Below are 51,291 nucleotides of genomic sequence, written 5' to 3' on the forward strand. Positions count from 1 at the left end.
CGTAGGCCCTGCCGTTGGCGGCGGCCCGGCGCAGCAGCCGGTCGAGCTTGCTGAGCGGCAGGACGGCCTCCGCCTCACCGGCCTCGGCGAGGATCGCGGGGACGCCGCCGGAGCGGGGCAGGACGACACCGCCGGTGGCCAGCGTGGGGATCCTCGGCAGGCTGACGCCGAAGGACTTGCCGCCGACCAGGGGGACCCAGCCGGGGATGGAGACATGGATGCCGTTGAGGGCGCCGATGGCACGGTTGACGATGCCGATGACGGCGTTGATCGGGCCGCGTACGGCGTTCTTGATGCCGTCGAAGGCGCGGCTGGCGATGCCCTTGAGGCCGCCCCAGATGCTGGACAGCTTGTCCTTGACGGCCTTGAAGGCGTTGGGGATCGCGGACTTGACCCAGTTGACGACGGGGGAGACGACGTTCTTGATGCCCTTCCAGACGCTCGACACGACCGACTTGATCGCGTTGAGCGCGGTGGTGATGACCTTCTTCCAGATGCCCACATAGGTCTGGATGACGGTGGCGATCGCCTTGACGACCTTCGACACCGCGGTCTTGACGCCGTCCCAGACGGTCTTGATCAGCTTGCCCGCGTTCTTCATGATCGGCCCGATGGCCTTCATGACACTGCTGATCACGGACTTGATGACGGTGAACGCCGTCTGCAGCACCTTCTGCATGGTCTTGGAGTTGGCCGCCATGTCGACGACCTTCTCGATGAGCGGCTGCAACAGGCTCATGAGCATGCCGAAGAGGTTCCCCTTCATCGACTTGTTCATCTTGTCCTGGCCCTTGGCCGCCTTGCTCGCCCCGGACTCGTACCTCCCGAGACTCTTCCCGGCGGAGGAACCGGTCTTCCCGGCTTTGCCGATGGCCTTCTCGGCCTGCTCGGAGCCCGACTTGAGACCCTTCAGTTCCGTTTCGGCGCCCTGGGCGGTGCCCTTGAACTGCTTGAGCCGGCCTTCCGCGGCCTTCGCGCCGTCGCCGACGCTCTTCGCGGCACCGCCGGCCGAATTCGCCTGACTCTGGAAGTTCTTGAGTCCGGAGGCTGTTCTTTCGAGTGATCTGACGAGAGACATCCGGTTTCCGGTCCTTTCGCGATCGCGCTCAGGCGCCTGTGAGAGCTGTGCTCAGAGCGGTGACGGCGGCTCTCAGTTCCGCGACCTGTCTGCTGGTACCGCGCGCCGCCTGAGGGGTCAGCAGGTCACCCGACTTCGCGGCCTCCGCCACTGACTTACGGATCTTCGCGACGCCCTCATGGGCCTCTCTGGCCGTCGTCTCGACGTTGTCGACCCTGACCTTCAGCGCGTTTCCCTCCGACGCCTGATAGAAGGTCCTGTCGATGTATTCGCGCAGTTCCTTCTTCTCGTTTTCCTTGGCGTCGAACTTCTCGACCAGCTTGTCGGGCGCGATCTTGCGCCACCAGTTGTGGCCCTCTTTCGCCCAGGGGAAGGTGTAGAGCGTGTTGCCGAGCCAGCTGACGCCCTTTTCGTCCACCTTGAAGAGGGTGAAGTCGGCTTTGACGAGGGTGAGACCCACCGCCAGGCCGGCCAGGCCCACTTTCAGGTAGTCCACCGTGTGGTTGATCGCGGTGACCTTCATGACGAGGGTCTTCGCCTCGTCCTTGCGGAAATAGAGCTGCAGAGCGTCGCGTACGCCGGCGGGAATTCGCTCCGGATTCAAGGTGTGTTCGCCGGATCCGCCGGAGGGGACAGCCATGTGCACACCGCCTTTCTTGTGGGATGATTCGCTGGTGAATGGCGCTGTCGCGGTGGGCGTACCGCGCGGCCGTCTGCCCTTGCTGGCCGCGGAGGGTGCCCGCTTCGCGGTGCGGCTCGCGGAGGCCGAGTTCGGCGGGTCGGGCGCGGGCGTGTGGCTCTTCGGCCGTGACCCGGTGCGCATCCCTTCGCCGGGACCGGAGGGCCTCGCGCCCTGGGCCTCCGAGTGGCTCGACGAGGGCACCGCCGCGGAGAGGCTGCGAGGCGAGCCCAAGGACAACGCTCTGCGGCGCTTGAAACAGACGGATGCGCTCGGCGACGGGCTCGCGCTGCGGCTGGCTCCCGCCCTCGAAGCGGTCCTGGACGCCTCCGCGCATCTTCAAGGTCACACCGTGGCCGTCATCCTCCTGACGGAGGCGCCGGGTGACGACGCCGCGTTCATGGCGACGATGAGGCGAGCGGCACGGCTTCCCGTCTTCTGGGTGTTCATCGGTGCCGAGGCGTCCGTCGAACGCGTAGCCCCGCTGGGCGTGGTGGACGCGCTGGGGCGTGAACCGGGAGACCCGGACAACTGCGTCGTCCTCAAGGTCGGCAACTGGTCCTCGGCGACGCGGTGGCTGACGTCGCGACGGATCAGGAGAGCGGTCGGCCGCTGGCGGAGGGCGACCTCCACCGGCTGAGCGAGCCGCCGTGGGTCGGCCCGGCGCCGGCCCTGCTTCGCTAAGGGCGTCCCCGGCGCGTCCGGCGGGTCGCCGTCAGGGCGTCAGACCAGCCGGCCGCATAGGCGCGGGACTCGTGGGTGAGCAGTTCCTCGTACACCCGGTCCAGCAGGGCCTCGCGGTCCGAGGGCGGGGTGTGCAGGAGGTGGGCGAGGCGGGTGTAGGTGTCGATCGGCTGTTCGGTGGAGTCGCTCGGGCCAGTCGCCATGGTCGGTGCCTGCTTTCCGGTCTGTCCGCTGAACTGTACTGAGCTGTGTTCGAACTAGTGTACGAGTGCTGCCATGGTGTCGTTCCGTGTTTGACGCGAACGCTCCGTGAGAGCCCAAGGTTCGTGGAGTAGGATCCGGCCGTTCGTCCGTCCGTGAAAAAGGGAAGCGTGAACTACAGGGCCCTGTAAGCGAGTTGAGGGTTCGCCGAGCGCGGACGGGCAGGAGGCGAGATCAAGGCCGACGGGGTGGACGGGCACGAGGGCGCCACGGGGAACGGGCCGAACGACCAGCTGGTCGACTGGCTCGAACTGTCCCCTGATCTGCCGCATCTCATCGCCCGGGTCTCCGAGCTCGTCCTCAGCCTCGGGTACGACCCGGAGGACCTGGTCACCCTGCCCCGTGGCGAGCTGGACCGCCGTGAGCTGGCCGCGTACAGCGCCGGCTGGGCCGACATGGTCGCCGAACAGCTTCCCGCGATCCGTCGCGCGTACGAGGAACGCATCACGGTCGCCTACCTCCAGGGCCAGGAGGACGCCCGCACCGGCCGCCGCCCGCGCGTGTCCCGGCCGGCGGAGGAGGACGACGACGCCGGCGGTGAGGTCATCGCCCTGCCGTACGTCGAACTCCTGCGCCCGCCCGCCGAGGTGACCCGGGCGGAGGAGCGAGGGGAGCGGGAGCGGTCGGTGGCGGACGGGGGGCCGGTGTCGGTACCCGTACCCGTACCCGTACCGGTGCAGACGCCCCTGCCGACGGGGAGCTCCGGTCCGGTCGGGGGTGGTTCGGGCGGCTCGGGTGGCTCGGGTGCCGGCGAACCGCAGTCGGCCGCCGCCTCCGTGCCGGAGAAGCGGACCGTCCGGTCGGCCCGTCGGGCCGTGGTGCGGCGCAACGGGCGGCCCAGTGTGCCCCCGCTGCTCCGGTCCAAGGAGCGGCGTACCGATGCCGGGGAGCGGGCGCAGCAGGAGTCGGCGGCGTCCGAGGAGAGACCCCGGCTGTCGGACCGGGCCCGGGCGCTCGCCGATGGGTTGGAGGGGCGGGGGCAGGGACGCGGACAAGGGCGTCGGGGGGACGGGCGGGAGACGGAACCGCCGGGGTCGCCGGAGGCGCCGGAGTCCCGGTGACGGTCGTCAGTCAGGCGAAGAAGCGGGCGAGTTGGCCCGGGGAGGGGGGAGGGGGCGGTGCGCCCGGTTCCTCGGGAGGGCTGTTCCTCGGTTCCGTCCCTTCGGGATCCTCCGGTTCCGCCGTGTCGTTCGGTCGCGGCACCGGTACCGGTGGGTCCGGCTGGTCGCCCTCGTCCGAGTTGACCGACGCGAACATCCAGTTCGCCGCCGCCAGATGGTCCACGGCCGCGGCCAGCAGATGGTCCGTCACCGACCACTCGGCGGCGTCGCCGTGCAGTTCGCGGTTGAGGGCGCTGTCCCGCGGCAGATGCGCGACGAGCACCGCGAGCCGCCGCGCGGAGAGGCGGTCGCGGTGCCAGTCGAGCAGATCGATGCCGTAGTAGCGGAGCAGGTCCGCTTCGAGGGCCTCGGCGTGTTCGTCCACGAACCCGACGAGGCTCAGCCTTCCCCCAGACCGAGCCCGGTCTCCTTGCCGTAGGCCTCCAGGACGGCGGCGATGTCCTGCATGGTCACCTCGTGCCGCTCGAAACGGACGAACTGCTGCTCACCCATGAGCAGTGCGAGCAGCCCGTCCACGTCGTTGTCGTCGAGCTCCCGCAGCGCCTTCGCGGTGGCGCGGGTCAGCTCCGTGGGCAGGGTGAAACTCTCGCCGTCGAGCTCGAACGACCAGGTACGGCCGAGGGCTTCGAGGCGCTGGGCGCGGGCGGCGTTGACGTCGAAACGGGCCATGGTGAGGGGTGCCTCCTTGAGTGATGCCGTACGGGAGAGGTGCGGGGCTGTGGGTGGGGTGGGCGGTGTGCTCGCGCGCGCTCACCCCACCCGGTCGGTCAGGACGCGGCGTACGCGGTGTCCTTCATCACGAAGCTCGCCAGCGCCGAGCCGTCGGTCGCCGCCATCGCGGTGAAGGTGATGCCGAGCTGGGCCGGCGACTTGCGGGCCAGCTTGATGTCGTCCGCCGCCGTGACCTGGCCGCGCGGGATGCCGAAGCGGTACGTCACCGCGGTGCCGTCGCTCGCCCGGACATCGGTGAACTCCAGCCCGAGGGCGCGGACATCGGCGTACGGGCGGTCGGCGATGTCGTACTTGTAGACGCCGGTCGAGCCGGTCACGGCGTCGACCTGGCCGCCGCCCATGAAGAACGGCAGCGTGTCCTCGTTGAACTGCAGCAGCGAGAACTTCAGGGTCAGGTCGCGGTCCGAGTACACGAAGTGCACCGGGCTGACGGCCTGCCACACGTCGACCGGCTCCAGCTTGTCCTTCTTGCTGAAGGTGACGCCCTCGCCGTTGGTGAAGCCGAGGTTCTTCCAGCCGGTGGCCCAGTCGGTGGACGGGTCGGTGGAGAAGGTCGTCGGGACCTTGGTGTCGGCGGCGGCGACGTAGAGCCGGCCGACTCCGGCGATGCGGATCTCGGAGGAGTTGGTGCCTGCCATGAGTTGGGCTCCTTGATAGAGGGAGGGAGAAGACGGGCGGTTGGTGCGGTTGGTGCGGATGGTGCGGATGGTGCGGGGTGCCGTGCCCGGCGGTTCCGGGGACGGCGAAGGCCCCGCCGGTCGGGGAGGCGAGCGGCGGGGCCTTCGGTCTGTGGGGTGCGGGCGCGTCAGTAGACGTCCAGGTACACCTTGAGGACGGTCACGTACCGGTTGGCCGCGCGGTAGAGGTAGTCGGGCAGCCAGCGGGGGCCGTCCTGTTCCTCCACCTCGGTGATCAGGTTCGTGCCGTAGCGGTTGCCGGCCGCGGCCATCAGGGCGCGGCGGGCCGAGTTGGCCAGGACGTGGGCGGCCTGCTTGGTGGGGCCGTACACCTCCAGCTCGATCAGCGGCTGGTCGACGTGGCGCTCGCCGACCCAGGCGCCGCCGCGGCGGTTGACGAGTACGGCGGCGGCCGTGCCGTCGAAGTCCTCCGGCGGCTGGACGGTCACCAGCGCCGTGGAGAGCGCCGAGTCGGCCTCCAGGATGTCGACGACCAGGGCCTCGACGTCGGGGAAGGCGCTCGGTGGAGTGGGTGTGGTCATGCCGGGTCACCTCGCCGAAGCGGGAAGGGGAGGGAGGAGAAGGGGGTGCGGGGAGGGATGGGCGCAGCTCCGCCGCTGCACCAACTGTGACATACGATCGTGCGCGCACGCAACTAATACGGCGAAAGAATCGAACCCGGGGTGCGGAAGGGGCGGAAGTGCGAGGTGGGGGATGGGGTGTGGGGGCGGGTGAGGGGGGCGGGTGAGGGGGGCGGGTGAGGGGGGTGGGTGAGGGGGGTGGGTGAGGGGACTTGTGTGAGGGGACTTGTGTGCGGGGCGGGCACCCGTCGGCCCACGGGTGCTCGGGCGCGGGGGCGTCAGTCCGTGCCGGGGGGTGCCGCCGTGCCGGCGCCCGCCAGGACCCGGCCGGCCTTGTCCGCGCGCTCCGGCTCGTTCGGCAGGAACTGCTCCACCACCCGGACGAACATCTCCCGCCGCTCGGCCGGTACGCCGAGCAGGTCGGCGACCTCCTCCAGGGTGGGCCTGCGGCCGAAGTCCGGGTCGGGGGCGGGTGCGGGCGCGCGTCCGTGCGGGTCGGCCAGCTCCTCGGCGGTCAGCCGGCCCGAGCGGATGAGCATGTCGCGGACCGGGACGCCGAGCACCCGTGCGAGGCGGCGGGTGGTTTCGAGGTCCGGCATGCTCTGGCGTTGCAGCAGGCGGGTGACGGCGGCGCGGTGCACGCCGGCCTCGTCCGCGATCCGTGACTTCCCGCCGCCGCGCGGGCTGTCGATGTCGTAGCCGCGTTCGCGCATGAGGTCTTCGACCCACGCGGCGAACGCGTCCAGGTCCTGGGTGGTCATGTCTGCTCGCTTCCTTCGGGGGTGGCACGAGTTTAGCTTGCTTGCGCGCAAGGAATTACGTGCTCTCGCGCAAGTAGTGGGGAAAGTTTGTGTAGTTGATGGAGGTTCGGGTGAAGGTGAGGCGTCGGTAAATCATTGCGAGCGCGCGCGCAATCTGTGACTCTGGGGATTCACTTCGTACGGCTCGTTCACGAACCGACAGGGGGTTCCCTGCCCATGCCCGTAACCGGTTCCTGCTCACCACCGGATCAGCCGCGCCCGTCGCGTCCCTCGCGTCCCGCCGGCTGGCAGTCCGCGGCCGCCTGCGCCGGGCTGCCGCCCCGGGTCGTCTTCTCGAAGAGGCCGAAGGAGGCCGCCCCGGCGCTGCGGGCGTGCACGACGTGTCCCGTGCGGCGCGCCTGCGAGGAGACGGTGGCGCCCGCCGAGAACTGGTTCGACGGCGTCTGCGGCGGCCGCCTCTGGCGCTCCGGCCGCCCCGTCCCCGAGACCCGCCTCCACGGAGGCCCCCGTGCCTGACCGCCACCCGACCCCGACCGGGTCCGCCCACCCGGCCCCGGCGGCGTGCGCTGCGCGGGCCACAGAGCCCTCGGCCCGCCCCTCGCCGACATCGACCGACGGCCGGGCTGCGGCATCGGCTGCCCGCCCGACATCGGCATCGGCGGGAGCCACATCCCCGACCCCGACCTCCCCCGCCGGTCGTCCTGCGGAGCCGGTCGCCCGCCCGGCCTCGGTGCCGCGCGATGCTTGGGCGGCAGTGTCGTCGGCGCGCCCCGCGCAGCCCTCGACTTCTGCCGGGCGTCCTGCGGAGCCGGCCGCCCACCCGGCCCCGGTGCCGCGCGATGCTTGGGCGGCAGCCTCGTCGGCGCGCCCCGCGCAGCCCTCGAGTTCTGCCGGGGGGCGTCCTGCGGAGCCGGCTGCTCGCCCGGCCTCGGTGCCGCGCGATGCTCGTGCCGCAGCCTTGTCGGCGCGCGCTGCGCAGCCTTCGACTTCTGCCGGGGGGCGGTCTGTGGAGCCGCCCGCCCACCCGGCCCCGGTGCCGCGCGACGCTCGGGCCGCAGCCTCGTCGGCGCGCCCCGCGCAGCCCTCGACTTCTGCCGGGGGGCGTCCTGCGGAGCCGGCTGCTCGCCCGGCCCCGGTGCCGCGCGATGCTCGTGCCGGAGCCTTGTCGGCGCGCCCTGCGCAGCCCTCGACTTCTGCCGGGGGGCGGTCTGTGGAGCCGGCCGCCCGCCCGGCCCCGGTGCCGCGCTCCGCCTGGGCCGCAGCGTCGTCGGCCCATCCCGCACAGCCCCCGACCCCGCCCGAGGGTCGGCCCCTGACCCCGCCCACGCGCCCCGCCGTACCACCTGCTCGACCGACGGCCTTACCCCCGGCTCAGACCAGAACCTCGCAGCCAGCCCCGTCTCATGGCCGCCCCCCGGAACCGCCCCCTACTCACGCCCGTGCCCTGGAGCCCGCCCCCTCCCGTATCCCGGCCACCCAGCCCGCCCCCTCCCGCACCCCGGCCACCCAGCCCGCCCCCTCCACCCAACCCGCCCCCTCCCCTACCCCCTCCACCCCCCACCCCCCGACCCCTGCCCGGCGTCGCGGTCCCGATGGGGCCGGTGTCGGTTCTCAAGCCGCTCTCTGGATCGCCACCCTGCTTCAGCAGTTTCCGGAGTTGGCCAGGGAGCTGGTGCCCGGGCGGGCCGCGGTCGGCGGGCGGGGGCCGGTCGCGCCGCCGGCCGGTCTCGCCGAGCGGTTGCGGGAGGAGCGGGAGGACGCGTTGCTGCTGCAGCAGCGGCACGGGCTCGTTGCCCCCGGACACAGCGCCGCCCCGCTGCGCCTGCACATCTCGGACACCATCCGGGACCTCACCGACGGCGTCGTGGAACTGGAGGAGGCCGTACGGGACCGGCTCGGTCTGCCCCGCGCCCGCCGCGCCCCCGTGCCCGAGCGGCTGCGCCGGATCGCCGCGCTGCTCGACGCCGTCGAAGCCGACCCGGTGCTGGCCGCACACGTACGGGACGAGACCCGGCGGATGGCCCGGCGCTGCGCCCGTGCGCTCGGGGACACCGAGACCGTCGTACGGATCTCCGGCCGCTGCCCCTGGTGCGACTCGGTCTCCCTGCGCGCCTTCCCCGACCGCCACGCCGTCCTGTGCGTCAACCCCGCCTGCCGCTGCGCGGACCCCGACTGCGGCTGCCACGACGACCCGGCCTACCGGCACACCTGGGACGAGGGGGAGTGGGGGCGCGGATGAGCCGAGCCGGGGACCGGGCGGACCAGCGGCCGACCCTCATCCCGGGAGCGCTCGCCGCCCAGGAGGTCGGTGTCGCCCCCGCCACCATCCGCAAGTGGGTCCAGCTCGGCCGGCTGAAACCGGCCGGCAGGGCGGGGCGCGCGCAGCTCTTCCGCCTGGAGGACGTCTTCGCGGCCGAGCGTGCGGCGCGTGGGCAGAACCGTGACCCGAACCGTGACCCGAACCGTGACCCGCGCTGACCGGGGGAACCGTGGGCGGCCGGGACGCGTTGAGGGATGATGGAGGCATTCAGCCGTCCGGGGGGAGGTGCCCGTGTCGTATCCGTCGCCATGGCAGCCGCAGGGACAGGTGCCGAACGGCGCCGCGATGCTCGCGTCGCACGCCGACCGCGAGCGCGCGGTGGACGTGCTCAGGGCGGGCTTCGGCGAAGGCCGGCTCCAGCAGGACGAGTTCGAGAAGCGGGTGCAGCGCGCCTACCAGGCCCGCACCGTCGGCGAGCTGCAGCTCGTCATCTCCGACCTCCCGCAGGGACCGATGGCCGTCCCGCCGGTCCTCGCCGCGCCGACCGCCTTCGGCCCGCCCGTCCCGCGCACGTTCCTGCCCGCCCCGCCCCCGCCCACCAACGGCAAGGCGGTCGGCTCGATGGTCTGCGGTGTCCTCACCACCATGTCCATGGGGCTCACCGGCATCCCCGCGGTGATCCTCGGGCACAAGGCCCGCGCCGAGATGCGCCGTTCCGGCGAGGGCGGCGAGGGGTTCGCCCTGGCCGGCCTGATCCTGGGCTATCTGTCGGTGGCCGGCTGGGCGTTCTTCGTGATGATCTTCATGATGGCGGCCGTCTCGTCCCCCTGACGGGGACCACCACCCGCGCGTCCTACGGGATGCCCAGCTCGAAGATCACATAGTGGGCGTACCACCCGGACGCGAGCGACGCCGTCGTGAAGAACACCGCCAGGCTCGGCCACTTCAGCCGGCTCAGCGCCGCCGCCGGGGCCAGCAGCAGCGGGAACACGGGCAGCAGATACCTGCCCGTGTTGCCGAACATCTGCTGCGTGCCCAGGACCGTCACGATCGACGCCAGCGCATAGGCGACCAGTACCAGCGGCGGCCTCTTCCGCAGCATCAGCGCGATCAGGAAGGGCAGCGCCAGCACGATCTGGACGCAGAGCAGGTCGGGCACCGAGAAGGCGAACAGGTAGGCGTTGTGCCCGACCGCGGTGTTGCCGAGGACGTCCAGGGTGTACTTGCCGAAGTCGAAGTAGTGCGCCCACCCCTCGCGCTGGAGCGTGAAGTAGGCGGTCAGGTCGCCCATGCTCAGCCCGACCCAGGCGACATAGGTGAGCAGTCCGAGCGGCGCGGAGACCATCGCGTACACCGGACCGGCGATCCCCTGCTCGCGCCTGCTCTCCCGCCGGGCGAGCGTCACGATCGCGGCGAGGCCCACCGCCCCTATGAGCGCGGCGGAGGTCGGCCGGTTCAGTCCGGCGAGGAAGGCCAGCAGTCCGGCCGCCACCCACCGCCCCCGCATCACGCAGTAGCAGCACCAGGCCGCGATCGCGACGAACACCGACTCCGAGTAGACCGCCCACTCCACGCCCGCGCCCGGCACCACGGCCCACAGCCCGGCCGCGATCGTGCCCGCCCGCACCCCCGCGAGCGCCGCGACCACGGCGTAGATCCCGGCCGCGGCCACGAAGGACGCCACGACGGACACGAGGATCGCGGAGCCGTACAGACCGAGGCCCGTGATCTCCGAGACGCCCCTGATCAGACCGGGGTAGAGGGGGAAGAACGCCACCGAGTTCTGCTGGACGGTGAACAGCCCGCCCGGCGCGAGCGGTTGCAGCGGCCGGGGGTCGTACCCCTTCTCGGCGACCTGGAGGTACCACCAGCCGTCCCAGGTGGCCAGGACGTCCCACCAGTGGGTGCCGCCGCCGAAGCGCGGGTCCTTCTTCTGGTAGTCGCCGGCCCACTCCAGCAGCCACGCGAAGACGGTCAGGCCGACCAGCTTCGTGACGCCGTACAGAAGCAGCGGCAGGAGGTACGGTCGGAGACCGTCGGGCAGGGCGAGCCGGCGGCGCCCCGGTGGCCGCTCCCGCCCCTCGTCGGGCATGGCCGAGTCCGTCGCCGCGTCGCTGCGGGCCGTGCTCATGACTGGGGTCCCCCCTAGGACGATCGCGGGACGGCCGGGTCAAAGCCGTGGTCCGGACGACCGTGAAGCGTGGTCATAAGATCGCACCAGAGTCGCACATGTGCGTCACAGGTGAGGGAGAGGGCGCGTGACGGACGAGGCGGATTCCGTGAACGGTGTGACCGTGCTGTCGGTCGTCATACCCATGTACAACGAGGAAGAGGTCCTCCCGGCGCTGGTCAGCCGGTTGCGTCCGGTTCTCGCCGGTCTGGACGAGCCCTACGAGGTCGTCGCGGTCGACGACGGGTCCACCGACCGCACCGCCGAACTCCTCGCCGCCTTCCGCCTCGGCTGGCCCGAACTGCGGATCATCGGCCTGCGCCGCAACTCCGGCCACCAGGCCGCCCTCACCGCCGGACTGGACCGCGCCCTCGGCGCCTATGTCGTCAGCATCGACGCCGACCTCCAGGACCCGCCGGAGAAGATCCCCGAGATGCTCGCCCTGGCCCGGGACGAGGGACTCGACATCGTCTACGGCATCCGCGCCGACCGGGCCAGCGACACCGGCTTCAAGCGGTGGACCGCAGGGCTGTACTACCGGCTGGTGCGGCGGCTGGCCGGGCCGGCCGTGCCCTCCCAGGCCGGAGACTTCCGGCTGCTCGGCCGGCCCGCCGTGGACGCCCTCAAGTCGCTGCCTGACCAGCAGCGCGTCTACCGGCTCCTGGTGCCCTGGCTCGGCTTCCCCAGTGGACAGGTGACGTACGAGCGCGCCCCGCGCCCGGCCGGGCAGAGCAAATACCCGCTGGGCCGGATGATCCGGCTCGCCGTGGACAGCGTCACCGGGTTCTCCGCGGCCCCGCTGCGCATCGCCACCTGGCTCGGCGGCTTCGCCTTCCTGGTGTGCATGGGGCTGATGGCGTACACCCTGAGCGCCCACTTCCTCGACCACACGGTCCCCGGCTGGACCTCCCTGTTCACCGGCGTCCTGTTCATCGGCGCGGTCCAGCTGATCTGCGTGGGCCTGCTCGGCGAGTACGTGGGCCGCATCTATACGGCCGTACAGAACCGTCCGACGTATTTCGTCGGCAGCGACACGGCCGTGGACGGGAAGGCGAAGGGCGGGGAAACCCCCGTACCACAACAGCGATCGGGTTCGCGAACGTAACCGCCGTGTGTCGGGCGCACGGCTTCTGTTTTGACCGGAGTGATTGCGCTGGGTACGCTCAGACCTTGTGCCTGGGGTGTGCCCTGGCCCTCGTGCGTGCCGTCAGACCGCGCCGGGGCCGAGAGCGGCCACCGTAATCCGAGCTTTCCGCTGCCTCGCGGCGGAAGTCCGCGGGATTCGACACACCCGACCGCGTGGGTCGGAGAAGTTCCAGGTTAGCTGTACTCATCGGCACACAGAAACCGGAGAAGTAGTGCCTACGATCCAGCAGCTGGTCCGCAAGGGCCGGCAGGACAAGGTCGAGAAGAACAAGACGCCCGCACTCGAGGGTTCCCCTCAGCGCCGCGGCGTCTGCACGCGTGTGTTCACGACCACCCCGAAGAAGCCGAACTCGGCCCTGCGTAAGGTCGCGCGTGTGCGTCTGACCAGCGGGATCGAGGTCACCGCTTACATTCCGGGTGAGGGACACAACCTGCAGGAGCACTCCATCGTGCTCGTGCGTGGTGGCCGTGTGAAGGACCTGCCGGGTGTTCGCTACAAGATCATCCGCGGCTCCCTCGACACCCAGGGTGTCAAGAACCGCAAGCAGGCCCGCAGCCGCTACGGCGCCAAGAAGGAGAAGTAAGAAATGCCTCGTAAGGGCCCTGCCCCGAAGCGCCCGGTCATCATCGACCCGGTCTACGGTTCTCCTCTTGTCACGTCGCTCATCAACAAGGTGCTGCTGAACGGCAAGCGCTCCACCGCCGAGCGCATCGTCTACGGCGCCATGGAGGGCCTGAAGGAGAAGACCGGCAACGACCCGGTCATCACCCTGAAGCGCGCTCTCGAGAACATCAAGCCGACCATCGAGGTCAAGTCCCGCCGTGTCGGTGGCGCGACCTACCAGGTCCCGGTCGAGGTCAAGCCCGGCCGCGCGAGCACCCTGGCGCTGCGCTGGCTCGTCGGCTACTCCCGCGCCCGTCGCGAGAAGACCATGACCGAGCGCCTGCTCAACGAGCTTCTCGACGCCTCCAACGGCCTTGGTGCCGCTGTGAAGAAGCGCGAGGACACCCACAAGATGGCCGAGTCCAACAAGGCCTTCGCGCACTACCGCTGGTAGTCGCTACCCACATCGAGACCGAGAGAAGACTGAAGCCTTATGGCTACCACTTCACTTGACCTGGCCAAGGTCCGCAACATCGGGATCATGGCCCACATCGACGCGGGCAAGACGACCACCACCGAGCGGATCCTGTTCTACACCGGCGTTTCGTACAAGATCGGTGAGGTCCACGACGGCGCTGCCACCATGGACTGGATGGAGCAGGAGCAGGAGCGTGGCATCACGATCACCTCTGCTGCCACCACCTGTCACTGGCCGCTCGAGGACGTCGACCACACGATCAACATCATCGACACGCCGGGCCACGTCGACTTCACCGTCGAGGTGGAGCGTTCGCTCCGCGTGCTCGACGGTGCCGTGACGGTGTTCGACGGCGTCGCCGGCGTCGAGCCGCAGTCCGAGACCGTGTGGCGTCAGGCCGACCGCTACGGCGTCCCGCGCATCTGCTTCGTCAACAAGCTCGACCGCACCGGTGCGGAGTTCCACCGCTGCGTCGACATGATCAGCGACCGCCTCGGTGCGCAGCCGCTCGTCATGCAGCTTCCGATCGGTGCCGAGGCCGACTTCAAGGGCGTCGTCGACCTGGTCACGATGAAGGCGTTCGTGTGGTCCGCCGAGGCCACCAAGGGCGAGATGTACGACATCGTCGACATCCCGGACACGCACACCGAGGCTGCCGAGGAGTACCGCGGCAAGCTCGTCGAGGCCGTGGCCGAGAACGACGAAGAGATCATGGAGCTGTACCTGGAGGGCGAAGAGCCTTCCGTGGAGCAGCTGTACGCCGCGATCCGTCGTATCACCATCGCGTCCGGCAAGTCCAAGGACACCACGGTCACCCCGGTGTTCTGCGGTACCGCGTTCAAGAACAAGGGCGTTCAGCCCCTGCTCGACGCGGTCGTGCGCTACCTGCCCTCCCCGCTCGACGTCGAGGCCATCGAGGGCCACGCCGTGAACGACGCGGAAGAGGTCGTCAAGCGCAAGCCGTCCGAGGACGAGCCGCTGGCCGCCCTTGCGTTCAAGATCATGAGCGACCCGCACCTGGGCAAGCTCACCTTCGTCCGGGTCTACTCGGGCCGCCTGGAGTCCGGCACCGCCGTGCTGAACTCCGTCAAGGGCAAGAAGGAGCGCATCGGCAAGATCTACCGCATGCACGCCAACAAGCGTGAGGAGATCGCCGCGGTCGGCGCCGGCGACATCGTCGCCGTCATGGGCCTGAAGCAGACCACCACCGGTGAGACGCTGTGCGACGACAAGGCCCCGGTGATCCTGGAGTCCATGGACTTCCCGGCGCCGGTCATCCAGGTCGCCATCGAGCCCAAGTCGAAGGGCGACCAGGAGAAGCTGGGCATCGCGATCCAGCGCCTGGCCGAGGAGGACCCGTCGTTCCAGGTCCACTCGGACGAGGAGACCGGCCAGACCATCATCGGTGGCATGGGCGAGCTGCACCTCGAGGTGCTGGTCGACCGTATGCGCCGTGAGTTCAAGGTCGAGGCCAACGTCGGCAAGCCGCAGGTCGCCTACCGCGAGACCATCCGCAAGGCGGTCGACCGGGTCGACTACACGCACAAGAAGCAGACCGGTGGTACCGGCCAGTTCGCCAAGGTGCAGATCGCGATCGAGCCCATCGAGGGCGGCGACGCGTCGTACGAGTTCGTGAACAAGGTCACCGGTGGCCGTATCCCGAAGGAGTACATCCCTTCGGTGGACGCCGGTGCGCAGGAGGCCATGCAGTTCGGCATCCTCGCGGGCTACGAGATGACGGGCGTCCGCGTCACGCTTCTCGACGGTGGCTACCACGAGGTCGACTCCTCCGAGCTCGCCTTCAAGATCGCCGGTTCGCAGGCCTTCAAGGAGGCCGCGCGCAAGGCCAGCCCCGTGCTGCTCGAGCCGATGATGGCCGTCGAGGTCACCACGCCCGAGGACTACATGGGCGAGGTCATCGGCGACATCAACTCCCGCCGTGGTCAGATCCAGGCCATGGAGGAGCGTGCGGGTGCCCGCGTCGTGAAGGGCCTCGTGCCCCTGTCGGAGATGTTCGGCTACGTCGGCGACCTCCGCAGCAAGACGTCGGGTCGCGCAAGCTACTCGATGCAGTTCGACTCCTACGCCGAGGTTCCGCGGAACGTCGCCGAGGAGATCATCGCGAAGGCCAAGGGCGAGTAACGCACCGCGTTTAACGCACCGCGTGCACACGCTTTAGGCTTGACCCCGGAGCCTCACGGGTCGTTCCTCCGCATTCGTGGCGGAATGACCCGGGGCCCGGGACTTAACAGCAAAGATCACCTGGCGCCGATGAACCAAGGCGTACAGCACACCACAGGAGGACCCCAGTGGCGAAGGCGAAGTTCGAGCGGACTAAGCCGCACGTCAACATCGGCACCATCGGTCACATCGACCACGGTAAGACGACCCTCACGGCCGCCATTACCAAGGTGCTGCACGACGCGTACCCGGACCTGAACGAGGCCACCGCGTTCGACAACATCGACAAGGCGCCCGAAGAGCGTCAGCGTGGTATCACGATCTCCATCGCGCACGTCGAGTACCAGACGGAGACCCGTCACTACGCCCACGTCGACTGCCCGGGTCACGCGGACTACATCAAGAACATGATCACCGGTGCCGCGCAGATGGACGGCGCGATCCTCGTGGTCGCCGCCACCGACGGCCCGATGCCGCAGACCAAGGAGCACGTGCTCCTGGCCCGCCAGGTCGGCGTTCCGTACATCGTCGTCGCCCTGAACAAGGCCGACATGGTGGACGACGAGGAGATCCTGGAGCTCGTCGAGCTCGAGGTCCGTGAGCTCCTCTCCGAGTACGAGTTCCCGGGCGACGACCTGCCGGTCGTCCGCGTCTCCGCGCTGAAGGCGCTCGAGGGCGACTCCGAGTGGACGAACTCCGTCCTCGACCTGATGAAGGCCGTCGACGAGTCCATCCCGCAGCCCGAGCGTGACGTCGACAAGGCGTTCCTCATGCCGATCGAGGACGTCTTCACGATCACCGGTCGCGGTACGGTCGTCACCGGCCGTATCGAGCGTGGTGTCCTGAAGGTCAACGAGACCGTCGACATCATCGGCATCAAGACCGAGAAGACCACCACCACGGTCACCGGTATCGAGATGTTCCGCAAGCTGCTCGACGAGGGCCAGGCCGGTGAGAACGTCGGTCTGCTGCTCCGCGGCATCAAGCGCGAGGACGTCGAGCGCGGCCAGGTCATCATCAAGCCCGGTTCGGTCACCCCGCACACCGAGTTCGAGGCCCAGGCCTACATCCTGTCGAAGGACGAGGGTGGCCGCCACACCCCGTTCTTCAACAACTACCGTCCGCAGTTCTACTTCCGTACGACGGACGTGACCGGCGTCGTGACCCTCCCCGAGGGCACCGAGATGGTCATGCCGGGTGACAACACCGAGATGAAGGTGGAGCTCATCCAGCCCGTCGCCATGGAAGAGGGCCTGAAGTTCGCCATCCGTGAGGGTGGCCGGACGGTCGGCGCCGGCCAGGTCACCAAGATCAACAAGTGATCTTGCGCCTGATCGGTGGCACAGCCTGAGCTGAGCCTCTGAAGGGGCCCGTACGACTCCGGTCGTACGGGCCCCTTTTTCTGTCGCACGGGTGTGCGGGGGGTGAACCGTGGACGAACGTTGCCCCGCGCCACCCATGAGTCGTCTGTGAGCCGCCTAGCCTGACGGCGATGTCTGCCCTGCCTCTCATACGACCCACGACGCCACAGCCCGCGCCCACGGCGGCGCCCCCCTCACCCGGCCGCCCGCGCCCGCGTCTGTACGCCCTCGACGGCATCCGGCTGCTCGCCGCCCTGATGGTCGCGGTCCACCACTACGCCGGCACCCGCCGGGTGAACCAGCCCGGCAATCCCGTCTGGGACCGCCCCGTGTCCGAGATCATGCCGACGGTGTTCCACTTCGCGGCCTACGGCTGGATCGGCGTCGAGATCTTCTTCGTGATCAGCGGCTTCGTCATCTGCATGTCCTGCTGGGGCCGAACACCGCGCCAGTTCTTCGTCTCCCGCGTGATCCGTCTGTACCCGGCGTACTGGTTCGCGGTCCTCTTCACCACGGCCGTCCTGGCGGCCGTACCCGGCGTCTGGGAACGCCTCGCCCCGAGGGACGTCCTCCTCAACCTGACCATGCTCCAGTCGGGTTCGGGCGTGCGGAACGTGGACGGCGTGTACTGGACGCTGTGGTCCGAACTCCGCTTCTACCTCCTCTTCCTCGCGGTGGTGTGGGCCGGACCCACCTACCGCCGGGTGGTGCTGTTCTGCTGCGTCTGGGGCGCGGCGGCGATGCTGGCGCCGGTCGCCCGTCTGCCCCTCCTGGAGCTGATCGCCGACCCTGAGGCCTCCTGGTACTTCATCGCGGGCCTCGCCCTCTACCTCATGCACCGCTTCGGCCAGGACCTGCTCCTGTGGGGCATCCTCGCGATGGCCTGGCTGATGGGCCAGAAGGAACTGGGCCAGCGCATCGACGAGGTCGAACACGTGGGCAGCTGGCGCGGAGCGGTCCTGATCTTCACCGTGTTCCTGCTGCTCATGGTCGCCGTGGCGCTCGGCTGCACGGACCGGATCCGCTGGCGGTGGCTGGTGACGGCGGGCAGCCTGACCTACCCGCTCTACCTGATCCACTACGCGGCCGGCACCACCCTGATCAACCGCCTGCGCGACGCGATGGACGCCCGGCTGCTGGTGGCGCTGCTCCTGGCGGGATTCCTGGTGCTGAGCTGGGCGGTGCACCGGTGGGTGGAGCGGCCGGTGGCGGGAGCGGTGAAGAGGGGGCTGGACGCGGCGTTCGTGAGGGTGCGCGCACGGGGGTGAGGAGCGGCCGCTAGGCTGCCGATCTTCCTCTCCCCATCCCTGGAAGGTGTGAATGAGAACAGGCAGAACCGCCGCGGTGACCGTCCTCGCGGGCGTGCTGGGACTCTCGGTGCTGGGCGCGCCGGCGGCCCAGGCGGCGGACACGGGGATCACCGTGTCGAACATCGTCGTCAACGACGGCAAGCCGATCGTGGTCGGCACGTCGAAGGAGGTGGAGCCTCCTCTGAGCTTCGACATCACCCTGCCCTCCGGGTACAGCACCGCCGACCCGTCCCGGTACGAGGCGTATCCCTTCCTCTACCGCGGCAACCTGCGGACGGCGGCCGACACCGGCGAGAACTTCATCCAGCCGGGCAGCTACACCTGCTACGAGCAGAGCACGAAGAAGGCCCACTGCGAGGGCAACCTCTACATCGACCCGCACCCGAGCCAGGAGCACGTCGACTCCAACGCCGACGCCACCACCTGGAAGGTCGCGGTGTCGCTCCACCTGTTCAAGGCCAGCGGCGCCCTGAAGGCCGAGGAGTACGAGACCAGGTCCCTGACCGTCCCGCTGCGGAGGGCGGCCAAGCTCACCACGGCCAACGCCTCGCCGGAGCCGGTGACCAAGGGCAAGACGATCACCGTCACCGGCAAGCTGACCCGGGCGAACTGGAGCACCAAGAAGTACGACGGCTACAGCGGCCGGACCGTGAGTCTCCAGTTCCGCGCGGCGGGCACCGACACCTTCAAGACGGTCAAGAAGGTCACCTCGGGCAGCACCGGCGCCCTGAAGGCCACGGTCACCGCCTCCGTCGACGGCTCCTTCCGCTGGGTGTACAACGGCAACACCGCGACCGGCACCGCGACCGGCGCGGCCGACGCCGTCGACGTGCGCTGACGTGCACTGACGTTCACCGAAGGGCGCCGGCACCGCTCACACGGAGGTCGGCGTCCGCTCCGGACGCGGGGCCCGCGCCCAGCTCGGGAGCCCGCCCGCTGGGGGCGTCCGCGAGGGCGGCCTCGATCGCGAGGCGCGTCCGCGCCGGGTCGCGGCGGTAGCGGACCCCCGAGACGTGGGAGCGGTTGCCCACCCGCAGCAACGTGGTGTCCTCACCCAGGTGTTGGACCTGCTCCACCTCCGAGAAGAGCCACTCGCGCCGGTTCCTGCCGCAGAACAGCAGGCGCTGCGCGGTGGTCGACCGCGTCGCTGGTGTTGTCGGCGGCGTCGGTGGCCGTGACCGTGTAGCTGTGCGAGCCGCTCGCGGCGGTCAAGGCGAGGGTCTGGGCGCCGCCGGTCGCGGTGGCCTTGGCGACGGCCTCCCCGGGATCGCCGTACTCGTCCGTCTCGGCGACCTCGATGCGGGACCCCCGCTCCGCCGTGACCGTCAGGCCGACCTTGCCGCCCCGGCCCGTGTGCGGCCGGACCACCTTCGGGCGGCGCGGCGCGGTGACGTCCAGCGACGCGGACGACGACGTACCGCTGTCGCCCGACCCGCCGCAGTAGGTGTCGTAGCCGAGACCGCCGCAGACGTACGAACCCGTGTCCGACGGGCAGGAGTGCCAGCGGTGGCACCCGTCGCGGTGCGCCTGGGCCGGCGCCGGCACCAGGGGAGGACAGCAGCCCCGGCGATGTCCTTGTACTTCCCTTACGTTCTGACCAGGGGGCCGTCGGCCCGCTTGGTTTGACCTGCGTCACGTCCGGGGTATTCTCTCCGGCTCGATTGGCGGAGGCCCTGCCCCGTGTGGCAGACTAGCGGGGTTGCTCGGTCGAGTGTTGATGCTGTGCGCCTCCCGCCGGGAGGACCGGAAGCGAGTCCCACAGTACTCGTCGCCCTAACTGCCTCACGGCAGCGCTGGGGCGGACGTACGGGAATCTTTCGGGAAGCGCGGTGCGGCAGCGGCCAGGCGCCCGGTGGGCCTTCCGCCCCCGGCCTGCGGTACCGGAAGGGCCGTGTGCATTCCCGTAGGGATGTTCGAACAAGGGACATCTTTGTCAGTGGGAGCGCGACACGCCCGACCGCGTGGGTCGGAGGAAACGGAAGCCGGCGGGCTCCAGAGCGAAGAAGACAAAGGACTACTGAGTAGCCATGGCGGGACAGAAGATCCGCATCCGGCTCAAGGCCTACGACCACGAGGTCATCGACTCCTCGGCGAAGAAGATCGTCGAGACGGTGACTCGCACTGGTGCGTCGGTCGCGGGCCCGGTGCCGCTGCCCACTGAGAAGAACGTGTACTGCGTCATCAAGTCGCCGCACAAGTACAAGGACTCGCGCGAGCACTTCGAGATGCGCACGCACAAGCGCCTGATCGACATCCTCGACCCGACGCCCAAGACCGTTGACTCTCTGATGCGACTCGACCTCCCGGCCGGTGTCGACATCGAGATCAAGCTCTGAGGGTCGGTGATCTGAGAATGGCTAAGCAGATCAAGGGCATCCTGGGCGAGAAGCTCGGCATGACGCAGGTGTGGGACGAGAACAACCGTGTTGTTCCGGTCACCGTCGTCAAGGCCGGCCCGAACGTCGTGACCCAGGTGCGTACGAACGACGCGGACGGCTACGAGTCCGTCCAGATCGCCTTCGGCGAGATCGACCCGCGCAAGGTGAACAAGCCCCTCAAGGGCCACTTCGCCAAGGCCGACGTCACTCCCCGCCGCCACCTCGTCGAGATCCGTACCGCTGACGCCAGCGAGTACACCCTCGGCCAGGAGATCACCGCCGAGGTGTTCGAGGCCGGCATCAAGGTCGACGTGACCGGCAAGAGCAAGGGCAAGGGCTTCGCCGGTGTCATGAAGCGTCACAACTTCAAGGGCCTCGGCGCCGGTCACGGCACCCAGCGCAAGCACCGCTCGCCCGGTTCCATCGGTGGCTGCGCCACCCCGGGCCGCGTGTTCAAGGGCCTCCGCATGGCGGGTCGCATGGGCAACGAGCGTGTCACCACCCAGAACCTGACCGTCCACGCCGTTGACGCGGAGAAGGGTCTGCTGCTCATCAAGGGCGCTGTCCCCGGTCCGAACGGCGGCCTCGTCCTGGTCCGCACCGCGGCCAAGGGGGCCTGAGGTAACCGATGAGCACTGTTGACATCCTTTCGCCTGCCGGCGAGAAGACCGGTAGCGTCGAGCTCCCCGCGGAGATCTTCGGCGTGGAGAAGGTCAGCATCCCGCTGATCCACCAGGTCGTCGTCGCGCAGAACGCGGCTGCCCGCCAGGGCACGCACAAGACCAAGACCCGTGGCGAAGTCCGTGGTGGTGGCAAGAAGCCCTACCGCCAGAAGGGCACCGGCCGCGCCCGTCAGGGCTCGACCCGCGCGCCGCAGTTCGCCGGCGGTGGCGTCGTGCACGGCCCCCAGCCGCGCGACTACTCGCAGCGGACCCCCAAGAAGATGAAGGCTGCCGCCCTGCGTCACGCCCTCACCGACCGGGCCCGCCACAACCGCATCCACGTCGTCACCGGCGTGGTCGACGGCGACATCTCCACCAAGGCCGCGAAGACGCTGTTCGGCAAGATCTCGGAGCGCAAGAACCTGCTCCTGGTCGTCGAGCGCAGCGACGAGGCCGCGTGGCTGTCCGCCCGCAACCTGCCCCAGGTGCACATCCTGGAGCCGGGCCAGCTGAACACGTACGACGTGATCGTCTCGGACGACGTGGTCTTCACCCAGGCCGCTCTCGAGTCCTTCGTCGCCGGCCCGAAGGCCAACGACACCGAAGGGACTGAGGTCTGATGGCCACCCGTCACCCCTCCATCGCCTCGAAGGCCGCCAAGGCCGCGAAGGCCGCGCGCGTCGCCAAGGCGAAGCGTCACGCCACCGAGGGCAAGAACACCGTCGTCACCGCGCCCAGCAAGGCGTACACGGACCCCCGTGACGTGCTGCTGAAGCCGGTCGTGTCGGAGAAGAGCTACGCGCTCCTCGACGAGAACAAGTACACGTTCATCGTCGACCCGAACGCCAACAAGACCCAGATCAAGCAGGCCGTCCAGGCGGTCTTCTCGGTCAAGGTCACCGGGGTCAACACGATCAACCGCATCGGCAAGCGCAAGCGCACCAAGACCGGCTTCGGTCAGCGTGCCGGCACCAAGCGCGCGATCGTGACCCTTGCTGAGGGCGACCGTATCGACATCTTCGGCGGTCCGACCGCCTAAGGGCGGTCCGGATCGTCCGATATCGGACGAGGACTGAAAAATGGGAATCCGCAAGTACAAGCCGACTACGCCGGGCCGTCGTGGCTCCAGCGTCGCCGACTTCGTCGAGGTCACGCGGTCCACGCCGGAGAAGTCGCTGGTTCGCCCCCTGCACAGCAAGGGCGGCCGTAACAATTCCGGTCGTGTGACCGTTCGCCACCAGGGTGGCGGACACAAGCGCGCCTACCGAGTGATCGACTTCCGTCGTCACGACAAGGACGGCGTGCCGGCGAAGGTCGCGCACATCGAGTACGACCCCAACCGCACCGCGCGCATCGCGCTGCTGCACTACGCCGACGGCGAGAAGCGCTACATCCTCGCCCCGCGCAACCTGCAGCAGGGCGACCGCGTCGAGAACGGTCCCGGGGCCGACATCAAGCCGGGCAACAACCTGGCGCTCCGCAACATCCCGGTCGGTACCACGATCCACGCGATCGAGCTCCGTCCCGGTGGCGGCGCCAAGTTCGCCCGCTCCGCCGGTGCCTCCGTGCAGCTGCTCGCGAAGGAGGGCTCGATGGCCCACCTCCGCATGCCTTCCGGTGAGATCCGCCTGGTCGACCAGCGCTGCCGCGCCACGGTCGGCGAGGTCGGCAACGCCGAGCAGAGCAACATCAACTGGGGCAAGGCCGGCCGCAAGCGCTGGCTGGGCGTTCGCCCGACCGTCCGTGGTGTCGCGATGAACCCGGTCGACCACCCGCACGGTGGTGGTGAGGGCAAGACCTCCGGTGGTCGCCACCCGGTCTCCCCGTGGGGTCAGAAGGAGGGTCGTACTCGTTCGCCGAAGAAGGCTTCGAACAAGTACATCGTCCGCCGCCGCAAGACGAACAAGAAGCGCTAGGAGCGGGTTTAGATGCCGCGCAGTCTCAAGAAGGGGCCCTTCGTCGACGACCACCTGATCAAGAAGGTGGACGCCCAGAACGAAGCAGGCACCAAGAACGTCATCAAGACCTGGTCCCGTCGCTCCATGATCGTGCCGGCCATGCTCGGCCACACGCTCGCGGTGCACAACGGCAAGACCCACATCCCGGTGTTCGTCACCGAGTCGATGGTCGGCCACAAGCTCGGCGAGTTCTCGCCGACGCGCACCTTCCGGGGTCACGTCAAGGACGACCGGAAGTCGAAGCGCCGCTAGTAGCGGATCGCATTCAGACAAGTAAGTAACTCTGAAGGGACAACCATGGAAGCCAGGGCCCAGGCGCGGTACATCCGCGTCACGCCCATGAAGGCCCGCCGTGTGGTGGACCTCATCCGTGGCATGGACGCCACGGAGGCCCAGGCTGTTCTGCGATTCGCTCCGCAGGCAGCCTCCGTGCCCGTCGGCAAGGTGCTCGACAGCGCCATCGCCAACGCCGCGCACAACTACGACCACACGGACGCCTCCTCGCTGGTCATCAGCGAGGCATACGTCGACGAGGGCCCGACCCTGAAGCGGTTCCGGCCGCGCGCCCAGGGCCGTGCCTACCGGATCCGCAAGCGGACCAGCCACATCACCGTGGTCGTCAGCAGCAAGGAAGGGACCCGGTAATGGGCCAGAAGGTTAACCCGCATGGGTTCCGGCTCGGCATCACCACGGACTTCAAGTCCCGTTGGTACGCCGACAAGTCGTACAAGGACTACGTCAAGGAAGACGTCGCCATCCGTCGGATGATGACGTCCGGCATGGAGCGCGCCGGCATCTCGAAGGTGGAGATCGAGCGCACCCGTGACCGTGTCCGCGTGGACATCCACACCGCGCGTCCCGGCATCGTCATCGGCCGCCGCGGCGCCGAGGCCGACCGTATCCGCGGCGACCTGGAGAAGCTGACCAAGAAGCAGGTCCAGCTCAACATCCTTGAGGTCAAGAACCCGGAGACGGACGCTCAGCTGGTGGCCCAGGCCGTCGCCGAGCAGCTCTCCTCCCGCGTCTCCTTCCGTCGGGCCATGCGCAAGAGCATGCAGTCCGCCATGAAGGCCGGCGCCAAGGGCATCAAGATCCAGTGCGGTGGCCGTCTCGGCGGCGCCGAGATGTCCCGCTCGGAGTTCTACCGCGAGGGCCGTGTGCCCCTGCACACGCTCCGCGCGAACGTGGACTACGGCTTCTTCGAGGCCAAGACGACCTTCGGCCGCATCGGTGTGAAGGTCTGGATCTACAAGGGCGACGTCAAGAACATCGCCGAGGTCCGCGCCGAGAACGCCGCTGCCCGCGCCGGCAACCGCCCGGCCCGTGGCGGCGCCGACCGTCCCGCCGGCCGTGGTGGCCGCGGTGGCGAGCGTGGCGGTCGCGGTCGTAAGCCGCAGCAGGCTCCGGCTGCCGAGGCCCCCAAGGCCGACGCTCCCGCCGCCGCTCCGGCTGAGAGCACCGGAACGGAGGCCTGACCGACATGCTGATCCCCCGTAGGGTCAAGCACCGCAAGCAGCACCACCCGAAGCGTCGCGGTGAGGCCAAGGGCGGTACGACGGTCGCGTTCGGCGAGTACGGCATCCAGGCCCTCACGCCGGCGTACGTGACCAACCGCCAGATCGAGGCGGCCCGTATCGCGATGACCCGCCACATCAAGCGTGGCGGCAAGGTCTGGATCAACATCTACCCGGACCGCCCCCTCACCAAGAAGCCTGCCGAGACCCGCATGGGTTCCGGTAAGGGTTCGCCGGAGTGGTGGATCGCGAACGTGCACCCGGGCCGGGTCATGTTCGAACTGTCCTACCCGAACGAGAAGATCGCCCGTGAGGCCCTCACTCGCGCAGCCCACAAGCTGCCGATGAAGTGCCGGATCGTCAAGCGCGAGGCAGGTGAAGCGTGATGTCGGTCGGCACCAAGGCGTCCGAGCTGCGCGTACTGGGTGACGAGGAGCTTCTGGCGAAGCTCCGCGAAGCCAAGGAAGAGCTGTTCAACCTCCGCTTCCAGGCGGCGACGGGCCAGCTCGAGAACCACGGCCGTCTGAAGGCGGTCCGCAAGGACATCGCGCGGATCTACACCCTGATGCGCGAGCGTGAGCTGGGCATCGAAACGGTGGAGAACGCCTGATGAGCGAGAACAACGTGACTGACAACGCAGAGGCGCGCGGCTTCCGCAAGACCCGTGAGGGTCTCGTCGTCAGCGACAAGATGGACAAGACCGTCGTCGTCGCCGTCGAGGACCGCGTCAAGCACGCGCTGTACGGCAAGGTCATCCGCCGTACGAACAAGCTCAAGGCGCACGACGAGCAGAACGCCGCGGGTGTCGGCGACCGTGTCCTCCTGATGGAGACCCGGCCGCTGTCCGCGACGAAGCGCTGGCGCGTCGTCGAGATCCTCGAGAAGGCCAAGTAAGTCTCCTGCGGGGCATCCCTCGCAGGACAGTTCCGCCAGGCTCCGGGAGCCGCTTTGGTGAGCGGCTCCCGGGGAACCGGCAGACAAACAGGAGATAGACGTGATCCAGCAGGAGTCGCGACTGCGTGTCGCCGACAACACTGGTGCGAAGGAGATCCTTTGCATCCGTGTGCTCGGTGGCTCCGGTCGCCGCTACGCGGGCATCGGTGACGTCATCGTCGCCACCGTCAAGGACGCGATCCCCGGTGGCAACGTGAAGAAGGGTGACGTCGTCAAGGCGGTCATCGTTCGCACCGTCAAGGAGCGCCGCCGTCCGGACGGCTCGTACATCCGCTTCGACGAGAACGCCGCCGTCATTCTGAAGAACGACGGCGACCCTCGCGGCACCCGCATCTTCGGCCCGGTCGGCCGTGAGCTGCGCGAGAAGAAGTTCATGAAGATCATCTCGCTCGCGCCGGAGGTGCTGTAAGCATGAAGATCAAGAAGGGCGACCTGGTCCAGGTCATCACCGGTAAGGACAAGGGCAAGCAGGGCAAGGTCATCGCGGCCTTCCCCCGCGAGGACCGCGTCCTGGTCGAGGGTGTCAACCGGGTCAAGAAGCACACCAAGGCCGGCCCGACCGCCAAGGGTTCGCAGGCCGGCGGCATCGTCACGACCGAGGCCCCGATCCACGTCTCCAACGTCCAGCTGGTCGTGGAGAAGGACGGCAACAAGGTCGTCACGCGTGTCGGTTACCGCTTCGACGACGAGGGCAACAAGATCCGCGTTGCCAAGCGGACGGGTGAGGACATCTGATGGCTACCACCACCACTCCGCGTCTCAAGACGAAGTACCGCGAGGAGATCGCGGGCAAGCTGCGTGAGGAGTTCTCGTACGAGAACGTCATGCAGATCCCCGGCCTCGTCAAGATCGTGGTCAACATGGGTGTCGGCGACGCCGCCCGTGACTCGAAGCTGATCGAGGGCGCGATCCGCGACCTGACCCAGATCACCGGTCAGAAGCCGGCCGTCACCAAGGCCCGCAAGTCCATCGCGCAGTTCAAGCTGCGTGAGGGTCAGCCGATCGGTGCCCACGTCACGCTCCGTGGCGACCGCATGTGGGAGTTCCTGGACCGCACCCTGTCGCTCGCGCTGCCGCGCATCCGCGACTTCCGTGGTCTGTCCCCCAAGCAGTTCGACGGCCGTGGCAACTACACCTTCGGTCTCACGGAGCAGGTCATGTTCCACGAGATCGACCAGGACAAGATCGACCGTGTCCGGGGTATGGACATCACCGTGGTCACCACGGCGACCAACGACGCTGAGGGCCGCGCGCTCCTTCGTCACCTCGGCTTCCCCTTCAAGGAGGCGTGAGCGAGATGGCGAAGAAGGCTCTGATCGCTAAGGCTGCTCGCAAGCCCAAGTTCGGTGTGCGCGCGTACACCCGCTGCCAGCGCTGCGGCCGTCCGCACTCCGTGTACCGCAAGTTCGGCCTCTGCCGCGTGTGCCTTCGTGAGATGGCTCACCGTGGCGAGCTGCCGGGCGTGACCAAGAGCTCCTGGTAACACCCCTATTTAGGGGTTCCAGAGGCTCTCGGTAAGCAATGGGCGTGTCAGGCGCCCACCTCTTCATGGCTTAGGCTTGGAGGGTTGGGCGCCTGACGGTCGCCCGTACGACTTACTACGCCGTAGGTCCACCGCGCCGCACCCGTCCCGTCTCGGATCGGGGAGAGGGATGGCGCACCAGGAAACCCCGGCGAGAGAGGCCACAGGCCAATTCATGACCATGACTGATCCGATCGCAGACATGCTGACGCGTCTGCGGAACGCGAACTCGGCGTACCACGACTCCGTGACGATGCCGGCGTCCAAGATCAAGTCTCACATCGCGGAGATCCTCCAGCAGGAGGGCTTCATCACAGGCTGGAGCGTCGAGGACGCCGAGGTCGGCAAGAACCTCACCCTCGAGCTGAAGTTCGGCCCGAACCGTGAGCGCTCCATCGCGGGCATCAAGCGGATCTCCAAGCCCGGTCTCCGGGTGTACGCGAAGTCCACCTCCCTGCCGAAGGTGCTGGGCGGCCTCGGCGTGGCGATCATCTCCACGTCGCACGGGCTCCTCACCGACAAGCAGGCCGGCAAGAAGGGCGTAGGCGGAGAAGTTCTCGCCTACGTCTGGTAGCAGAAGGGAACGGAGGAAACAGCTATGTCGCGCATTGGCAAGCTCCCCATCACGGTTCCCGTCGGCGTGGACGTCACCATCGACGGCCGGACCGTGTCGGTCAAGGGTCCCAAGGGCTCGCTGACCCACACCGTCGTGGCGCCGATCGACATCGCCAAGGGTGAGGACGGCGTTCTGAACGTCACCCGCCCCAACGACGAGCGTCAGAGCAAGGCCCTGCACGGCCTGTCCCGCACGCTGGTGGCGAACATGATCACCGGCGTGACCCAGGGTTACGTGAAGAAGCTCGAGATCAGCGGTGTCGGTTACCGCGTGACCGCCAAGGGCTCGAACCTCGAGTTCGCGCTCGGTTACAGCCACCCGATCCTGGTCGAGGCCCCCGAGGGCATCACCTTCAAGGTCGAGGCTCCGACCCGTTTCTCGGTCGAGGGCATCGACAAGCAGAAGGTCGGCGAGGTCGCGGCCAACATCCGCAAGCTGCGCAAGCCCGACCCGTACAAGGCCAAGGGCGTCAAGTACGAGGGCGAAGTCATCCGCCGCAAGGTCGGAAAGGCGGGTAAGTAAGCCATGGCATACGGGCAGAAGATCCTGAAGGGCGACGCCTACAAGCGCGCCGCGATCAAGCGCCGTCACATCCGGATCCGCAAGCGGATCTCCGGTACGGCGGAGCGTCCCCGTCTGGTCGTTACCCGCTCGAACCGCCACATCGTGGCCCAGGTGATCGACGACATCAAGGGTCACACCCTGGCGTCGGCGTCCACCCTGGACACGTCGGTCCGCGGTGGCGAGGGCGACAAGTCCGCGCAGGCCAAGCAGGTCGGCGCCCTGGTCGCCGAGCGTGCCAAGGCCGCCGGTGTCGAGGCTGTCGTATTCGACCGTGGTGGCAACCAGTACGCCGGGCGCATCGCCGCCCTGGCGGACGCCGCCCGCGAAGCCGGGCTCAAGTTCTGAGCCGCTCGTAGCTAGCGGAAAGAGAGAGGTAATCCAATGGCTGGACCCCAGCGCCGCGGTGGCGGTGCCGGTGGCGGCGAGCGGCGGGACCGTAAGGGTCGTGACGGTGGCGCAGCCGCCGCCGAGAAGACCGCTTACGTTGAGCGTGTCGTCGCGATCAACCGTGTCGCCAAGGTTGTGAAGGGTGGTCGTCGCTTCAGCTTCACCGCGCTGGTCGTGGTGGGCGACGGTGACGGCACCGTGGGTGTCGGTTACGGCAAGGCCAAGGAGGTGCCGGCCGCCATCGCCAAGGGTGTGGAGGAGGCCAAGAAGCACTTCTTCAAGGTCCCCCGTATCCAGGGCACCATCCCGCACCCGATCACGGGTGAGAAGGCTGCCGGCGTCGTGCTGCTCAAGCCCGCGTCCCCCGGTACCGGCGTGATCGCCGGTGGCCCGGTGCGCGCCGTGCTCGAGTGCGCCGGTATCCACGACGTGCTGTCGAAGTCGCTCGGCTCGTCCAACGCGATCAACATCGTGCACGCGACCGTGGAGGCCCTGAAGGGCCTGCAGCGTCCCGAGGAGATCGCGGCCCGCCGCGGTCTGCCGCTCGAGGACGTCGCCCCCGCGGCCCTGCTTCGTGCGCGTGCCGGGGCTGGTGCGTAATGGCCCGCCTCAAGATCACGCAGACGAAGTCGTACATCGGCAGCAAGCAGAACCACCGTGAGACCCTGCGCTCGCTCGGGCTGAAGCGCCTGAACGACGTGGTCGTCAAGGAGGACCGCCCCGAGTTCCGCGGAATGGTGCACACCGTCCGCCACCTCGTGACGGTCGAGGAGGTCGACTGATCATGGCGGAGAACAACCCGCTCAAGATCCACAACCTCCGTCCCGCCCCGGGCGCCAAGACCGCCAAGACCCGTGTCGGTCGTGGTGAGGCGTCGAAGGGTAAGACGGCCGGTCGTGGTACGAAGGGCACGAAGGCCCGTTACCAGGTTCCGGAGCGCTTCGAGGGTGGCCAGATGCCGCTCCACATGCGTCTCCCGAAGCTGAAGGGCTTCAAGAACCCGTTCAAGACCGAGTTCCAGGTCGTGAACCTCGACAAGCTGGCCGCGCTGTACCCCGAGGGTGGCGAGGTCACCGTCGAGGGTCTCGTCGCCAAGGGTGCCGTTCGCAAGAACAGCCTCGTCAAGGTGCTCGGCCAGGGCGAGATCTCCGTGGCGCTGCAGGTGACGGTCGACGCCGTCTCCGGCTCCGCCAAGGAGAAGATCACCGCCGCCGGCGGTACCGTCACCGAGCTCGTCTGACCACATCAGGCGTCTCGATGACTTGAGCGATCCCGACCGGGGATACCCCACAAATGGGGTATCCCCGGTTGGTCGTTCCTAGGGAAGCTGTGTCGCGGGTAAGGTGACCAGCACTGCCCACTTTTCACAAGGTTCTCTCAAAGGGGCACCTTGAGCGGCAGTCGGCCGTTAGTCCTGTCGTTGTTCTATTCGACCTTCAAGACCGTCACCCTTGACGCAGATGCGCGGGGGTCGCAGGAGGCACCGTGCTCACCGCGTTCGCCCGGGCGTTCAGGACGCCCGACCTGCGCAAGAAGCTGCTCTTCACGCTCGCCATCATCGTGGTCTACCGGGTCGGTACGCACATTCCGATCCCCGGCGTCGACTACACGTCCGTACAGCGCTGCGTCGACGAGGCGTCCGGCAACCAGGGCCTCTTCGGTCTGGTGAACATGTTCAGCGGCGGCGCGCTGCTGCAGATCACGGTCTTCGCCCTCGGCATCATGCCGTACATCACGGCGAGCATCATTCTTCAGCTGCTGACCGTGGTCATCCCGCGCCTGGAAGCCCTCAAGAAGGAGGGCTCGGCCGGTACGGCGAAGATCACGCAGTACACGCGTTACCTGACCGTGGCGCTGGCCATCCTCCAGGGCACCGGCCTGGTGGCCACCGCCCGCAGTGGCGCCCTGTTCTCCGGCTGCACCGTCGCCAGCCAGATCGTCCCGGACCGCGCGATCTTCAGCACCATCGTGATGGTCATCTGCATGACCGCCGGTACGGCCGTCGTCATGTGGCTCGGTGAGCTCATCACCGACCGCGGCATCGGCAACGGCATGTCGATCCTGATGTTCATCTCGATCGCCGCGACCTTCCCCTCCGCCGTGTGGGCCATCAAGAAGCAGGGCACGCTGGCGGACGGCTGGATCGAGTTCGGCACGGTCATCGCGGTCGGCCTGGTGATGGTCGCCCTGGTCGTCTTCGTCGAGCAGGCCCAGCGCCGGATCCCCGTGCAGTACGCCAAGCGCATGATCGGCCGCCGGTCCTACGGCGGTACCTCGACGTACATCCCGCTCAAGGTGAACCAGGCCGGTGTGATCCCGGTCATCTTCGCCTCGTCGCTGCTCTACATCCCCGCCCTCGTCGCGCAGTTCTCCAGCGGGAACTCCAGCTGGAAGACCTGGATCGAGACGAATCTGACCAAGGGCGACCACCCGATCTACATCAGCATGTACTTCCTGCTGATCGTTTTCTTCGCCTTCTTCTATGTGGCCATCTCCTTCAACCCCGAGGAAGTCGCCGACAACATGAAGAAGTATGGTGGCTTCATCCCGGGCATCCGGGCTGGCCGACCGACCGCTGAGTACCTGTCGTACGTGCTCAACCGGATCACCTGGCCGGGTTCGCTGTACTTGGGTCTGATCGCTCTCGTGCCGACGATGGCGTTGGTTGGTTTCGGGGCAAACCAGAACTTCCCCTTCGGCGGGACCAGCATCCTGATCATCGTGGGTGTGGGCCTCGAGACGGTGAAGCAGATCGAGAGCCAGCTCCAGCAGCGCAATTACGAAGGGTTCCTCCGCTGATGCGAATCGTCCTCGTCGGGCCGCCGGGTGCCGGGAAGGGTACGCAGGCCACTCGTCTGGCCGAGACTCTGCGCGTTCCGCACATCTCCACGGGCGACCTGTTCCGCGCCAACATCAGCCGGCAGACCGACCTCGGGAAACTCGCGAAGTCCTACATGGACAAGGGCGAACTGGTGCCGGACACGGTGACCATCGCCATGGCCAAGGACCGCATGGAGCAGCCGGACGCCGAGCGCGGCTTCCTGCTGGACGGTTTCCCGCGCAACGTCTCGCAGGCCGAGGCCCTGGACGAGCTCCTCACCACCGAGAGCATCAAGCTGGACGCGGTCCTCGATCTGGAGGCCCCCGAGGAGGAGGTCGTCAAGCGGATCGCCGGCCGGCGCATCTGCCGCAACGACTCCGCCCACGTCTTCCACGTGACGTACAAGAAGCCGCAGCAGGAGGGCGTCTGTGACGTCTGCGGCGGCGAGCTGTACCAGCGGGACGACGACTCCGAGGCGACCGTCCGGACGCGGCTGGAGGTCTACCACACGCAGACCGAGCCGATCATCGATTACTACAAGGCCCAGGGCCTGGTCGTGACCATCGATTCCATGGGCCCCGTGGAGCAGGTCACCGATCGTGCGCTGGCGGCGCTGAAGCGCGAGGGAGACGACGCGTAGTCGTCGGTCCCTTACGGCCGTGGAGTCCCCTGGACCCCACGGCCGTACTGTTGTGTAGGCAGTACCCGGTCCCCCGACCGGTTGATCCCGACCGAGTGATGGAGAGCGCAGGCCCCCATGGTGCAGATCAAGAGTCCCGAGCAGATCGCGAAGATGCGTGCGGCGGGACTGGTGGTCGCCGCCATCCACGCGGCGACGCGGGAGGCGGCGGTGCCGGGGGCCACCACCAAGGACCTGGACGAGGTCGCGCGCAAGGTGCTGGCCGAGCACGGCGCGAAGTCGAACTTCCTCGGATACGGCGGTTTCCCCGCGACGATCTGCACCTCGGCGAACGACGTGGTGGTGCACGGCATCCCGTCCGACGAGGTGGTCCTCAAGGACGGCGACATCATCTCCATCGACTGCGGCGCGATCGTGGACGGCTGGCACGGCGACGCGGCGTACACCGCGTTCGTGGGCTCCGGTCACGCCCCGGAGCTGATCGAGCTCTCGCGGGTGACGGAGGAGTCGATGTGGGCCGGCATCGCCGCGATGAAGCTCGGCAACCGGCTCGTCGACGTCTCGCGCGCCATCGAGACGTACATCCGCCGTCAGCCCAAGCCCGGTGGCGGGCGCTACGGCATCATCGAGGACTACGGCGGCCACGGCATCGGCACCGAGATGCACATGGACCCGCATCTGCTGAACTACGTCGACCGGCGCCGGGGCAAGGGCCCCAAGCTGGTGCCCGGCTTCTGCCTCGCGATCGAGCCGATGGTGTCCCTGGGCACCCCGCGCACGGAGGTCCTGGAGGACGACTGGACCGTCATCACGACGGACGGCACGTGGTCGTCGCACTGGGAGCACAGCGTGGCTCTCACGGAGGAGGGCCCCCTGGTCCTGACGGCCCCGGACGGCGGCAAGGCGAAGCTGGCGGAACACGGGGTCGTGGCCGCGCCGGATCCTCTTGCGTGAGGGTGCCGGAGTCGCCGGGCCGCCGGTCGGAGGCCGGCGCAGCCACTCGAAGCCTGTGAGGCGCTCTTGGCGCCGAGCCCGCGAGAGGGGCGTCCAGGATCGGTCGACTGGACCGTCATCACGACGGACGGCACGTGGTCGTCGCACTGGGAGCACAGTGTCGCGTTGACGGAGGAGGGCCCCCTGGTCCTGACGGCTCCGGATGGCGGCAAGGCGAAGCTGGCGGAACACGGGGTCGTGGCCGCGCCGGATCCTCTTGCGTGAGGGTGCCGGAGTCGCCGGGCCGCCGGTCGGAGGCCGGCGCAGCCACTCGAAGCCTGTGAGGCGCTCTTGGCGCCGAGCCCGCGAGAGGGGCGTCCAGGATCGGTCGACTGGACCGTCATCACGGAGGAGGGCCCGCTGGTCCTGACGGCTCCGGATGGCGGCAAGGCGAAGTTGGCGGAGCACGGCGTAGTCGCTGCGCCGGATCCGCTCGTCTGACGCCTGCGGGCCGGTGGGGGCTTGTCGCGCGGTTCCCCGCGCCCCTTGGTTGGCTGTTCCTGACGGAAGTCCGAAGCTTACGGATCTCTCCCGTGGGGCAGACTCTCTCGATTCGTGTTTCTCGTGGCCCTGACGTAGACTGACTCGTCGGCTCTCGTGCACCCGCATGTCCGCGTGCGCCCCGCAGGGGGAAGCAGGGGAGTCGATCAAGGTAGTCGATTCGAAGGGCGAAGCGTGGCCAAGAAGCAAGGTGCCATCGAGATCGAGGGCACTGTCGTCGAGTCTCTGCCGAACGCCATGTTCAAGGTCGAGCTCCAGAACGGCCACCAGGTCCTGGCACACATCAGCGGCAAGATGCGGATGCACTACATCCGTATCCTCCCTGACGACCGGGTCGTGGTGGAGCTGTCTCCGTACGACCTGACGCGTGGCCGGATCGTCTACCGGTACAAGTAGATCTTGCCCACGTCCCGCGTGAGCGGGGCCGCCGGCAACTGACCCGGAGAACCTCACATCCCATGAAGGTCAAGCCGAGCGTCAAGAAGATCTGCGACAAGTGCAGGGTGATCCGCCGTCACGGTCGGGTCATGATCATTTGCGAGAACCCGCGCCACAAGCAGCGCCAGGGCTGATCGCAGCCGATCTCACCCTCTGCATCGATATCGCAGAGACTTCGCGCGACGCGAGCTGAATATGTTCATACGCAGGACCCAGGCGGGGGTTTCTTCTTGCCTGACACCCCCGGTTCGGAGGCCGGGGACCCAGTCGTACCAAGTCTTCGAAGAGAAGAGGCCGGCGGCTGGGATCCGGTTCTGTGGAAGACCTCCGAAGATCACCAGGAGCCATTGAATGGCACGCGTTTCCGGTGTTGACATCCCGCGCGACAAGCGCGTGGAGGTCGCCCTCACCTACGTGTTCGGCATCGGCCGGACCCTCTCGCAGGAGACGCTGGCTGCGACCGGCGTCGACCCGAACACCCGTGTTCGCGATCTGACCGAAGAGCAGCTGGTCGCCATCCGCGAGTACGTGGACAACAACATCAAGACCGAGGGTGATCTCCGTCGCGAGATCCAGGCCGACATCCGCCGCAAGGTCGAGATCGGCTGCTACCAGGGTCTCCGTCACCGTCGTGGTCTGCCCGTCCGCGGTCAGCGCACCAGCACGAACGCTCGTACCCGCAAGGGCCCGCGTCGCGCCATCGCCGGCAAGAAGAAGCCGGGCAAGAAGTAGTCCGCAGCGGACTCGCCGTCCAGCGGTCTTCGCTGTAGGACCGACCACCTCCCGTAGGAGTAATAGATGCCCCCCAAGGGTCGTCAGGGCGCTGCCAAGAAGGTGCGCCGCAAGGAAAAGAAGAACGTCGCCCACGGCCAGGCGCACATCAAGAGCACGTTCAACAACACGATCGTGTCCATCACGGACCCGGCCGGCAACGTGATCTCCTGGGCCTCCGCCGGTCACGTCGGCTTCAAGGGCTCGCGCAAGTCCACGCCGTTCGCCGCGCAGATGGCCGCCGAGTCGGCTGCCCGTCGCGCGCAGGAGCACGGCATGCGCAAGGTCGACGTCTTCGTCAAGGGCCCGGGCGCCGGTCGTGAGACCGCGATCCGTTCCCTCCAGGCCACGGGCCTCGAGGTCGGCTCCATCCAGGACGTCACCCCGACCCCGCACAACGGCTGCCGTCCGCCGAAGCGTCGCCGCGTCTGACGCACGGTTGTCTTGAGGTTGCGGGCGGTACGGCTCCATAGGGGGCGTACCGCCCGTACCCTTGCAGTACAGAGTCGGGCGTCAAATAGCGGGCGCCCCTGACTGAAGGAACAGAACATGCTGATCGCTCAGCGTCCCTCGTTGACCGAAGAGGTCGTCGACGAGTTCCGCTCCCGGTTCGTGATCGAGCCGCTGGAGCCGGGCTTCGGCTACACCCTCGGCAACTCCCTCCGCCGTACGCTCCTGTCGTCGATCCCGGGTGCGGCGGTCACGTCGATCCGTATCGACGGTGTCCTGCACGAGTTCACCACCGTGCCGGGCGTCAAGGAGGACGTCACCGACCTGATCCTCAACATCAAGCAGCTGGTCGTCTCCTCGGAGCACGACGAGCCGGTCGTGATGTACCTGCGCAAGCAGGGCCCGGGTCTGGTCACCGCCGCCGACATCGCGCCCCCGGCCGGTGTCGAGGTGCACAACCCCGACCTCGTCCTCGCCACGCTCAACGGCAAGGGCAAGCTGGAGATGGAGCTGACGGTCGAGCGTGGCCGCGGTTATGTCTCCGCCGTGCAGAACAAGCAGGTCGGTCAGGAGATCGGGCGCATCCCGGTCGACTCGATCTACTCGCCGGTTCTGAAGGTCACGTACAAGGTCGAGGCCACGCGTGTCGAGCAGCGCACCGACTTCGACAAGCTGATCGTGGACGTCGAGACCAAGCAGGCGATGCGTCCCCGTGACGCCATGGCCTCCGCCGGTAAGACCCTGGTCGAGCTGTTCGGTCTCGCCCGCGAGCTGAACATCGACGCCGAGGGCATCGACATGGGCCCGTCCCCGACGGACGCCGCCCTCGCCGCCGATCTGGCGCTGCCGATCGAGGAGCTGGAGCTCACCGTTCGGTCGTACAACTGCCTCAAGCGTGAGGGCATCCACTCCGTGGGTGAGCTCGTCGCCCGCTCCGAGGCCGACCTCCTGGACATCCGCAACTTCGGTGCGAAGTCCATCGACGAGGTCAAGGCGAAGCTGGCCGGCATGGGCCTGGCCCTCAAGGACAGCCCGCCCGGATTCGACCCCACGGCCGCCGCCGACGCCTTCGGCGCCGACGACGACGCGGACGCGGGTTTCGTGGAGACCGAGCAGTACTGAGCAGTACGCAGCAGTACTGACCGGTTGGTGCCGGTGAGCATCCGCTCATCGGGTTCCTGACCCCGGTACCTGACACGGCCGGGGCAGACACACAGGAGAAGAAAGATGCCGAAGCCCACCAAGGGTGCCCGTCTGGGCGGCAGCGCCGCGCACGAGAAGCTGCTCCTCGCGAACCTCGCGAAGTCGCTCTTCGAGCACGGCCGTATCACCACCACCGAGGCGAAGGCCCGCCGTCTGCGGCCGTACGCCGAGCGTCTGGTGACCAAGGCGAAGAAGGGCGACCTTCACAACCGCCGGCAGGTGCTCCAGGTCATCACGGACAAGAGCGTCGTCCACACGCTCTTCACCGAGATCGGCCCGCGCTACGAGAACCGTCCGGGTGGCTACACCCGTATCACCAAGATCGGTAACCGCCGTGGCGACAACGCGCCCATGGCTGTCATCGAGCTGGTCGAGGCGCTGACCGTGGCGCAGCAGGCGACCGGTGAGGCCGAGGCCGCCACCAAGCGTGCGGTCAAGGAGGCCGAGGAGGCCAAGGTCGAGTCGACCGAGGCCGAGGACGCCGCCGAGGCTCCCGCCGAGGAGTCGAAGGACGCGTAGGCAGTCCTTCGGCCGCCGGTCCGTCGTGGCTGGTCGCGCAGTTCCCCGCGCCCCTGAAGGGGCGTGTCAGCGGGTCCGTTCCTTTCGGGGGACGGGCCCGCTTTTTGTGTTGCTGAGAGGATCTCTGTGTGAGTGACGAAGTGCAGCCCGGGTACGTCCGTGTCCGTCTTGATCTCTCCTACGACGGGAGCGAGTTCTCCGGGTGGGCCAAGCAGGCCGGGGGGCGGCGGACCGTGCAGGGGGAGATCGAGGACGCTCTGCGGACCGTCACGCGGTCCCGGGAGACGTATGAGCTGACCGTGGCGGGCCGGACCGATGCCGGGGTGCACGCCCGGGGGCAGGTGGCCCATGTCGATCTGCCGGAGGGCGTGTGGCGTGAGCACCACGAGAAGCTGCTGAAGCGGCTTGCCGGACGGTTGCCCCGGGATGTGCGGGTGTGGGCGCTCAGGGAGGCCCCCAGTGGCTTCAACGCCCGGTTCTCGGCCGTCTGGCGGCGGTACGCGTACCGGGTGACGGACAACCCCGGGGGCGTGGATCCGCTGCTGCGCGGCCATGTGCTCTGGCACGACTGGCCGCTCGATGTCGACGCCATGAACGAGGCCGCCCAGCGGCTGCTCGGGGAGCATGATTTCGCCGCCTACTGCAAGCGGCGGGAGGGGGCCACCACCATCCGGACCCTTCAGGAGCTGAGCCTGGAGAAGGGGGCCGACGGGATCATCACCGCCACCGTGCGGGCCGACGCCTTCTGCCACAACATGGTGCGCTCGCTCATCGGGGCGCTGCTGTTCGTGGGGGACGGGCACCGGGGCGCCGAGTGGCCGGGGAAGGTGCTGGCCGCCGGGGTGCGGGACTCCGCGGTGCATGTCGTACGGCCGCACGGGCTGACCCTGGAGGAGGTCGGCTACCCGGCCGACGAGCTGCTGGCCGCGCGGAGCAAGGAGGCGCGGAACAAGCGGGTTCTGCCGTCCGCCGGGTGCTGTTGAGCCTCCCTACGCCGGTTCCATGATCAGCCAGGCCACCGTGGAGGTGTCCCCGGCCATGCCTTTCACCGTGAAGGACGTGCCGGGGGTGCGGGAGGCCACGTAGGCCACGCCCGAGGGGGTGCCGGCGGGGGACTGGACCGTGAGGAAGATGCGGCTGGTCCCGGTGACCGCGGTGGTGGGGACCGTCACCGGGGTCGTGCCGTTCAGGGTGACCGTGCCCATCTTGGCGTTGCTGCCCTCCTTGACCTTGATGCCCTTCCCGGCCAGTCCCACGACGATGTCGGCGTCGGCGCTGCCGATCTGGGCGGTGCCGAGGCGGCCCCAGCTGGTGTCCCGGCCGGTGCCGCCGCCGGGGCCGAAGGTCTGGGTGCCGTCGATCTCCATGGCGAAGCGGTTGACGGAGTCGCCGGTGGCCCGGGACTGGAAGGCGCGGGAGGTCTTGCCGGCGCCGGTGACCGCGTAGCCGTGGGCGGACTGCCGTTGCTGGACGAGGTGGACGCCGGGGCCGGCGCTCGCGGTGACCGTGAGGCCGGGGGTGGTGAGGGAGACCCGCCCGCTGGCGCGGCTGACGGTGAGGGGCGTGTCGAGGACGGTCCCGTCGTCGGCGTGCCGGACGAGTGCGAAGTCGGAGCCGTCGCCGCTGCCGGACTCGGCGGCGTCGGTGGTGCGCAGGGCCCAGCGGCGGGCCTTGCCGCGAGACCAGAACTCCAGGTCACGGCGGGTGCCGGCGGCTCCGGAGATCATGTGGACGTCATGCTGGTCCCACTCGATGCCGGTGTCCCGGTGGGTGCCGGAGATCACGCCGCTGTGGCGGACGACGACCGCGCCGAGGTCCTGGAAGGGGGCCGTCGTCCCGACGTACTCGCCGCCGACGACCGAGACGTTGCTCACGGAGTTCAGCGCGGAGGTGGTGAGGCCGTAGGCGGGGGAGGGGGCGCCGGTGTCGTCGTCGTGGCCGGTGGAGGTGGAGCAACCGGTGAGGACGACCCCCTCGGCGGCCTCGCCGGTGACGGTGAAGCCGGAGTAGGGGATGAGGGAGGCCGAGGTCTCCCTGCCGTCCCGTCCGGCGAGGCAGCCGAGGAGCTGGAGGAAGCGGCCGCCGGGGGAGGTGGCGAGGTGGAAGCCGTCCCGGCCGTTGCGGTCGGTGGCGCAGCCGATCATCACCATCGAGTGGTTGACGCCGGTGATGTGGTAGCCGTGGTGGGCGTTGGCCTCCGAGCGGCAGTCGACCACCGTGACCGCGTCGGGGTTGAGGATGTCGTAGCCGTGTCCGCCGTTGCCCTGGGCGTGGCACTGGAACAGGTCGGCGTCGACCAGTCCGCCGCCGGTGCCCGTGGCGTCGCCCCAGGTGAAGCCGTGGCCGGCGTTGTCGACGCAGTGGACCTGGGTGAGCTGGAGGGCGGCGGCGTTCTGGGCGTTGAGGCCGTGGCCGGTGAAGCGCCAGACGGTCACCTTCTCCAGGCCGAGGTCCTGGACGCCGGGGGTGACGCGGATGCCGTCGATCGCGGTGCCGGTGGTGGCGCGCTGGTCGCGGCCGTCGAGCGCCAGGCCGTACAGGCGGGGGCCGCCGCCGTACGCCGAGTCGGTGGTGGTCCCCTGGTCCGGGACCGGGTCGACGACGATCAGGGCCTCGCCGGTGAAGGTGCCGAGGCCGGGGCGCAGATAGGAGGCGGTCATCTCGGTGCGGACCGGGGAGCGGGGGTGCCAGTCGCCGCGCAGGGTGACGCCGAGGCGGAGGCGGAGCGGCGAGGCGAGCCGGTACGCGCCGGGCGGGAGATAGACGGTGTCGCCCTGGCCGGCCGCGTCGATGGCCTTCTGGAGGGCGGGCGCGTCGTCGGTCCGGTCGTCGCCGAGGGCCCCGTACGGTGCGTCCTTCACGTTCAGCCAGCCCGCGCCGGTGCCGGTGGCCGAGGTCGTCTGGGCGATGACGATCGAGGTCGCGAGGGCGGCGCCGGTGAGACCGGCGGCGCCGGCGAGGAGGCTGCGGCGGGTCGTGGCGCTCATGGCGTGGTCCCCCCAGGGATCCGTGACCGGATGATCAGATGATCACTTGGGGGGAGTGTCGCACGTCCGATTGGCCCGTTTGACGTCGGCCGGGTCAGCCCTCGGCCGCCGCCGAGGCCTGGGCCTGGCCACGGCGGTTGATCTGCTGGAAGGCGAACTCGGCGAGGTCGTCACCCATGGTGAAGACCGCCGTGTCCTTCGTGGTCACGTCCTTGCCGTCGGTGAAGCCCGTGATCGTGAAGTAGGCGTAGCGGCCGTAGGAGTTGGTCGTCGAGCGGCAGATCGCGGCGTTGCAGAAGGCCTTCACGCCCTTGCCGGTGAGCGCCTTGACGATGCTCTTGCTGTCGGCCTGGCTCTTGACCTTCAGGGCCTGCGCCTCGGTGTCGAAGACCGCCACACCGACCGTCACCGCGGTGTCGCCCTTGGTGTACGTCACCCGCATCAGCCGGGTGCAGTCGCCCGCCGCGAGGACCTTCGGCAGGGTGCCCTGGACGCCCGTGGCGCAGTCGGTGCTGTCCGCCGTCGGGCCCTTCTTGTAGACGTTGGAGCCCATGGTGAGCTGGGTTCCGGGGAACATCAGCTCCGGGCTGTTCTCCGCCTTGTCCTTGGCCTTGCTGGAGACGAACTCCTTGGGGTCCAGGGCCGGCGGCGCGCTGGTGGGCGCGAAGGACGGGGTGCCGGACGCGCTCGGCAGGCCGGTGGTGGCGGGCACCGAGGACGTGGGCCGGTTGGCCTCGTCGCTCCCGCCGCTGTTCACCACCCCCATGGTCACGGCGGTGCCGACGCCGACCGTGGCCAGCGCGCCCCCGACTATGAGGAACACCTTGCGGCGCCTGTTGCGTTTCTCGGACGCGTCCGCGAGTGCCGCCCAGTCCGGGGACGGGCCGTCACTGCCACCGGTCCACGGCTGCTGGGAGTTCGGTTTCCACGGATCCCACTGGGACTGAGGTCCCCCCTGCCCATAGCTCATGGGGCGCATCTTAGACGGGTGGACACGCCGCCGTTCCGCCTCAACTGCCTTTGAAACCTTCTCACCCGGAGATGTCGTGTTTGCCGTGCCGGGCCCTCGCTCCGGCCCTGTCCGGGCCTCGTTTTGACCCCACCCTCGCGACACGGGTATCCTGCATCTTCGTTGTGTATTGGCTTGCTCATTCTCACGGGACGGGCCCTTACACCGGTCCACCGGGCCGATGACCAGCGACCAGCACGCGGTTTGCGTCACCGCAGTGCGGTCAGGGCTGTCGTGATCGTCTTCGGTGACCTTGTCAGGACCACTCACTCGAAGCGAAGGCTACGAACCGTGCGTACGTACAGCCCCAAGCCCGGCGATGTGACGCGCCAGTGGCACGTCATCGACGCTCAGGACGTTGTCCTGGGCCGTCTCGCCAGCACCGCCGCCTCCATCCTGCGCGGCAAGCACAAGCCGATCTACGCCCCTCACGTCGACACCGGTGACTTCGTCATCATCATCAACGCCGACAAGGTGCACCTGTCCGGCAACAAGCGGACCCAGAAGATGGCGTACCGCCACTCCGGCTACCCGGGTGGTCTGCGCTCCGTCCGCTACGACGAGCTGCTGGACAAGAACCCGGAGAAGGCCATCGAGAAGGCCGTCAAGGGCATGCTCCCGAAGAACACGCTGGGCCGTCAGATGCTCTCGAAGCTGAAGGTCTACAAGGGTGACCAGCACCCGCACGGCGCGCAGCAGCCGCAGCCGTTCGAGATCACCCAGGTCGCGCAGTAACACCGGCCTAGACCAACCCAAGCCAAGAGAATCTGAGGAATCACCGTGGCCGAGACCACTGCCGAGCAGCCGCTCGAAGAGACTGAGCTCGTCGACATCGACAGCTACACCACCGAGTCCGAGGTGCCCGTCGAGGGCGAGTACACCTCGGAGTCCCTCGCCTCCCGCTTCGGCGACCCGCAGCCGGCCGCCGGCCTGGGCCGTCGCAAGAACGCCATCGCCCGCGTCCGGATCGTCCCGGGCTCCGGCAAGTGGAAGATCAACGGTCGCACCCTCGAGGACTACTTCCCGAACAAGGTGCACCAGCAGGAAGTCAACGAGCCGTTCAAGGTGCTCGAGCTCGAGGGCCGTTACGACATCATCGCCCGCATCGCCGGTGGCGGTGTCTCCGGTCAGGCCGGTGCGCTCCGTCTCGGTGTCGCCCGTGCGCTGAACGAGGCGGACGTCGACAACAACCGCGGCGCGCTCAAGAAGGCCGGCTTCCTGCGCCGCGACGACCGCGCGGTCGAGCGGAAGAAGGCCGGTCTGAAGAAGGCCCGCAAGGCTCCGCAGTACAGCAAGCGTTAATCGCTCGCTGCCTGCACCGAACGCCCCGGCGGCACGCCACAGTGCTGTCGGGGCGTTCGTTTTCTCTTAGCCAGGGGCGTATAACGGCACAAGATGCTCAAAGGCTTGTGTGACGGATGCCGCTATCCGGTGTAATTGCCCCTTCGGTCATTGACGCTTCCTCAGGAGGACAAGTGGGACGACTCTTCGGCACGGACGGCGTGCGCGGTGTCGCCAACGCGGATCTGACGGCCGAGATGGCGCTCGGCCTGTCCGTCGCGGCGGCGCATGTGCTGGCCGAGGCGGGCACCTTCGAGGGCCACCGGCCGGTGGCTGTCGTGGGGCGTGACCCGCGTGCGTCCGGAGAGTTCCTGGAGGCCGCCGTGGTGGCGGGTCTCGCGAGTGCCGGTGTGGACGTGCTGAAGGTCGGCGTGCTGCCGACGCCCGCCGTCGCCTACCTCACCGGTGTGCTCGGCGCCGACCTGGGCGTGATGCTCTCCGCCAGCCACAACGCCATGCCCGACAACGGCGTCAAGTTCTTCGCGCGCGGTGGCCACAAGCTCGCCGACGAGCTCGAGGACAAGATCGAGGCCGTGTACGAGTCCCACACCCACGGTGAGCCGTGGGAGCGGCCCACCGGCGCGGGCGTCGGACGGGTGCGGTCCTACGACGAGGGCTTCGACCGGTACGTCGCCCACCTCATCGCCGTCCTCCCCAACCGGCTCGACGGGCTGACGATCGTCCTCGACGAGGCGCACGGCGCGGCGGCGCGGGTGTCCCCGGAGGCGTTCACCCGGGCCGGGGCCGAGATCGTGACGATCGGGGCCGAGCCGGACGGGCTCAACATCAACGACGGGTGCGGATCGACGCACCTGGACAAGCTGAAGGCCGCGGTCGTCGAGCACGGGGCCGACTTCGGCATCGCGCACGACGGCGACGCCGACCGGTGCCTCGCCGTGGACCACACGGGCGAGGAGGTCGACGGCGACCAGATCCTCTCCGTGCTGGCGCTCGCCATGCGGGAGCGGGGCGTGCTGCGGTCGGACACCGTCGTCGCCACCGTGATGTCCAACCTCGGGTTCAAACTCGCCATGGAGCGGGAGGGGATCCGTCTCGTCCAGGCCGCGGTCGGCGACCGGTACGTCCTGGAGGAGATGAAGGAGCACGGCTACGCCCTCGGCGGCGAGCAGTCCGGGCATGTGATCATCCTCGACCACGCGACGACCGGCGACGGCACGCTGACCGGGCTCATGCTCGCGGCGCGGCTCGCCGAGACCGGGAAGTCGCTGCGCGAGCTGGCCGCCGTGATGGAGCGGCTGCCGCAGGTGCTGGTCAATGTGCCGGACGTGGACCGGTCCCGGGTCGGGGACTCGGCCGAGCTGTCGGCCGCCGTGGCCGAGGCGGAGCGGGAGCTGGGCTCCACCGGGCGGGTGCTGCTGCGGCCGTCCGGGACCGAGCCGTTGGTCCGGGTGATGGTCGAGGCCGCGGATATCGAGCAGGCTCGGTCCGTCGCGGGTCGGCTGGCCGATGTGGTGAAGTCCGCGCTGGGGTAGTCGGCCGGGCCGGGTCCGCGGTGGGGGGTGCTGTGCGGTGCGGGCCGCGGGTCCGTCGTGGCTTGTCGCGCAGTTCCCCGCGCCCCTTCGGTGGCGCGGGTGCGTCGTGGTCTGCTGGTGGGTTGTGGTGGGTCGCGCCGACGCGACGGAGTCGCAGATGGACACCGCCCCGCGGCCCTTCGGGCCCGCCGGGGCCTTGGCGGCCTCCAGGACGGCCTCGGGGTCGTACGGGTCGGCGGTCCAGGTAGGCGGTGGCGCCCTCCGGGGTGCTGCTCAGCAGGGCGTGGGCGTGCGCCAGGACGGTGGGGTCGTTGTCGACGTACACGATCCGGGCGTCCGTGAACTGCCCTGTGCCACAAGGGGGTTGAGGATCACCCGTCCCTGGCGTCCGTGAGGTTTCAGCCAGTCCGCGCCGGCCGGCGGTGCCGCTCCCACCACGCCCGCTGGGCCAGCAGGGTCAGCGTCCCCGCGAGGACGATGCCCAGGAGGTTCAGCAGGAGCTGTTCCGTCGACCCCCGGGTCTGTGCCATGTCGCCGTAGCTGAGGGCGACCGCCGCGTTGGCCGCCGCCGGGACCGTGGTGACGGAGATGGCCACGCCGACCAGGGCGCCGGACTTGGCCGAGGTGAGGGAGAGGGTGCCGGCCGCTCCGGCCAGTACGGCGACGATGAAGGAGAAGGCGTCGGGGGCGTAGACGAAGCCGGTCTGGGGGCGGTCGGCGTCGAGCTGTTCCCGGCTGAAGAGGTCCAGGGCGTCCATGAAGAGGCTGAAGGCGACCGTGGCGGCCATGGCGATCGCGAAGCCGACGAGCAGGGCGTTCAGGGACCGCAGGGCGAGGCGGGGACGGCGGCGGACGATCGAGGTGGAGATCCCGGCGAGCGGGCCGAACTCCGGGCCCACGGCCATGGCGCCGACGATCAGGACCGCGTTGTCCAGGACCACACCGCAGGCCGCGATCATCGTGGCCAGGGTGATGAAGGCGAGGTAGGTGACGGAGAGCGTCGACTCCTCGTGGGTGGCGTCGGTGAGGTGCTCCCACAGGACCGCGTCCGCGCCCTCGCCCGGAGCCTCCGCCTCGGCCTTGTCGGCGCGCAGCGACAGCGACAGGTCGATGTTCTCGACGGCGATCGAGCCGGTCCGGTCCAGGCCCGCCCTCTGGAGCTCGGTGAGGAGCGCGTCACCGGCCTCACGGGCCACGTCACAGGTGACGACGTCCCCGGCGGGATCGCGGGCCGCGCCCCGCAGCACCACGAGGTGCGTGGCGCCGACGGTGTTCTCGATCAGACGGAGCACGTCGTCGGTCTTCTCCGGCGGGGTGATCAGACGCAGATGCAGCACGGGGGCAGGCTAGCCGGGATGCCCCTCCCGCCCACCCCGCCCCCATGTGACGGGGATCACGTCACGGGGAAAACCCGTGGCCCGGCGCCGGCGTCTAGCGGGTGTGAGATCAGTCAGGACAGCGCTGCACGAGGTGGACGAGGCACGTCTCCTCCGGTTCGTGGCCAAGGGCGACCGGGCCGCGTTCGAGGAGCTGTACCGGCGTACGTCGCCGTGGATGGCGGTGCGGCTGCGCCGCCGCTGCGGGGACGAGCAGATCGTCGCCGAGGTGATGCAGGAGACGTATCTGGCGGTGTGGCGCGCGGCGGGCGCGTTCAGCGGGGCCGCGGTCGGCGGGTCGGCCACCGGCTGGCTGTGGACGATCGCCGCGCGCCGTCTGGTCGACGCGTTCCGGCGCCGCGCCCACCACGCGGAGCCGCCGCCCGCCGCCGCACCGCCCGGCGTGGCGCCCGCCGCCGAGGACGAGGCGCTCGCGGCGAGCGTCGGCGGTGACGTCGGGGACGCGCTGCGCCTCCTCGCGCCGGAACTGAGACAGGTACTGCAGGCCCTGGTGCTCGACGGACTGTCCGTCCGGGAGACCGCGGTCCTGCTCGGGCTGCCCGAGGGCACGGTCAAGACCCGTGCCCGCCGGGCCAGGATCCAGATGCGGAGGGCGCTGGCATGAGCGCGGAACACGCGTCGGCGCGGATCATCGAAGGGTACGCGCGCGGCGACACGGACCTCGCCCCCGACGAGGTGTGGGCCGTGGAGGCCCATCTGGAGGTGTGCCGGGTCTGCCGCGACCGGCTGGCGGCCGCGGTCGCCACCTCGGTCCCCGCCGTGGCCTCCCTGGTCGACTCCGTCTGGTCCGGCCTCGCACCCGAACTGGCGGCCACCGCCCCGATGCCGCGCCGGCGGCACCGGCCGGCCTGGCTGTCGGGGTGGATGACGCCCGCGATGGTGCCGTGGCTGGCCATGGTCGTCGGCGTGACGCTGCTGGCGCTGCTGCTCGACCGGGCCGGCATCGGCACCGGCTTCAGCCTCGGCTCCGAGGCCGCCTCCGGCCCCGGCCAGGTGTCGCTGGTGCTGCTGTTCGCGCCGGTCCTGCCCGTGCTCGGGGTCGCGGCGTCCTGGTCGCGCGGACTGGACCCGGCGTACGAACTGACAGCCTCGGCGCCCCGGGCCGGGCTCCCCCTGGTGCTGCGGCGCACCGCGTCCGTGCTCGCCGTGGTCGTCCCCGCGCTGCTGGTGGGCGGCTGGGCGACGGGGGTGATGGTGGCTCAGTGGCTGCTGCCCTGCCTGGCGTTCACGGCGGCGACGCTCGCGCTCGGCGGCCTGGTCGGGGTGACCCGCGCCGCTGTCGCGCTGGCCGCCGTGTGGGCCGCCGTGATCCTGGCGCCGACCCTGGCCGCCGGCGGCCGTACGGCCTTCGCCCTGCGCACGGGCGGACTGCCCGTGTGGGGGCTGCTCCTCGCTCTCGGCATCGGTGTCGTGATCGCCCGCAGGGGCGCGTACGCCGCACTGGGAGCCCATCGATGACCACCGGAAGGGAACACCCCATGACGTCCGCGGTGAGCGCGGCCGACCTCGCGCCGACGCCCTACGCCCACGAGATCCGGGCCACCGGGCTGAAGGTCAGGGTCGGCCGGAAACGGATGGCCGTCGACGGCCTCGACCTGTCGCTGGGCACCGGCGTGCACGGCCTCCTCGGCCCCAACGGGGCGGGCAAGACCACCCTCATCCGGACGCTGGCCACCGTCCTGCGCCCCACCGAGGGCGACCTGGAGCTGCTCGGCGCGTCCGCGGGCGGACCGGGCGGCACGGGAGAACTGCGGGCGCTGCGCCGCCGGATCGGCTATCTGCCGCAGGAGTTCGGCTACTACAAGCGGTTCACGGTCCGCGAGTTCGTCGAGTACATGGCGTGGCTGAAGGAGGTGCCCGGGGCGGACATCCCCGCGGCGGTGCAGCGCGCGGTGGAGCGGGTCGGCCTGGCGGACCGCGCCGACGACCGGATGAAGACCCTCTCGGGAGGCATGGTGCGCCGGGTCGGCATCGCCCAGGCCATCGTCAACGACCCGGCGATCCTGCTGCTGGACGAGCCGACGGTCGGCCTGGACCCGACGCAGCGGCTGCGCTTCCGCGAGCTGCTCCAGGAACTGGGCACGGACACCTGCGTGCTCGTCTCGACGCATCTGGTGGAGGACGTGGCCGCCGCCTGCACCGATGTGGTGCTCTTCGCCGAGGGGCGCCTGGTCTTCCAGGGCACCCCGGACGACCTGGCGGCCGCGGGCGGCCCCGAGGACGTGGGCGACAGCCCTCTGGAGCGCGGCTACTCGGCGCTGCTCCAGGGCCCCGAGCAGGGAAGGGGCGCCTGGTGAACCCGCAGGTCCTGCGCGTCCTGCGCATCGAGCTGAGGCGCTCGGTCGCCCCGTGGGCGGGTGCCGTGGTCCTGACGACGGCACTCGGGTTCCTGTTCCTGCTGAAGGGGACGGTCGGCGGCGGAACCACGGCCTGGACGGCCCAGTGGACGACCATGGCCCTGTGGCTCCGCGCCCTGCTGTTCTACCTGTGGCCGCTCGCCGTCGGGCTCGGCGCGCTCCAGGGCCTGCGCGACCACCGCTCGAAAATGTCCGAGCTGCTGTCGAGCACGCCACGGCCCGCCCGGCACCGCGCGGCGGCGCTGGCCGGCACCACGGCGGCCGCACTGGCCGCGGCCTGCGCGCTGCTCGTCCTCGTGGGCGGGGTCCAGGTGCTCGCCCACACCTCGTACACCCACCTGGGGTGGCTGCCGATCTCGCTGGTGGGGGCGTTCTCCCTGATCGCGGGGTCGGTGCTGGGCATGGGGGCCGCGCGGGCCCTGCCGTCCGTGCTCACCCCGCCCCTGCTGACCGTGGCCGCCTTCGCGTTCACGGTCCTCATGCAGCTGTCGCTGGGCCGGACGCAGACGGACACGGCGGCGGGCATCGCGACCAGCGAGCCGAACCGGCTCTCGCTGCTGTCCCCGGCGGTGCAGGACGTGCGCGACACGTTCACCACGCTCTCCGCCGCCGTGCACCTCGGGCAGACCGTCTGGCTGCTCGGCATGGCCGTGACCGGCTTCGCGCTGCTGGTCGCCGCACGGCGGCGCACCCGGCTGCTCGCCCTGACCCCCGTCCTGGCGGGCGCGGCACTCGCCCTGCTCGTCCTGCCCGACGACCCGGACCGGATGTTCGTCGTCGACAAGGCCGCCGCGGAGCCGGTGTGCGACGGCCCGGTGTGCGTGACGCGCACCCAGCAGGGACGGCTCGCCGAGGTGGCGGGCCCCGGAAAGAAGGCGCTGGGTCTGCTGCACGCCGCCCTGGGCGCCGGGGCGCCGGTCTCCGTCCGCGAGAGCGCCACCGTACTGCCGGAGGGCAGCATGCCGAAGTGGTCCGGCAGGACCGTGCCCCTCGACTTCGACGACGCGGGCATCGTCGACGCGAAGGGCGAGGAGCTGACGTGGGCCCTCGTCGGCAAGGGCCTGGTGCCGGGGTGTTCCCCCGTCGGCTGGAGCGGCACGGGGGGCGAGGACGTCGCGCGTACGGTCGCGGTCGGCTGGGTGCTCGGAGACCTGGAGTCGCTGCCCCAGGCGTCCGCGAACGCGCGGCGCTACGCCGACACCGAGGCCCGCCCGGTGTGGAAGAAGTTCAGGACGCTGCCGAAGGCCGAGCAGCGCGCCCGGATCGAGGCCATGCGCACGGCCGCGCTCTCCTGCGAGGGGGACGCCCTCGAAGCGCTCACCGGCGGTGCGTCCCGGTGAGATGGCTGACGCTGTACGCCCGCTCGCGTCAGGTGCCCGCCTCGCTCGCCGCGCTGCTGATCGGCGCGGTGGCGGTGTGGACACTGGCCGGGGACGGCGGCGCGGGGCCCGCCGATCCCCGGCTGCCCGTGCTCGTCCTCGCCATGGGCGCGATGGCGGCCTCGAGCGGCTTCGGCGGGCAGGACCTGGCGCTGGACCGGACGGCGGCGATCCGGTGGGCGCCCCGCAGGGCGGCACACGTCCTGCTGGCCGGGGCGGTCGTCGCCGCGGTGCCGCTGCTCGCGCGGATGGCGGGGAAGGACGTGGCCGGGGCCGCCTTCGTGGTCCGGGACAGCGCGGGCCTGATGGGCCTGGGCGCCCTGGGCGCGGCGCTGTGGGGCGGCTCGTACGCGTGGACGCTGCCGTTCGCCTGGCTGTCGTACGCGTTCTTCGCGCCGCCCCCGACGGGTGTGCCGACACGGGTGGCGAGCTGGCTGCTGCTGCCCGCCGGCGCACCGGCGGGCACCTGGACGGCCCTGGCCCTCACGGTCACCGGCACCGCGGCCTACGCCGTGGCGGGCCCGAGACGCTGACCGGACCGGTGTCGGCGATGGGTCACAGCTTGCGCAGGCTCAGCCGCTGGACCTTGTGGTCGGAGCCCTTGCGGACGACGAGGGTGGCGCGGCCCCGGGTGGGGGCGATGTTCTCGACCAGGTTGGGCTTGTTGATGGTGCGCCAGAGGCCGCGGGCGTAGTCGACGGCCTCCTCCTCGGAGACCTGGGTGTACTTCCTGAAGTACGAGTCCGGATTCTGGAAGGCGGTCGCGCGCAGCTTGCGGAACCGGTTGAGGTACCAGCGCTCGATGTCCTCGGCGCTGGCGTCGACGTACACGCTGAAGTCGAAGTAGTCGGCGAGACCGACGCGGGTGCGGCCGTCCTTGCCGGGGAGGGCGGGCTGGAGGACGTTGAGCCCCTCGACGATGAGGATGTCGGGGCGGCGCACGGTCAGCCGCCGGTCGGGGACGATGTCGTAGATCAGGTGGGAGTAGACGGGGGCGGTGACCTCGTCCTTGCCCGCCTTGATGTCGGCGACGAACCGGGTCAGGGCACGGCGGTCGTACGACTCCGGGAAGCCCTTGCGCGACATCAGGCCGCGGGCCTCCAGCTCCCGGGTGGGCAGGAGGAAACCGTCGGTGGTCACCAGCTCCACGCGCGGGTGCTCGGGCCAGCGGGAGAGCAGGGCCTGAAGGAGCCGGGCGACGGTCGACTTGCCCACCGCCACCGAGCCCGCGACACCTATGACGAACGGGGTGCCGGACTGCGACCCCTGCTCGCCGAGGAAGGTGTTCAGGGCGCCGCGCAGCCCGTCGGTGGCGCCGATGTACAGGTTGAGCAGCCGGGACAGCGGCAGATAGATGTCTCGCACCTCGTCGAGGTCGATGACATCGCCGAGGCCGCGCAGTTTCTCGACCTCCTCGGCGGTCAGCGGCAGCGGCGTCTTGTCGCGCAGCGCGCTCCACTCGCGGCGGGTGAGATCGACGTAGGGAGTCGCCTCCGGCCTGTGCCGGTGGGCGCTCCGGGGCATCGCGGAGACCGGTGAGATCACAGTCCATTGTTAACGGAGTTTGAACGGGACGGCGGGTGGGGTGTGTCACGCCGACCGAGGCCGCCGTCGCTCCCGGCCGCTCGTACCCCCGGTGGAATATCCGGAATCGGGCACGCGGAGGCGTGTTCGGCGGGGACTTCGACTCTAGGCTGCCGCGCATGTGCGGAATCGTGGGTTACGTGGGGTCGCAGTCGGCGCTCGAGGTCGTCATGGCCGGGCTGAAGCGGCTGGAGTACCGGGGCTATGACTCGGCGGGCGTCGCGGTGCTCGCCGACGGAGGGCTGGCCGCCGCGAAGAAGGCCGGCAAGCTCGTGAACCTGGAGAAGGAACTGGGGGCCCGGCCGCTGCCGACCGGCCCGACCGGCATCGGGCACACCCGCTGGGCCACCCACGGCGGGCCCACCGACGCCAACGCCCATCCTCATCTCGACAACGCCGGACGCGTCGCCGTGGTGCACAACGGGATCATCGAGAACTTCGCCGTCCTGCGTGCGGAGCTGGCCGAGCGCGGACATGAGCTGTCCTCCGAGACGGACACGGAGGTCGTCGCCCACCTCCTCGCCGAGGAGTTCTCCGGCACCGCCGACCTCGCCGAGGCCATGCGGCTCGTCTGCCGCCGACTCGAAGGGGCGTTCACCCTCGTCGCCGTGCACGCGGACGAACCCGACGTCGTGGTCGGCGCCCGGCGGAACTCACCGCTGGTCGTGGGGGTCGGCGAGGGAGAGGCCTTCCTCGCCTCCGACGTCGCCGCCTTCATCGCCCACACCCGCTCGGCCATCGAACTCGGCCAGGACCAGGTCGTCGAGCT

68 protein-coding genes and 2 pseudogenes (2 of these 70 running past the window's edge) are annotated in these 51,291 nt (G+C 69.4%); 55 read left to right on the top strand and 15 right to left on the bottom strand.

Translation table 11 applies throughout. From position 1 onward, the window contains the following. Together ACYQ8Q_RS27610 and ACYQ8Q_RS27615 are read right to left on the bottom strand one after the other, a co-directional pair. On the bottom strand, positions 1-1,078 hold the 5' portion of the coding sequence (locus ACYQ8Q_RS27610) for a phage tail protein (protein WP_460068562.1). 122 nt of this gene lie to the left of the window's left edge; the window shows 1,078 of its 1,200 coding nt (coding positions 1-1,078); it begins with the start codon at positions 1,076-1,078; the stop codon falls past the left edge of the window. A gap of 28 nt (positions 1,079-1,106) precedes the next feature. Further along, positions 1,107-1,718 carry a hypothetical protein gene (locus ACYQ8Q_RS27615; protein WP_460068563.1) on the bottom strand — a complete coding sequence of 204 codons (612 nt, stop codon included), beginning with the start codon at positions 1,716-1,718 and terminating at the stop codon, positions 1,107-1,109. 34 nt (positions 1,719-1,752) lie between these two features. Here ACYQ8Q_RS27615 and ACYQ8Q_RS27620 point away from each other — a divergent pair, with 34 nt between their 5' ends. Next, positions 1,753-2,397 carry a vWA domain-containing protein gene (locus ACYQ8Q_RS27620; RefSeq protein ID WP_460068564.1) on the top strand — a complete coding sequence of 215 codons (645 nt, stop codon included), beginning with the start codon at positions 1,753-1,755 and terminating at the stop codon, positions 2,395-2,397. 40 nt (positions 2,398-2,437) lie between these two features. Here the strand turns inward: ACYQ8Q_RS27620 and ACYQ8Q_RS27625 are convergent, their stop codons facing one another. Next, positions 2,438-2,644 (bottom strand): hypothetical protein, encoded by a 207-nt coding sequence (locus tag ACYQ8Q_RS27625; protein WP_460068565.1) that lies wholly within the window; start codon positions 2,642-2,644, stop codon positions 2,438-2,440. A gap of 246 nt (positions 2,645-2,890) precedes the next feature. Here ACYQ8Q_RS27625 and ACYQ8Q_RS27630 point away from each other — a divergent pair, with 246 nt between their 5' ends. After that, positions 2,891-3,763 (top strand): hypothetical protein, encoded by an 873-nt coding sequence (locus tag ACYQ8Q_RS27630; protein ID WP_460068566.1) that lies wholly within the window; start codon positions 2,891-2,893, stop codon positions 3,761-3,763. A 10-nt stretch (positions 3,764-3,773) separates the two neighbouring features. On the opposite strand, the gene ACYQ8Q_RS27635 is transcribed toward ACYQ8Q_RS27630, so the two are convergent. From ACYQ8Q_RS27635 to ACYQ8Q_RS27655, 5 genes are all read right to left on the bottom strand, one after another. Beyond that, complete coding sequence (locus ACYQ8Q_RS27635) at positions 3,774-4,136, bottom strand: hypothetical protein (RefSeq protein ID WP_460073507.1); 363 nt, start codon at positions 4,134-4,136, stop codon at positions 3,774-3,776. A 65-nt stretch (positions 4,137-4,201) separates the two neighbouring features. Next, entirely contained in the window at positions 4,202-4,492 is a 291-nt protein-coding gene (locus tag ACYQ8Q_RS27640) for a hypothetical protein (protein WP_460068567.1), read from the bottom strand. A gap of 98 nt (positions 4,493-4,590) precedes the next feature. Continuing rightward, a complete protein-coding gene (locus ACYQ8Q_RS27645; RefSeq protein WP_358990534.1) occupies positions 4,591-5,193 on the bottom strand; it encodes a phage tail tube protein in 603 nt (200 codons plus the stop codon). A 167-nt stretch (positions 5,194-5,360) separates the two neighbouring features. Further along, the gene (locus ACYQ8Q_RS27650) at positions 5,361-5,774 is read right to left on the bottom strand and encodes a hypothetical protein (RefSeq protein WP_460068568.1); all 414 of its coding nucleotides are present in this window, start codon (positions 5,772-5,774) and stop codon (positions 5,361-5,363) included. Positions 5,775-6,091: 317 nt separating this feature from the next. After that, the gene (locus ACYQ8Q_RS27655) at positions 6,092-6,574 is read right to left on the bottom strand and encodes a helix-turn-helix domain-containing protein (protein ID WP_460068570.1); all 483 of its coding nucleotides are present in this window, start codon (positions 6,572-6,574) and stop codon (positions 6,092-6,094) included. 216 nt (positions 6,575-6,790) lie between these two features. Between ACYQ8Q_RS27655 and ACYQ8Q_RS27660 the strand changes: the two genes are divergently transcribed. The 4 genes from ACYQ8Q_RS27660 (at position 6,791) to ACYQ8Q_RS27675 (ending at position 9,665) form a co-directional block, all read left to right on the top strand. Next, positions 6,791-7,090: a WhiB family transcriptional regulator gene (locus ACYQ8Q_RS27660; protein ID WP_460068571.1), complete on the top strand. Its 300-nt coding sequence runs from the start codon at positions 6,791-6,793 to the stop codon at positions 7,088-7,090. Between the two features lie 1,141 nt (positions 7,091-8,231). Then, complete coding sequence (locus ACYQ8Q_RS27665; RefSeq protein ID WP_460068572.1) at positions 8,232-8,813, top strand: hypothetical protein; 582 nt, start codon at positions 8,232-8,234, stop codon at positions 8,811-8,813. Further along, positions 8,810-9,052, top strand: coding sequence for a MerR family transcriptional regulator (locus ACYQ8Q_RS27670; RefSeq protein WP_460068574.1), 243 nt, complete (start codon positions 8,810-8,812; stop codon positions 9,050-9,052). Before ACYQ8Q_RS27665 ends, ACYQ8Q_RS27670 begins: the two co-directional genes overlap by 4 nt. Before the next feature lie 127 nt (positions 9,053-9,179). After that, entirely contained in the window at positions 9,180-9,665 is a 486-nt protein-coding gene (locus tag ACYQ8Q_RS27675) for a DUF1707 and DUF4190 domain-containing protein (RefSeq protein WP_460073508.1), read from the top strand. A 22-nt stretch (positions 9,666-9,687) separates the two neighbouring features. Here ACYQ8Q_RS27675 and ACYQ8Q_RS27680 read toward each other — a convergent pair whose 3' ends face one another. Then, positions 9,688-10,965 carry a hypothetical protein gene (locus ACYQ8Q_RS27680; RefSeq protein WP_460068576.1) on the bottom strand — a complete coding sequence of 426 codons (1,278 nt, stop codon included), beginning with the start codon at positions 10,963-10,965 and terminating at the stop codon, positions 9,688-9,690. A gap of 127 nt (positions 10,966-11,092) precedes the next feature. Between ACYQ8Q_RS27680 and ACYQ8Q_RS27685 the strand changes: the two genes are divergently transcribed. From ACYQ8Q_RS27685 to ACYQ8Q_RS27715, 7 genes are all read left to right on the top strand, one after another. Beyond that, on the top strand, positions 11,093-12,109 hold the full coding sequence (locus tag ACYQ8Q_RS27685; protein WP_460068577.1) for a glycosyltransferase family 2 protein: 1,017 nt from the start codon (positions 11,093-11,095) through the stop codon (positions 12,107-12,109). A gap of 253 nt (positions 12,110-12,362) precedes the next feature. After that, positions 12,363-12,734 (top strand): 30S ribosomal protein S12, encoded by a 372-nt coding sequence (gene rpsL, locus ACYQ8Q_RS27690; RefSeq protein WP_003948652.1) that lies wholly within the window; start codon positions 12,363-12,365, stop codon positions 12,732-12,734. Between the two features lie 3 nt (positions 12,735-12,737). Further along, on the top strand, positions 12,738-13,208 hold the full coding sequence (gene rpsG, locus ACYQ8Q_RS27695; RefSeq protein ID WP_189712345.1) for a 30S ribosomal protein S7: 471 nt from the start codon (positions 12,738-12,740) through the stop codon (positions 13,206-13,208). 39 nt (positions 13,209-13,247) lie between these two features. Continuing rightward, positions 13,248-15,374, top strand: a complete 2,127-nt coding sequence (gene fusA, locus ACYQ8Q_RS27700; RefSeq protein ID WP_460068579.1) for an elongation factor G — start codon at positions 13,248-13,250, stop codon at positions 15,372-15,374. 167 nt (positions 15,375-15,541) lie between these two features. Next, on the top strand, positions 15,542-16,735 hold the full coding sequence (gene tuf, locus ACYQ8Q_RS27705) for an elongation factor Tu (RefSeq protein ID WP_055632341.1): 1,194 nt from the start codon (positions 15,542-15,544) through the stop codon (positions 16,733-16,735). A gap of 170 nt (positions 16,736-16,905) precedes the next feature. Further along, on the top strand, positions 16,906-18,042 hold the full coding sequence (locus ACYQ8Q_RS27710; protein ID WP_460068580.1) for an acyltransferase family protein: 1,137 nt from the start codon (positions 16,906-16,908) through the stop codon (positions 18,040-18,042). Between the two features lie 52 nt (positions 18,043-18,094). Further along, complete coding sequence (locus ACYQ8Q_RS27715) at positions 18,095-18,922, top strand: hypothetical protein (RefSeq protein WP_460068581.1); 828 nt, start codon at positions 18,095-18,097, stop codon at positions 18,920-18,922. 13 nt (positions 18,923-18,935) lie between these two features. Here ACYQ8Q_RS27715 and ACYQ8Q_RS27720 read toward each other — a convergent pair whose 3' ends face one another. Together ACYQ8Q_RS27720 and ACYQ8Q_RS27725 are read right to left on the bottom strand one after the other, a co-directional pair. Then, a complete protein-coding gene (locus ACYQ8Q_RS27720; RefSeq protein ID WP_460068582.1) occupies positions 18,936-19,160 on the bottom strand; it encodes a hypothetical protein in 225 nt (74 codons plus the stop codon). Continuing rightward, positions 19,135-19,629: a hypothetical protein gene (locus ACYQ8Q_RS27725; RefSeq protein ID WP_460068583.1), complete on the bottom strand. Its 495-nt coding sequence runs from the start codon at positions 19,627-19,629 to the stop codon at positions 19,135-19,137. The genes ACYQ8Q_RS27720 and ACYQ8Q_RS27725 overlap by 26 nt, the downstream gene beginning before the upstream one ends. A gap of 482 nt (positions 19,630-20,111) precedes the next feature. Between ACYQ8Q_RS27725 and rpsJ the strand changes: the two genes are divergently transcribed. From rpsJ to truA, 33 genes and pseudogenes are all read left to right on the top strand, one after another. Beyond that, a complete protein-coding gene (rpsJ, locus tag ACYQ8Q_RS27730) occupies positions 20,112-20,420 on the top strand; it encodes a 30S ribosomal protein S10 (RefSeq protein ID WP_003948644.1) in 309 nt (102 codons plus the stop codon). Between the two features lie 17 nt (positions 20,421-20,437). Next, complete coding sequence (gene rplC, locus ACYQ8Q_RS27735) at positions 20,438-21,082, top strand: 50S ribosomal protein L3 (protein WP_007384065.1); 645 nt, start codon at positions 20,438-20,440, stop codon at positions 21,080-21,082. A gap of 8 nt (positions 21,083-21,090) precedes the next feature. Then, complete coding sequence (gene rplD / locus ACYQ8Q_RS27740) at positions 21,091-21,744, top strand: 50S ribosomal protein L4 (protein WP_055632344.1); 654 nt, start codon at positions 21,091-21,093, stop codon at positions 21,742-21,744. Next, on the top strand, positions 21,744-22,163 hold the full coding sequence (gene rplW / locus ACYQ8Q_RS27745) for a 50S ribosomal protein L23 (RefSeq protein WP_460068584.1): 420 nt from the start codon (positions 21,744-21,746) through the stop codon (positions 22,161-22,163). The genes rplD and rplW overlap by 1 nt, the downstream gene beginning before the upstream one ends. A gap of 40 nt (positions 22,164-22,203) precedes the next feature. Beyond that, positions 22,204-23,040: a 50S ribosomal protein L2 gene (gene rplB / locus ACYQ8Q_RS27750; RefSeq protein WP_030788280.1), complete on the top strand. Its 837-nt coding sequence runs from the start codon at positions 22,204-22,206 to the stop codon at positions 23,038-23,040. Positions 23,041-23,052: 12 nt separating this feature from the next. After that, positions 23,053-23,334 carry a 30S ribosomal protein S19 gene (gene rpsS / locus ACYQ8Q_RS27755; RefSeq protein ID WP_003992359.1) on the top strand — a complete coding sequence of 94 codons (282 nt, stop codon included), beginning with the start codon at positions 23,053-23,055 and terminating at the stop codon, positions 23,332-23,334. 45 nt (positions 23,335-23,379) lie between these two features. After that, the gene (gene rplV, locus ACYQ8Q_RS27760) at positions 23,380-23,727 is read left to right on the top strand and encodes a 50S ribosomal protein L22 (RefSeq protein ID WP_004571827.1); all 348 of its coding nucleotides are present in this window, start codon (positions 23,380-23,382) and stop codon (positions 23,725-23,727) included. Further along, the gene (gene rpsC / locus ACYQ8Q_RS27765) at positions 23,727-24,557 is read left to right on the top strand and encodes a 30S ribosomal protein S3 (protein ID WP_133914850.1); all 831 of its coding nucleotides are present in this window, start codon (positions 23,727-23,729) and stop codon (positions 24,555-24,557) included. The genes rplV and rpsC overlap by 1 nt, the downstream gene beginning before the upstream one ends. Positions 24,558-24,562: 5 nt before the next feature. Then, positions 24,563-24,982 carry a 50S ribosomal protein L16 gene (gene rplP, locus ACYQ8Q_RS27770; protein WP_030788270.1) on the top strand — a complete coding sequence of 140 codons (420 nt, stop codon included), beginning with the start codon at positions 24,563-24,565 and terminating at the stop codon, positions 24,980-24,982. Beyond that, positions 24,982-25,206: a 50S ribosomal protein L29 gene (rpmC, locus tag ACYQ8Q_RS27775; RefSeq protein ID WP_460068585.1), complete on the top strand. Its 225-nt coding sequence runs from the start codon at positions 24,982-24,984 to the stop codon at positions 25,204-25,206. The genes rplP and rpmC overlap by 1 nt, the downstream gene beginning before the upstream one ends. Then, entirely contained in the window at positions 25,206-25,490 is a 285-nt protein-coding gene (gene rpsQ, locus ACYQ8Q_RS27780; protein WP_460068586.1) for a 30S ribosomal protein S17, read from the top strand. Before rpmC ends, rpsQ begins: the two co-directional genes overlap by 1 nt. 100 nt (positions 25,491-25,590) lie before the next feature. Then, positions 25,591-25,959 carry a 50S ribosomal protein L14 gene (gene rplN / locus ACYQ8Q_RS27785; RefSeq protein WP_003998823.1) on the top strand — a complete coding sequence of 123 codons (369 nt, stop codon included), beginning with the start codon at positions 25,591-25,593 and terminating at the stop codon, positions 25,957-25,959. A gap of 2 nt (positions 25,960-25,961) precedes the next feature. Next, a complete protein-coding gene (gene rplX / locus ACYQ8Q_RS27790; RefSeq protein WP_030039760.1) occupies positions 25,962-26,285 on the top strand; it encodes a 50S ribosomal protein L24 in 324 nt (107 codons plus the stop codon). Further along, entirely contained in the window at positions 26,285-26,842 is a 558-nt protein-coding gene (gene rplE, locus ACYQ8Q_RS27795) for a 50S ribosomal protein L5 (protein WP_067249204.1), read from the top strand. Before rplX ends, rplE begins: the two co-directional genes overlap by 1 nt. A gap of 5 nt (positions 26,843-26,847) precedes the next feature. Further along, on the top strand, positions 26,848-27,033 hold the full coding sequence (locus ACYQ8Q_RS27800) for a type Z 30S ribosomal protein S14 (RefSeq protein WP_003956452.1): 186 nt from the start codon (positions 26,848-26,850) through the stop codon (positions 27,031-27,033). Positions 27,034-27,247: 214 nt separating this feature from the next. Next, positions 27,248-27,646 (top strand): 30S ribosomal protein S8, encoded by a 399-nt coding sequence (rpsH, locus tag ACYQ8Q_RS27805; RefSeq protein ID WP_358990596.1) that lies wholly within the window; start codon positions 27,248-27,250, stop codon positions 27,644-27,646. A 24-nt stretch (positions 27,647-27,670) separates the two neighbouring features. Then, positions 27,671-28,210 carry a 50S ribosomal protein L6 gene (rplF, locus tag ACYQ8Q_RS27810; RefSeq protein WP_460068587.1) on the top strand — a complete coding sequence of 180 codons (540 nt, stop codon included), beginning with the start codon at positions 27,671-27,673 and terminating at the stop codon, positions 28,208-28,210. Between the two features lie 3 nt (positions 28,211-28,213). Beyond that, on the top strand, positions 28,214-28,597 hold the full coding sequence (gene rplR, locus ACYQ8Q_RS27815) for a 50S ribosomal protein L18 (RefSeq protein ID WP_055632352.1): 384 nt from the start codon (positions 28,214-28,216) through the stop codon (positions 28,595-28,597). A gap of 36 nt (positions 28,598-28,633) precedes the next feature. Beyond that, positions 28,634-29,239, top strand: a complete 606-nt coding sequence (gene rpsE, locus ACYQ8Q_RS27820; RefSeq protein WP_315884872.1) for a 30S ribosomal protein S5 — start codon at positions 28,634-28,636, stop codon at positions 29,237-29,239. After that, positions 29,239-29,421, top strand: a complete 183-nt coding sequence (rpmD, locus tag ACYQ8Q_RS27825) for a 50S ribosomal protein L30 (protein ID WP_055632353.1) — start codon at positions 29,239-29,241, stop codon at positions 29,419-29,421. Before rpsE ends, rpmD begins: the two co-directional genes overlap by 1 nt. A 2-nt stretch (positions 29,422-29,423) precedes the next feature. Continuing rightward, positions 29,424-29,879 (top strand): 50S ribosomal protein L15, encoded by a 456-nt coding sequence (gene rplO, locus ACYQ8Q_RS27830; RefSeq protein WP_003974249.1) that lies wholly within the window; start codon positions 29,424-29,426, stop codon positions 29,877-29,879. A gap of 245 nt (positions 29,880-30,124) precedes the next feature. Next, entirely contained in the window at positions 30,125-31,438 is a 1,314-nt protein-coding gene (gene secY / locus ACYQ8Q_RS27835; RefSeq protein ID WP_460068589.1) for a preprotein translocase subunit SecY, read from the top strand. Continuing rightward, a complete protein-coding gene (locus tag ACYQ8Q_RS27840) occupies positions 31,438-32,100 on the top strand; it encodes an adenylate kinase (protein WP_358990609.1) in 663 nt (220 codons plus the stop codon). The genes secY and ACYQ8Q_RS27840 overlap by 1 nt, the downstream gene beginning before the upstream one ends. Before the next feature lie 117 nt (positions 32,101-32,217). Then, positions 32,218-33,054, top strand: a complete 837-nt coding sequence (gene map / locus ACYQ8Q_RS27845) for a type I methionyl aminopeptidase (protein WP_460068590.1) — start codon at positions 32,218-32,220, stop codon at positions 33,052-33,054. A gap of 99 nt (positions 33,055-33,153) precedes the next feature. Beyond that, positions 33,154-33,318 (top strand): annotated as a pseudogene (locus tag ACYQ8Q_RS27850) (type I methionyl aminopeptidase); the annotation flags it as partial. Positions 33,319-33,417: 99 nt separating this feature from the next. After that, positions 33,418-33,534, top strand: a pseudogene (locus ACYQ8Q_RS27855) (type I methionyl aminopeptidase); the annotation flags it as partial. A 234-nt stretch (positions 33,535-33,768) separates the two neighbouring features. Next, the gene (gene infA / locus ACYQ8Q_RS27860) at positions 33,769-33,990 is read left to right on the top strand and encodes a translation initiation factor IF-1 (RefSeq protein ID WP_003948620.1); all 222 of its coding nucleotides are present in this window, start codon (positions 33,769-33,771) and stop codon (positions 33,988-33,990) included. A 62-nt stretch (positions 33,991-34,052) separates the two neighbouring features. Next, positions 34,053-34,166, top strand: coding sequence for a 50S ribosomal protein L36 (gene rpmJ / locus ACYQ8Q_RS27865; protein ID WP_004984509.1), 114 nt, complete (start codon positions 34,053-34,055; stop codon positions 34,164-34,166). 217 nt (positions 34,167-34,383) lie between these two features. Then, on the top strand, positions 34,384-34,764 hold the full coding sequence (gene rpsM, locus ACYQ8Q_RS27870; RefSeq protein ID WP_055632357.1) for a 30S ribosomal protein S13: 381 nt from the start codon (positions 34,384-34,386) through the stop codon (positions 34,762-34,764). A gap of 66 nt (positions 34,765-34,830) precedes the next feature. Further along, positions 34,831-35,235: a 30S ribosomal protein S11 gene (gene rpsK, locus ACYQ8Q_RS27875; RefSeq protein ID WP_010354218.1), complete on the top strand. Its 405-nt coding sequence runs from the start codon at positions 34,831-34,833 to the stop codon at positions 35,233-35,235. 117 nt (positions 35,236-35,352) lie between these two features. Next, positions 35,353-36,375: a DNA-directed RNA polymerase subunit alpha gene (locus tag ACYQ8Q_RS27880; RefSeq protein WP_003966937.1), complete on the top strand. Its 1,023-nt coding sequence runs from the start codon at positions 35,353-35,355 to the stop codon at positions 36,373-36,375. Positions 36,376-36,480: 105 nt separating this feature from the next. Next, a complete protein-coding gene (rplQ, locus tag ACYQ8Q_RS27885) occupies positions 36,481-36,975 on the top strand; it encodes a 50S ribosomal protein L17 (protein WP_460068591.1) in 495 nt (164 codons plus the stop codon). A gap of 128 nt (positions 36,976-37,103) precedes the next feature. Continuing rightward, a complete protein-coding gene (gene truA / locus ACYQ8Q_RS27890) occupies positions 37,104-37,958 on the top strand; it encodes a tRNA pseudouridine(38-40) synthase TruA (protein ID WP_460068592.1) in 855 nt (284 codons plus the stop codon). A gap of 6 nt (positions 37,959-37,964) precedes the next feature. On the opposite strand, the gene ACYQ8Q_RS27895 is transcribed toward truA, so the two are convergent. Further along, positions 37,965-39,962 (bottom strand): right-handed parallel beta-helix repeat-containing protein, encoded by a 1,998-nt coding sequence (locus ACYQ8Q_RS27895; RefSeq protein ID WP_460068593.1) that lies wholly within the window; start codon positions 39,960-39,962, stop codon positions 37,965-37,967. A 94-nt stretch (positions 39,963-40,056) separates the two neighbouring features. Further along, positions 40,057-40,932, bottom strand: coding sequence for a hypothetical protein (locus ACYQ8Q_RS27900; RefSeq protein WP_460068594.1), 876 nt, complete (start codon positions 40,930-40,932; stop codon positions 40,057-40,059). A gap of 330 nt (positions 40,933-41,262) precedes the next feature. On the opposite strand from ACYQ8Q_RS27900, the gene rplM reads away from it, so the two are divergent. The 3 genes from rplM to glmM all read left to right on the top strand — a co-directional run bounded on the left by rplM (position 41,263) and on the right by glmM (position 43,805). Beyond that, positions 41,263-41,706, top strand: coding sequence for a 50S ribosomal protein L13 (gene rplM, locus ACYQ8Q_RS27905; RefSeq protein WP_055632362.1), 444 nt, complete (start codon positions 41,263-41,265; stop codon positions 41,704-41,706). A gap of 45 nt (positions 41,707-41,751) precedes the next feature. Continuing rightward, the gene (gene rpsI / locus ACYQ8Q_RS27910; protein WP_067249178.1) at positions 41,752-42,273 is read left to right on the top strand and encodes a 30S ribosomal protein S9; all 522 of its coding nucleotides are present in this window, start codon (positions 41,752-41,754) and stop codon (positions 42,271-42,273) included. A gap of 173 nt (positions 42,274-42,446) precedes the next feature. Beyond that, positions 42,447-43,805 carry a phosphoglucosamine mutase gene (gene glmM / locus ACYQ8Q_RS27915; RefSeq protein ID WP_460068595.1) on the top strand — a complete coding sequence of 453 codons (1,359 nt, stop codon included), beginning with the start codon at positions 42,447-42,449 and terminating at the stop codon, positions 43,803-43,805. Positions 43,806-44,203: 398 nt separating this feature from the next. Here the strand turns inward: glmM and ACYQ8Q_RS27920 are convergent, their stop codons facing one another. Next, the gene (locus ACYQ8Q_RS27920) at positions 44,204-45,142 is read right to left on the bottom strand and encodes a DUF389 domain-containing protein (RefSeq protein WP_460068596.1); all 939 of its coding nucleotides are present in this window, start codon (positions 45,140-45,142) and stop codon (positions 44,204-44,206) included. Positions 45,143-45,275: 133 nt separating this feature from the next. Between ACYQ8Q_RS27920 and ACYQ8Q_RS27925 the strand changes: the two genes are divergently transcribed. Genes ACYQ8Q_RS27925 through ACYQ8Q_RS27945 form a run of 5 tightly spaced genes read left to right on the top strand, consistent with a single transcriptional unit; the run spans position 45,276 to position 49,471 of the window. Continuing rightward, positions 45,276-45,806 carry an RNA polymerase sigma factor gene (locus ACYQ8Q_RS27925; RefSeq protein WP_460068597.1) on the top strand — a complete coding sequence of 177 codons (531 nt, stop codon included), beginning with the start codon at positions 45,276-45,278 and terminating at the stop codon, positions 45,804-45,806. Then, positions 45,803-46,660, top strand: coding sequence for a zf-HC2 domain-containing protein (locus tag ACYQ8Q_RS27930; protein WP_460068598.1), 858 nt, complete (start codon positions 45,803-45,805; stop codon positions 46,658-46,660). The genes ACYQ8Q_RS27925 and ACYQ8Q_RS27930 overlap by 4 nt, the downstream gene beginning before the upstream one ends. Continuing rightward, positions 46,657-47,499: an ABC transporter ATP-binding protein gene (locus ACYQ8Q_RS27935; RefSeq protein ID WP_460068599.1), complete on the top strand. Its 843-nt coding sequence runs from the start codon at positions 46,657-46,659 to the stop codon at positions 47,497-47,499. Before ACYQ8Q_RS27930 ends, ACYQ8Q_RS27935 begins: the two co-directional genes overlap by 4 nt. Continuing rightward, a complete protein-coding gene (locus ACYQ8Q_RS27940) occupies positions 47,496-48,899 on the top strand; it encodes a hypothetical protein (protein ID WP_460068600.1) in 1,404 nt (467 codons plus the stop codon). Before ACYQ8Q_RS27935 ends, ACYQ8Q_RS27940 begins: the two co-directional genes overlap by 4 nt. Further along, on the top strand, positions 48,896-49,471 hold the full coding sequence (locus ACYQ8Q_RS27945; protein ID WP_460068601.1) for a hypothetical protein: 576 nt from the start codon (positions 48,896-48,898) through the stop codon (positions 49,469-49,471). The genes ACYQ8Q_RS27940 and ACYQ8Q_RS27945 overlap by 4 nt, the downstream gene beginning before the upstream one ends. A gap of 22 nt (positions 49,472-49,493) precedes the next feature. Here ACYQ8Q_RS27945 and coaA read toward each other — a convergent pair whose 3' ends face one another. Continuing rightward, the gene (gene coaA / locus ACYQ8Q_RS27950) at positions 49,494-50,462 is read right to left on the bottom strand and encodes a type I pantothenate kinase (protein ID WP_460073510.1); all 969 of its coding nucleotides are present in this window, start codon (positions 50,460-50,462) and stop codon (positions 49,494-49,496) included. Between the two features lie 179 nt (positions 50,463-50,641). Between coaA and glmS the strand changes: the two genes are divergently transcribed. After that, positions 50,642-51,291, top strand: partial view of a glutamine--fructose-6-phosphate transaminase (isomerizing) gene (gene glmS / locus ACYQ8Q_RS27955; RefSeq protein WP_460068602.1) — the 5' end (the start) only. 1,198 nt of this gene lie beyond the right edge of the window; the window shows 650 of its 1,848 coding nt (coding positions 1-650); the start codon lies at positions 50,642-50,644; the stop codon falls past the right edge of the window.

The organism is Streptomyces sp. YKOK-I1, assembly GCF_054660435.1.

Excerpts from the sequence above, each read along its gene's own strand:
- rplB (WP_030788280.1), top strand. The coding sequence starts at position 22,204 with ATGGGAATCCGCAAGTACAAGCCGACTACGCCGGGCCGTCGTGGCTCC.
- rplD (WP_055632344.1), top strand. The coding sequence starts at position 21,091 with ATGAGCACTGTTGACATCCTTTCGCCTGCCGGCGAGAAGACCGGTAGC.
- coaA (WP_460073510.1), bottom strand. The coding sequence starts at position 50,462 with ATGCCCCGGAGCGCCCACCGGCACAGGCCGGAGGCGACTCCCTACGTC.
- rplP (WP_030788270.1), top strand. The coding sequence starts at position 24,563 with ATGCTGATCCCCCGTAGGGTCAAGCACCGCAAGCAGCACCACCCGAAG.
- rpsJ (WP_003948644.1), top strand. The coding sequence starts at position 20,112 with ATGGCGGGACAGAAGATCCGCATCCGGCTCAAGGCCTACGACCACGAG.
- rplV (WP_004571827.1), top strand. The coding sequence starts at position 23,380 with ATGGAAGCCAGGGCCCAGGCGCGGTACATCCGCGTCACGCCCATGAAG.
- ACYQ8Q_RS27715 (WP_460068581.1), top strand. The coding sequence starts at position 18,095 with ATGAGAACAGGCAGAACCGCCGCGGTGACCGTCCTCGCGGGCGTGCTG.
- ACYQ8Q_RS27680 (WP_460068576.1), bottom strand. The coding sequence starts at position 10,965 with ATGAGCACGGCCCGCAGCGACGCGGCGACGGACTCGGCCATGCCCGAC.
- rpsH (WP_358990596.1), top strand. The coding sequence starts at position 27,248 with ATGACCATGACTGATCCGATCGCAGACATGCTGACGCGTCTGCGGAAC.
- ACYQ8Q_RS27930 (WP_460068598.1), top strand. The coding sequence starts at position 45,803 with ATGAGCGCGGAACACGCGTCGGCGCGGATCATCGAAGGGTACGCGCGC.
- ACYQ8Q_RS27660 (WP_460068571.1), top strand. The coding sequence starts at position 6,791 with ATGCCCGTAACCGGTTCCTGCTCACCACCGGATCAGCCGCGCCCGTCG.
- rpsC (WP_133914850.1), top strand. The coding sequence starts at position 23,727 with ATGGGCCAGAAGGTTAACCCGCATGGGTTCCGGCTCGGCATCACCACG.
- rpsK (WP_010354218.1), top strand. The coding sequence starts at position 34,831 with ATGCCCCCCAAGGGTCGTCAGGGCGCTGCCAAGAAGGTGCGCCGCAAG.
- rpsS (WP_003992359.1), top strand. The coding sequence starts at position 23,053 with ATGCCGCGCAGTCTCAAGAAGGGGCCCTTCGTCGACGACCACCTGATC.
- map (WP_460068590.1), top strand. The coding sequence starts at position 32,218 with ATGGTGCAGATCAAGAGTCCCGAGCAGATCGCGAAGATGCGTGCGGCG.
- rpmJ (WP_004984509.1), top strand. The coding sequence starts at position 34,053 with ATGAAGGTCAAGCCGAGCGTCAAGAAGATCTGCGACAAGTGCAGGGTG.
- ACYQ8Q_RS27935 (WP_460068599.1), top strand. The coding sequence starts at position 46,657 with ATGACCACCGGAAGGGAACACCCCATGACGTCCGCGGTGAGCGCGGCC.
- rpmC (WP_460068585.1), top strand. The coding sequence starts at position 24,982 with ATGTCGGTCGGCACCAAGGCGTCCGAGCTGCGCGTACTGGGTGACGAG.
- rplC (WP_007384065.1), top strand. The coding sequence starts at position 20,438 with ATGGCTAAGCAGATCAAGGGCATCCTGGGCGAGAAGCTCGGCATGACG.
- ACYQ8Q_RS27880 (WP_003966937.1), top strand. The coding sequence starts at position 35,353 with ATGCTGATCGCTCAGCGTCCCTCGTTGACCGAAGAGGTCGTCGACGAG.
- ACYQ8Q_RS27670 (WP_460068574.1), top strand. The coding sequence starts at position 8,810 with ATGAGCCGAGCCGGGGACCGGGCGGACCAGCGGCCGACCCTCATCCCG.
- ACYQ8Q_RS27640 (WP_460068567.1), bottom strand. The coding sequence starts at position 4,492 with ATGGCCCGTTTCGACGTCAACGCCGCCCGCGCCCAGCGCCTCGAAGCC.
- rpsM (WP_055632357.1), top strand. The coding sequence starts at position 34,384 with ATGGCACGCGTTTCCGGTGTTGACATCCCGCGCGACAAGCGCGTGGAG.
- rplF (WP_460068587.1), top strand. The coding sequence starts at position 27,671 with ATGTCGCGCATTGGCAAGCTCCCCATCACGGTTCCCGTCGGCGTGGAC.
- ACYQ8Q_RS27900 (WP_460068594.1), bottom strand. The coding sequence starts at position 40,932 with ATGAGCTATGGGCAGGGGGGACCTCAGTCCCAGTGGGATCCGTGGAAA.
- rplQ (WP_460068591.1), top strand. The coding sequence starts at position 36,481 with ATGCCGAAGCCCACCAAGGGTGCCCGTCTGGGCGGCAGCGCCGCGCAC.
- ACYQ8Q_RS27645 (WP_358990534.1), bottom strand. The coding sequence starts at position 5,193 with ATGGCAGGCACCAACTCCTCCGAGATCCGCATCGCCGGAGTCGGCCGG.
- rplO (WP_003974249.1), top strand. The coding sequence starts at position 29,424 with ATGGCGGAGAACAACCCGCTCAAGATCCACAACCTCCGTCCCGCCCCG.
- ACYQ8Q_RS27710 (WP_460068580.1), top strand. The coding sequence starts at position 16,906 with ATGTCTGCCCTGCCTCTCATACGACCCACGACGCCACAGCCCGCGCCC.
- rpsE (WP_315884872.1), top strand. The coding sequence starts at position 28,634 with ATGGCTGGACCCCAGCGCCGCGGTGGCGGTGCCGGTGGCGGCGAGCGG.
- ACYQ8Q_RS27895 (WP_460068593.1), bottom strand. The coding sequence starts at position 39,962 with ATGAGCGCCACGACCCGCCGCAGCCTCCTCGCCGGCGCCGCCGGTCTC.
- ACYQ8Q_RS27675 (WP_460073508.1), top strand. The coding sequence starts at position 9,180 with ATGCTCGCGTCGCACGCCGACCGCGAGCGCGCGGTGGACGTGCTCAGG.
- rpsG (WP_189712345.1), top strand. The coding sequence starts at position 12,738 with ATGCCTCGTAAGGGCCCTGCCCCGAAGCGCCCGGTCATCATCGACCCG.
- ACYQ8Q_RS27800 (WP_003956452.1), top strand. The coding sequence starts at position 26,848 with ATGGCGAAGAAGGCTCTGATCGCTAAGGCTGCTCGCAAGCCCAAGTTC.
- ACYQ8Q_RS27615 (WP_460068563.1), bottom strand. The coding sequence starts at position 1,718 with ATGGCTGTCCCCTCCGGCGGATCCGGCGAACACACCTTGAATCCGGAG.
- ACYQ8Q_RS27625 (WP_460068565.1), bottom strand. The coding sequence starts at position 2,644 with ATGGCGACTGGCCCGAGCGACTCCACCGAACAGCCGATCGACACCTAC.
- rplX (WP_030039760.1), top strand. The coding sequence starts at position 25,962 with ATGAAGATCAAGAAGGGCGACCTGGTCCAGGTCATCACCGGTAAGGAC.
- ACYQ8Q_RS27655 (WP_460068570.1), bottom strand. The coding sequence starts at position 6,574 with ATGACCACCCAGGACCTGGACGCGTTCGCCGCGTGGGTCGAAGACCTC.
- rplE (WP_067249204.1), top strand. The coding sequence starts at position 26,285 with ATGGCTACCACCACCACTCCGCGTCTCAAGACGAAGTACCGCGAGGAG.
- fusA (WP_460068579.1), top strand. The coding sequence starts at position 13,248 with ATGGCTACCACTTCACTTGACCTGGCCAAGGTCCGCAACATCGGGATC.
- rplW (WP_460068584.1), top strand. The coding sequence starts at position 21,744 with ATGGCCACCCGTCACCCCTCCATCGCCTCGAAGGCCGCCAAGGCCGCG.
- rpmD (WP_055632353.1), top strand. The coding sequence starts at position 29,239 with ATGGCCCGCCTCAAGATCACGCAGACGAAGTCGTACATCGGCAGCAAG.
- ACYQ8Q_RS27650 (WP_460068568.1), bottom strand. The coding sequence starts at position 5,774 with ATGACCACACCCACTCCACCGAGCGCCTTCCCCGACGTCGAGGCCCTG.
- rplR (WP_055632352.1), top strand. The coding sequence starts at position 28,214 with ATGGCATACGGGCAGAAGATCCTGAAGGGCGACGCCTACAAGCGCGCC.
- rpsQ (WP_460068586.1), top strand. The coding sequence starts at position 25,206 with ATGAGCGAGAACAACGTGACTGACAACGCAGAGGCGCGCGGCTTCCGC.
- ACYQ8Q_RS27840 (WP_358990609.1), top strand. The coding sequence starts at position 31,438 with ATGCGAATCGTCCTCGTCGGGCCGCCGGGTGCCGGGAAGGGTACGCAG.